Source organism: Enterobacter sp. RCC_40 (genome assembly GCF_041360735.1).
Taxonomy (GTDB): Bacteria; Pseudomonadota; Gammaproteobacteria; order Enterobacterales; family Enterobacteriaceae; genus Enterobacter; species Enterobacter ludwigii.
The window spans coordinates 1,367,264-1,424,009 of record NZ_JBFUPR010000001.1 but is presented as its reverse complement, the minus strand read 5'-3'; the positions used below and the strand labels follow the sequence as shown (position 1 = coordinate 1,424,009).

Genomic DNA, 56,746 nt, shown 5'->3' with positions numbered 1-56,746 from the left:
CAACACCTGTTGCTCGAACAGCGCATTTTCGCCCACGTACGACGCCACCACTTTTCGTACCTGGCGCGTCTCAAGGAGTATCCCGAGACCAAAACCATCGACGCCGCAGTTGTTTGAAACCACCGTCAGCCTCTGCACCTGACGGCGTCTGACTTCGGCAATCAGGTTCTCAGGAATGCCGCACAGGCCGAAGCCGCCTGCCAGCAATGTCATTCCGTCCGTCAGCCCGTCCAGCGCCTGCGCATAGCTGCTGACGCGCTTATCCAGTCCCGCCATAATCATCCCTCCCGTTATCCGTGCCGGTATCATTAGGGGCGGCGACTCATTTGTTAATTTTGAATTTGTGACCCACTCATTTGGTTTTTTTATTAATTTCCTGTTAACTAAATTTTTTCAATTAGTTAACAAGGTGAAAAATGAGAATGAGTGTCAAACAGTTACGCGCGTTTTTAGCGGTAGCTCACACTCTGAATTTCGCGCATGCCAGTGAACGGCTGAATCTTTCCCAGCCGGCGCTCAGCCTGACGATCAAGGGTCTGGAGGAGGCGCTGGGGGGACCGCTGTTGCAGCGCAGCACCCGCAAGGTGGCGCTGACGCAGGAGGGGGAGACCTTTTTACCGATGGCGCGGCAGCTGCTGGCGGACTGGGATAACGCTGAAGAGGCCATGCATCAGTGCTTTACGCTGCAGCGCGGCAAAATCTCAGTCGCGGCGATGCCGTCATTTGCGGCGAATGTCCTGCCGGAGGTGCTCAAGGCATTTCGCGATCGCCACGCCGGGATCAACGTCACCGTGCACGATGTTATCAACGAGCAGGTAATTGAAATGGTGCGGGAAGGGCGGGTAGAGATGGGGATCGCGTTTGAACCGGCGCCGACCCATAACCTGCTTTTTACGCCGCTGGGTCTCGATCGATTTGTCGCCATTGTGCCGAAATCATCCGCTCTGGCAGCCAAAAAACGCCTGTCATGGGAAGCGCTACTGACGCTGGATTTCATAACCCTGCAGCGCCCTTCGGCCGTTCGTCTGATGATGGAAGAGGAGCTGGCCCGCAGCGGTCGTAAACTGGATGTGGCGCTGGAGAGCCATCAGCTGGTGACGGTAGGCAGAATGGTCGCCAGCGGCCTGGGCGGCAGTGCGGTCCCGGCACTGTGTGAGGCGCAGATGACCTCGTTAGGCGCGGTCTGTATTCCACTCGATAACCCGCCGATTGAAAAATGCATCGGCGTGATCCACCCCGGGCACACGCAGCTTTCAAAAGCGGCGCATGCCCTGCTCGAGACGCTGAAAGATTTTTATCAGCCCGGTCAGGGCGCGAGAAACACCTGCGGTGAGGCGTGAACCGGATGTGGGCCAACGTATACCTGCGCGCCATACCACCGGGCCAGCGCGTCGGCCTGTAAAACCGTTTCCGGCGTGCCCTGAGAAACCAGCGTGCCGTTATGCAGCAGCAGGATCCGGTCCGCCCACAGCGCTGCCAGATTGAGGTCGTGCAGCACCACGCACACGTGAAAATCGCCCTGACGGGTCAGGGATTTCAACAACCGCAGCAGATGCTGCTGGTGGTAAAGATCCAGCGCGGAAGTGGGTTCATCGAGAAACAGCCAGCCGCGCGGCCCGCCGTCATGCCAGAGCTGCGCCAGGGCGCGGGCGAGCTGGATCCGTTGTTGCTCGCCACCGGAGAGGGCCGAAAAGTGTCGGTCTGCGAGGGGCAGGCAGCCCGTTATCGCCATTACGGCTTCGACAACCGGGGCTTCAGGGTAGCGCGTCCAGGGCGCGCGGCCCATACCCACCACCGCGTCGACCGGCCAGTCGAAACCGAGCTGCGTATTCTGGCGCATCACTGCCCGACGGCGTGAGAGCTTTTGCGGGTGCCACGCCTCAAGCGGCGTACCTGCCAGGCTGCATTGCCCGCCTGAAGGCGTGAGATAGCCTGTGAGCAGGCGCAGTAACGTCGATTTTCCGGCACCGTTAGGCCCAATCAACGCCACCATTTCCCCCGGAGATAATGCCAGCGACACGTCGTTGATAAGCGCCCGTTGCCCGACCTGATAAACAAGACGTTCCGCGTAGTAGCGTTCAGCCATGTGCGCCTCCACGACGAAAAATGAGCCACAGGAACCACGGCGCGCCGAAGAGACTGGTCAGTAAACCGACCGGCATTTCAGCCGGTGCGACCAGCGTGCGCGCCACCGTATCGGCAACCAGCAGCAGCGATGCCCCGGCCAGTACGGAGCCGGGGATCACGGCCCGGTGATCGGCGCCCAGCCACATCCGTATCAGGTGCGGCACCACCAGACCGACAAAACCAATCACCCCGCTGACGGCAACTGCGGCGGCAACCAGTAAGGCGCTGCACAGCAACAGGATCCGCTGTACCTTCACTACCGCCACGCCAAGGTAGTGCGCTTCTTCTTCACCCAGCTGCAGTAAATTGAGCGCGCAGGCAAGACGCCAGATAATCAGAACGCCTGGCACCATCAGCGAGGTGACGGCCAGCAGCGTAGACCACTGCGCCTGACCCAGGCTGCCCATGCCCCAGAGGGAGAGCTGGCGAAGCTGGGCATCATTGCTGAGCCATGACAGTACGCCGACTGCCGCACCGCACAGGGCATTGAGGGCAATGCCTACCAGTAACAGACGTGAAAGTGTGCTGTTACGCTGCTGGCTAAGGACAAAAATGACGAAGGTGGCCGCCAGCGCCCCCCCAAATGCCGCGATCATGGGAGCGTAAAGCATCATCAGCGCGGGGAGCGAGAGGGGAATAACCACCCACAATGCCACGGCCAGCGCCGCGCCGCTGCTGATCCCAAGCAGCCCCGGATCCGCCAGCGGATTACGAAAAAGCCCCTGCATTACGCAGCCTGCCAGCGCCAGCGAGCCGCCGGTGACCAGCGCCAGCAGAACCCGGGGGAGACGAATGGTCAGCCAGATCTGACGCAGGCTTTCATCACTGCCGCGCCACAGCAGACTGACCGGCAGATGCAGTGCGCCAGCCCCGGAGGCCGCCAGCGTCATGATCGTCAGGATGGCGGCCAGCATCCACAGCGACAACGCGATCCGTCGGGACATCAGGGCAGTTGCTCCGCCCGGATGCGCAATTGCTGTATGGCCTGCGGCGTGCGCACGCTAAAGCCCAGCAGAGCCATATCGTCGATGGTCAGCACCTGCCTGTTCCGTCCCGCCGGCGTTTGCGCCAGGCCGGGAAGTGTCCACACATTCGCTTCGCCACCCAATGCCTTTACGCCATCCTGCGAAATCACCACAAGGTCAGGCTGGCTGGCAATTACGCCTTCCTGGGACAGCGGCTGATAACGGGTAAAGCCCTGCATCGCGTTTTGCAAACCCGCTGCGCGAATGGCTGCATCCGCGGCGGTCTGTTGTCCGGCAGCCATCGCGGTCATCCCGCCGTGGTTGAGGATAAACAGCACCCGTTTGTCGAGTGGCGAGGTGGGCAGGGCTGCCAGCGCCTGGCGCAGCGTAGCGCGCAATGCGTCCCCCTGTGCTTCGCGATGCGTCGCTTCGGCAATGACTCGCACCTTTTCGTCAATCACGCTCAGGTCATGACTGCCGGGAACGGTGACGACACTGACGTGACTTTCCTCGACCTGTTTTAACGCCAGCGAGGGCTGCGCCTGAGCACTGGCCAGCACCAGCGTCGGGCGCATGGATAAGATCCCCTCCGCGTTAAGCTGGCGCAAATAGCCGACGTCGGGCAGGGCGTTCGCCGCCTGCGGCCACTGGCTGGTGCTGTCGCGGGCAACCAGTGACGATCCCGCGCCAAGGGCATAAACAATCTCAGTCACGTCACCCCCCAGGGCGACAATTTTCTGCGGTGTGGCCGCGAACGTCACCAGCGGCAGGGCGCAGAGCAGGGCGAGCCATTTTTTCATGCGGCCAGCCCTTTTCGGGTCAGGGCGTCAACCTGGCTGCGCCACTGACGCTGCTCTGGTTCACCTTCGCTGCGTTGACCGTACAGTTGAGCGATTTGCGTCCCGTCGGCGGCGAAGAGCTCCAGGCTGGTGACGTGCCCGTCAGCGGTGGGTTTACGCGTCACCCATGTTTCGGCGATGGACGTATCCCGCAGATGCAGGGTAAAGGTTGGGTTGAAGATGTTGAGCCAGCCTTTCATCGGGACGACGTTTTCCACCACGCCGGTAAAGATCTGCACGCAGCCGCGGTTGCCGACGAAGATCATCATCTCATTCCCCTCCAGGCGGACCGTTTCCAGCAGCTGTGCCAGAGCAGTGTTTTCTATCCTGCAGGCCAGATCGTCACCCACCAGACGAAACGCCTGCTGGCGGCTCAGATTGTGGCGCTTCAGCAGGCCGAAGAACTGATGCACGTCGGTCATGGCGCGCCACTCCTGATCAACGAGGGCGGCATCAGCCTTTTCGTTGTGGGCAGGGACATCGGCATGCTTCAGCGCCAGTGGGGGATTATCGGCAAAGATAAAGCGCGTAAGCAGGTCGCCCCAGGCAGAAATATCGGTGTTATCGGTCGTGTAAACTTTCAGCAGGGCATCGCCCTGAAGGTCGAAGAACTGAATGCTCTGACGCTCACCGCGGGCGGTGGTTTCACTGATGTGGAACGCGCTCGCCCACTGGTTGAGAAACAGGCGCAGATCCAGCGCCCGCGGATTCAGTACCAGCCCGGCGTGGCCGCTAAGGTGTTGATGCGTAAACGCGCCCACCTGCTCGTGAACTGCATAGTCGTTACGACAGATGCATTTGGTCTCGCCCACGGCTTCCAGCGCGCCGATGATTTCGCGGATGTCGCCGTGCAGGCGCCAGGCGTCGTGGCCCACGCGGGCGAAGGTCAGCTCTGCTTCGCTGATGTTCATTAAGCCTGCGATGTCACGTGCGTATTGACCCGGGTTTTCTTCTTTCAGCGCAAGCCAGCGTGTGTAGTGATTCATTGTCTCTTCCTTTCGAATAAGGGCCCCGGCAGGCCGGGGCGTGGGGATTACCACTGGTAACTCACAAAAATCTTACCGTTGCGTCCGTCCTGAGGAATGCCCTGAGGAGACCAGTACGCCTTGTCGAACGCGTTACCCAGCACCAGCGTCGTGGTTACCCCTTTGAGCTGCTCCTGGCCTTTATAGCTTACGTAGAAATCGTTAACCGCATAGCCCGGCTGTTCGCTGTAGCTACTGCTGATATGGGTTGAGCGATCGACGAAGGTGCCGATCCAGCCCACGGAGAAACCGCTTTGCGCCACCGGGATATCCAGCTTGCTGGTGACGGTATCCGGGTTGATGCTGGAGATATACTCGCCCGTATCGGTATCTTTTCCCCGGGTGCGGTTGTAGGCGACGTCGAGGTTGAACAGGTCGGCCGTGTATTTCGCCATCACGTCCCAGCCCCAGATTTTGGCGTGGGGAACGTTCATGGACATGGTGGTCGCAGCCGCAAAATCGACGCTGGTGGAGATGTAGTCTTTGGCTTTGGTGTCGAAGTAGCTGGCCTTGAATTCCAGCGCATCGTTAGCAAGCATGACGTCGTCAAAGCGCAGTCCGAAGCCAAACTCCTGCGTTTCATTGGTTTCCGGACGCAGGTTCGGGTTCGGCACCCAGTAGTTAGTGTAAAAGCGGCCGATGGAGAAGTGTTTGGCGTCGTTATACATTTCACCCATGGTCGGCGCACGGAAGGCCTGTGCGTAAGAGCCGAACAGCATCAGCCAGTCGGTCGGGCTGATGGTCAGTCCGGCACGGGAGGACCATCTGTCCGCGTTCACATCGTCGTATCCTTCGCTGCTCCCGCGGTAATTATCGTAACGGGTACCGCCGAGAAGCGTGACCGGCAGGTCGCGCAGGGTGATCTCGTCCTGCAGCCAGCCGGAGCTGAAATCGATTTTAGCCTCCGGGAAGCCGGTGGTGGTGCCCCCCGGATGTTGCTCCTGACGGTAGTATTCGCCGCCATAGGTCAGAAGATGTGAGGCAAACGTGTCGCTGAACAGACGGGTGCGGTTTTCCACTTTGCCACCTTTGGTGGTCTGCTTGCGAAACTCGCCGGTGCCGTCAATGTTCTGGGCGTTAATGCGCGCTTCAGACCAGTAGAGTTTCGCATCGGCATTCAGCCAGTCGTTGCCCTGGGGAGCCAGGTGATAGCCCAGCTGAGCGTCTCGCTGAATGGTGGAGCGATCGGTCATGGGATTGCTGCTGGCGTCTGCGGCGGGGGTTTGCGGGTTTTTTGGCTCCTGCGCCGCGTTATTGTAATAGCGCAGGGATCCGCTCAGGGTCTGGGCCGGGTCGATGGCCCAGCGGCCTTTTGCCAGCATGTTGTTGATGGATTCGTCATTCGGCGCTTTTTCACCGTCGCTCTGGCGCAGATCGCCGCGATCGCGGCTCGACCAGGCAACCAGTCCGTCCAGGGTTTCGGTACGCCCGTAAGCGCTGGCCCCCATGCCCAGACTGTGATCGCCCGTCGCGCCCGTACCAAACACGCGGTAGCCGCTGTTTTTGCCCGGTTCCAGCAGGTCATTTGCATCGGCGGTGTCATACGCGATCACGCCCCCCAGTGCGCCGCTGCCGTACAGTAAGGCTGACGGGCCGCGAACCACTTCGATACGTTTAATCAGAGCCGGGTCGAGGAACGTGCTGTTCAGGTGGCCAGTGTCGGTCCCCTGGCGCACGCCATCCACCAGCACCAGCACGCCGCGGCGGTCGTAACCGCGCAGGTTGACGTCCTGACCGTTGGTGCGCCCGGTGCCGTCAAGCATCAGGCCTGGGACGTAGCGCAGCAGGTCGGCGGCCGAGCTGGCGGTCTGGTTTTCCGGGGCCGCGGTGTCAATCACGCTGACCATCATCGGGGCTTCGAAGGCGCTGCGGGCGTTGCCGGTGGCGATAACGGTCATGTCATCTGTGGCCGCAAACGTGACGCCCGGCAGGGCGCTGACAACGGATAGCGCAAGGCAGGACGGGCGCAAAAATGAGGAATGCAGGTGTGGCATAGCAACTCTCCATAAAGAATCGAAAGCGCTGGCTGCCTGGGGATCACCTGGGTGGCTGGCGAAGGTATTGTGGTATTTATTTGGTGAGGATCAGCTTCCCGGCATGGGTCTGGCGCAACAGATAAAGCTGGCCGTCATGCTCGATGATCACGCGTCCCTCGTCCCCCAGCAGGCTTTTACTGTCGATCCGACGATCGGTGCGCGCTGGGGCAGGTGCTGTGTGTGTGTTTTCGGGCGTTGCCGCGTTGTTATCCGTACGTGACATAATGTTTATAAATAACAATCAATGTAACAATGATAATCATTATCAACAAAGTGAAAATTCACGGCAAGCGTTTTTGTGAAAAAACTGTGATGGGATCAAAACAGAAGAGGATGTGGCCTTGCGCGAACGTAGACCCTCTCCCGCAGGAGAGGGTAAGGCAAGGACTAAAAACGTGAATCGACCGCTGCCGCCAGTTTCTCCAGCAGCAGTTCGCTGTCTTCCCAGCTCAGGCACGGGTCGGTGATCGACTGGCCGTAAACCATTGGCTGTCCGGCTACGATTTTTTGCGTGCCTTCCCGGATAAAACTTTCGGCCATAATGCCCGCGATGGCGGTTGAACCGCTGACGATCTGCTGGCAGATCTCATCACACACGTCCAGCTGGCGGCGATGCTGTTTCTGGCAATTGCCGTGGCTGAAATCCACCACCAGGTGTTCCGGCAGGTCGAACTCGGCCAGCGTTTCACACGCCGCAGCAATATCTTGCGCGTGGTAATTAGGCTTTTTCCCGCCACGCATGATGATATGCCCGTATGGGTTGCCGCTGGTCTGATAAATGGTCATCTGACCGCGCTTATCCGGCGACAGGAACATATGGCTGGCACGCGATGCGCGGATCGCGTCAACGGCAATTCGCGTGTTGCCATCGGTACCGTTTTTAAAACCAACCGGGCAGGAGAGGGCAGAGGCCATCTCACGGTGGATCTGGCTTTCCGTGGTGCGCGCACCGATAGCGCCCCAGCTGATGAGATCGGCGATAAACTGTCCGGTCACCATATCGAGAAACTCGGTGGCCGTCGGTACGCCCAGCTCATTGACCTGCAAAAGCAGTTTACGCGCCAGCTCAATACCATAATTAACACGGTAACTGCCGTTCAGGTCCGGGTCGGAAATCAGCCCTTTCCAGCCCACGACGGTGCGCGGTTTTTCAAAGTAGGTGCGCATGACAATTTCAAGGCGATGCTGGTACTTGTCCCGCAGTCCCTGAAGCCGTTTTGCGTAATCCATTGCGGCATCCAGATCGTGGATGGAGCAAGGGCCAATCACCACCAGAAGACGTTTGTCTTCGCCATTAAGGATTTTTTCAATGCGACGGCGGGATGCCGTGACATGTTCCGCTACACCCGCGGAAACAGGATGCCGCTGTGCCAGTTCAGCCGGTGTGACCAGGCTGTCAATGCGCGCAGTGCGGAGTTCATCGGTTTTATTCATGAAATGTCTCAGAAAAATTTTTGCTTCATCGGCAGACTACCGGGAAGTGATGGGCATCACCTTAAACCAATCCCTGCTGAATTCAAGTTCGGCGCGCCTGCGCGCCGAGGATGTGGTGATGATACCCGATTCTGAGTTATTGTACTAGCATGTTAGTACATGCGTCGGTTGAGCCCCATGATATCGAGGATTTTGGTGGCGATCTCTTCTACCGAATAGTTAGTGCTGTTTAGCCACGGGATCTGGTTTTTGCGGTACAGCGCTTCCACCTCGGAAACCTCCATTCGACACTGGCGCATTGAGGCGTAGCGGCTGTTCTCACGGCGTTCTTCACGTATTGCCGCCAGCCGTTCCGGGTTGATGGTCAGGCCAAACAGCTTGTGCTGGAGCGGCTTAAGTGCGGCTGGCAGCACCAGATTGTCCATGTCGTCAGCAATAAAGGGATAGTTGGCGGCGCGGATACCGAACTGCATCGCCAGGTAAAGGCTGGTCGGGGTTTTCCCGCAACGCGAGACGCCAAGCAGTATCACCTGCGCCTGGTCGAGGTTACGCAGCGAAATACCGTCGTCGTGCGCCAGGGTGTAATCAATGGCGGCGATACGCGCATCGTATTTGGTCAGGTTGCCGGGGTTCAGCCCATGCGTTCGGTGAGCGATAGGCGTCGGATCGAGTTTCAGTTCGCTCTGCAGCGGGGCCACCAGCGCCTGGACGATATCCTGACAAAACCCTTCACTTTGCAAAATAATCGCGCGAATTTCAGGGATCACGATGGAGTAGAAGACCAGCGGGCGGACCCCCGTCTGCTGGAAGATGGCGTCAATCTGGTCCTTCACCGCCTTTGCACGGCTCTCATTTTCCACAAACGGCAGCGTGATGCTGTTAATCGAAACGGGGAACTGCGACATCACCGCATGTCCCAGCACTTCGGCGGTAATCGCCGTACCATCAGAAATATAAAAAACGTGGCGATCGACAGCATTATCCATTTTACCCACCCTGAATATCGTACGTAATTGTCTGAAAGCATAAATTAAAAAAGTAAATTACACAGCAAAGAACTTATCCTAATTATAAATGAAACGGTGTTTTTGATTTTCCTGAAAAGTGGATTTCATTTTTCAATTAGCGACTTTATTTTTAGGGTTTTTGGCTGAATATATAGGAATCATCGGGTTAGCGGATGGTGGGAAAGTATCCGAAAAGTTGAAAATTTAAATTGCTTACACGATTCACCGTTTTTTTAGCGGAAATAATTATGCCAGTATAAATACGTAGTCAGGTGTTTCTTACTCCGATCAAATATCACAAAAGGATTGTTTCGATGTCCAACAATGGCTCGTCACCGCTGGTGCTTTGGTATAACCAACTCGGCATGAATGATGTAGACAGAGTTGGGGGCAAAAATGCCTCCCTGGGTGAAATGATTACAAATCTGTCGGGTATGGGTGTCTCCGTACCGAACGGGTTTGCCACAACCGCCGATGCCTTTAACCTGTTTTTAGACCAGAGCGGTGTAAACCAGCGCATTTATGACCTGCTGGATAAAACGGATATTGATGATGTGACCGAGCTTGCGAAAGCCGGTGCCCAAATCCGCCAGTGGATTATCGACACACCTTTCCAGCCGGAACTGGAAAAAGCCATTCACGAAGCCTACAACCAGCTATCAGCGGATGATGCCCAGGCGTCGTTTGCCGTGCGTTCTTCTGCCACCGCGGAAGATATGCCCGATGCGTCATTCGCCGGACAGCAGGAAACCTTCCTTAACGTCCAGGGTTATGACGCCGTGCTGGTGGCGGTGAAGCACGTCTTCGCGTCCCTGTTCAATGACCGCGCCATCTCTTACCGCGTGCACCAGGGCTATGACCATCGCGGCGTGGCGCTTTCTGCTGGCGTACAGCGCATGGTGCGCTCCGACGTGGGCTCTTCCGGCGTGATGTTCTCCATCGACACCGAATCCGGCTTCGACCAGGTGGTGTTCATCACCTCGGCGTGGGGTCTGGGTGAGATGGTAGTACAGGGCGCGGTGAACCCTGACGAATTCTACGTTCATAAGCCGACACTGGCCGCAAACCGTCCGGCGGTCGTTCGCCGCACGATGGGCTCGAAAAAAATCCGCATGATCTATGCCCCGACGCAGGAGCATGGCAAGCAGGTTAAGATTGAAGACGTACCGCAGGAAATGCGTGACCGTTTCTCCCTGACCGATGCAGAAGTGCAGGAGCTGGCGAAACAGGCGGTACAGATCGAAAAACACTACGGCCGTCCGATGGATATCGAATGGGCCAAAGATGGCAACACCGGCAAGCTGTTTATCGTGCAGGCGCGTCCGGAAACTGTCCGCTCCCGCGGTCAGGTGATGGAGCGTTATACCCTGCACGCACAGGGCAAAATCGTGGCGGAAGGCCGCGCGATTGGTCATCGCATCGGTGCCGGTCCTGTCAAAGTGATCCATGACATCAGCGAGATGAACCGTATTCAGCCAGGCGATGTGCTGGTGACCGACATGACCGACCCGGACTGGGAACCGATCATGAAGAAAGCGGCGGCCATCGTCACCAACCGCGGTGGCCGTACCTGCCACGCGGCAATCATCGCCCGTGAGCTGGGGATCCCTGCCGTTGTCGGTTGCGGTGACGCGACCGAGCGCATGAAGGACGATCAGAAAGTGACCGTCTCCTGTGCGGAAGGTGATACCGGTTACGTGTATGCCGATATTCTCGACTTCAGCGTGAAGAGTTCAAGCGTCGATACCATGCCGGATCTGCCGCTGAAGATCATGATGAACGTTGGTAACCCGGATCGTGCGTTTGACTTTGCCTGCCTGCCGAACGAAGGCATTGGCCTGGCGCGTCTGGAATTTATCATCAACCGTATGATTGGCGTTCACCCGCGCGCGCTGCTGGAGTTTGACGACCAGGACGCGAAGCTGCAGAACGAAATCCGCGAGATGATGAAAGGTTACGACTCGCCAAAAGAGTTCTACGTCGGTCGTCTGACCGAGGGGATTGCCACGCTGGGCGCGGCGTTTTATCCGAAGCGCGTGATCGTGCGTCTGTCCGACTTTAAGTCAAACGAATACGCGAATCTGGTGGGGGGTGAGCGTTACGAGCCAGAAGAAGAGAACCCAATGCTCGGCTTCCGTGGCGCCGGACGTTATGTTTCTGACAGCTTCCGTGCCTGCTTCGCGCTGGAATGTGACGCCGTGAAGCGCGTGCGCAACGACATGGGACTGACCAACGTTGAGATCATGATCCCGTTCGTGCGTACCGTGGATCAGGCGAAAGCGGTGGTGGAGGAGCTGGCACGTCAGGGTCTGAAGCGCGGCGAAAACGGGCTGAAGATTATCATGATGTGTGAAATTCCGTCCAACGCCCTGCTGGCTGAGCAGTTCCTGGAGTACTTCGACGGCTTCTCTATCGGCTCGAACGACATGACGCAGCTGACGCTCGGTCTTGACCGTGACTCCGGCGTGGTCTCTGAACTGTTTGATGAACGTAACGAGGCGGTGAAAGCGCTGCTGTCGATGTCCATCCGTGCGGCGAAGAAACAGGGTAAATATGTCGGGATTTGCGGTCAGGGTCCGTCTGACCATGAAGACTTTGCCGCATGGCTGATGGAAGAGGGGATTGACAGCCTGTCCCTGAACCCGGACACCGTGGTGCAAACCTGGCTGAGCCTGGCCGAACTCAACAAGTAACGCCATCAGCACCAGAAAAAGGCGAGGATATATTCCTCGCCTTTTTTATTTCATGCCTTATTTGCTCCCCATCACAAATAAAGTAAAAAACCAAATATCATAATTTGTCTGTTAATTTAGACAATTGTTAGCGCGCAAAGCGTTGCTAATACTTGAGCCTTACCGCGCATTTCCCTCGCTGATGCGCAACTGGTTGAAATACGTTTTAACCTGATAAAAAGGCAAATAACAATGACAATCTCCTCTGTATTGCGTACCAAAGATAAAATAGGTTATGGCTTAGGTGATATGGCCAGTGCGCTGGTCTGGCAAACGGCAACCTTATTTCTCGCCTATTTTTATACGGATGTTTTCGGTTTGCCAGCGGCCATCATGGGAACCATGTTTTTAGTGGTGCGCGTGGTGGATGCTTTTGTCGACCCCTGCATTGGCGCGCTGGTCGACCGCACCCAGACGCGGCACGGTCGCTTTCGTCCCTGGCTGCTGTGGTTTGCCATCCCATTTGGCGTAAGCTGCCTTATCACCTTCTATGTACCGGACGTCGGGCCGACGGCGAAAATCGTCTATGCCTGCGTCACTTACGCCATCTTAAGCCTTATTTATTCCGCGATTAACGTCCCGTATTGCGCCATGCCCGGGGCGCTGACGCTGGATCCGCGTGAGCGTCACTCGCTGCAGTCCTGGCGCTTCGGCCTGTCGTTCATCGGCGGGTTGATTGTGACGGTGATCGCCTTACCGCTGGTCTCGCTGTTAGGCCAGGGCAACGTTCAGAAAGGCTATTTCTATGCCATGAGCATGATGGGCCTGCTGGGTATTATTCTCTTCTTCTGCTGTTTCCTGATGACCCGCGAGCGTTATTCCCCGCGCAATGACACCTCGGGTTCGATGATCGGCGATTTAAAACTGCTGGCCGGAAATAGCCAGTGGCGAATTGTTTTCCTGTTTAATATTTTGCTGTTAACCGCAGTGGTGACGCGTGGTTCTGCCACCATGTATTACGTGAAATATGTGCTTCTGCGCCCGGAGCTGGTATTTGCCTTTATTGTTTCCGGGATGGTGGCGTCCTTAACGGGGGCATTATTATCTGAACGTCTGTTGGGGAAATTTGACCGCGTCCGCGCCTATCAGTGGACCATTATTTCCTTCGTGATTTTTGGCGCGCTGATTTTCTTCCTGCCGCCTTCGCAGATCTGGCTGATTTTTGGCCTCAACATTATCTTTAGCTTTATTCAGAACCTGACCACGCCGCTGCAGTGGACCATGTTCTCTGATGTGGTCGATTATGAGGAGCATCGCAGCGGCCGTCGTCTGGATGGTCTGGTCTTTTCTACCGCGCTGTTTGCCATCAAATTTGGTCTGGCGCTGGGCGGGGCGGTGGTCGGTTGGGTTCTCGGGATGGTGGATTATGCGCCCGGTCAGGCAACCCAGGCACCGCACGTGCTCTCTACCATTAATGCGCTCTTCACCCTCATCCCCTGCGTGCTGTTCCTCTGTATGGTCGCGCTGCTGACCATTTACAAACTCAACAGCAAGCTCGTCAATTCCATCGCCCGCGAGCTGGCCAGCAAACGCGAGGTGCGAGACGAGACAGGACAACTCACCCCGGCCACCCATTCCGCAATACAGGAGTAACACATGACTGCGATTTATAAGGACGCGGGACGTCCCGTGCATGAACGCGTCGCCGACCTACTGGCACGCATGACCCCGGAAGAGAAGTTCGCCCAGATGCATGCCTACTGGTTGATCCTCGATGAAAACGGTAACCACCGCGAACGCAGCGATCTGAGCGATGAATTCGCGGGCGTGAGCGAACAGGCTGCGCTTAGCGAACGGCTGAAACTGGGGGTGGGACAGATCACGCGTCCACTGGGCACCCATATCGTTGATGCGAAAACAGGCGTGCGTGCCGCTAACCGCCTGCAGCGCATGATGATGGAAGAGACGCGCCTCGGTATTCCGGCGCTGTTCCATGAAGAGTGCCTGGTGGGGCTGTTGTGCAAAGATGCCACGCTGTTCCCGTCGTCGCTGAACTACGGTTCGACCTGGGATCCGCAGCTGGTGCAGCGTGCGGCAGAACAGATTGGCAAAGAAGCACGCTCTGTTGGCTGCCAGCAGGGGCTGGCCCCGGTGCTGGATGTCTCTCGCGACGTTCGCTGGGGACGCACCGAAGAGACCTTCGGAGAAGACCCGTGGCTGGTGGGGGTGATGGCCACGGCATACGTAAAGGGTTTGCAGGGCGATAAGCGCGATCTTCTGGCAACGCTCAAACATTATGTGGGCCACTCCTTCAGCGAAGGGGCACGCAACCACGCGCCGGTGCATCTGGGCTTTAGCGAACTGAACGACACCTTCCTGCTGCCGTTTGAGATGGCGGTGAAGCTGGCCAATGCCGGTTCGGTGATGCCCGCCTATCACGATATCGATAACCAGCCCGGACACAGCGACCACTTCCTGATGACAACCGTGCTGCGTGAACAGTGGGGGTTCGATGGGATCATCGTTGCGGACTACGGCGGCGTGAGCCTGCTGCACCAGCATCATGGCATCTCGCACGATGCCGCCGAATCTGCAGCGCTGGCCTTCAATGCCGGGCTGGATGTCGAACTACCAAAAGATGACTGCGCGCGTCATCTGGCACAAGCCGTTGAGCGCGGACTGATTATTTCCATGGCGAAAGTCGATGAAATAGTGGCACGCGTCCTGACCGAAAAATTCCGTCTTGGCTTGTTTGAAAAACCGTATGCCGATGAACAGGGCATCGATTTGCAAAATGAGGCAACGCGTCAGGTTGCAAGGGAAGTGGCGACCCGTTCGCTGACGCTGCTTGAGAATAACGGCATTTTGCCCCTCGGCGGCAACCCTCGCGTGGCGGTCGTCGGGCCAACGGCAGACGATCCGCTGGCGCTCCTCAGCGGTTACAGTTTTCCGGTGCACTTAATTATTAGCGACATGGTGGAAGAGACCTCGCAGGTCACGACACCGCGCGCGGCGCTCGAGCAGTATCTGGGGGCCTCGCGGGTACGTTATGCCAAAGGCTGTCACATTATCGAAAAACGGATGGCGGGTGCGCCGGTGTTTCCGGGTGACAGCGGCGGTAAACCCATGCAGCAATCTCCGGTCTCGCAGCGTACCGACCTGATCCCTGAAGCCGTGAAAGCCGCACAGGAGAGTGACGTGGTGGTGGCCTGCGTTGGCGATCTCGCCGGGCTGTTCCAGAGTGGAACCGTCGGGGAAGGCTCTGATACCGACTCTCTGGATCTGCCGGGCGTACAGCAACAATTGTTGGCTGCGCTGGTGGCCACCGGCAAGCCGGTTATCGTGGTCATGACCGGCGGGAGGCCTTACAACCTTCAGGGGCTGGAAGATAACGTCGCCGCACTGATGATGGCCTGGGCACCAGGGCAGGAGGGCGGCTGGGCGATTGCGGATGTATTAACGGGCCGCGCTGAACCGCAGGGACGTCTGGTGGTCAGCGTGCCGAAAAGCGCGGGAGCAATGCCCTATTACTACAACCACAAGCTCAAAAGTGGCGGCACACCGTTTGCTTTCCATTTTGGCTCCCGCTATCCCTTTGGCTTCGGTCTCGGCTGGACGCAGTTTAGCTGGGGAACGGCGCGCGTGGCTGAACCCCGCGTTCCGATCGACGGCGAGGTGGTCGTAAGCCTGGATATCACCAATACCGGTGAGCGCAGCGGCAGCGAGGTGGTACAGGTCTATGTCCGGGATAACGTCGCCACGCAGGTGCGGCCATTGCAGGAGTTGAAGGCGTTCCAGCGCGTCACGCTCTCACCGGGTGAAACCGCCACACTCACCTTTACGTTGCCCGTCGAGATGTTCAACTTTACCCGTCGTGACGGCAAACGGATCGTCGAGCCGGGTGAATTTGAGCTGCAGATTGGTGCATCGTCGGCGGATATTCGCGAGGTGGTGACGGTCAATGTGACCGGGGAAACCCGTGTATTGTCAACGGAATGGCGGATGCTCAGCACCTGTGGCGTCAGCCGCGCGTAATCAGGATAAAAAAAAGCCCATCGTGGGAGATGGGCAAAGACTACACACAGCAATTCGTTGTTTCACTCAGGGGATTTCCATGCTTATAAATCAAGGTGTTGATTTATAACCGTGTCCTAATAGTAGGCATGTCAGCTTTTAGCGTCGATCAGATTCGTCTCAATAGTTAAAGAGACGTAAAGATTTCTTGAGGTTAATAGGGGACTTAGAGCCGTAATAGCGGGTCTGACCAGTGCGCAACGAATAAATACTTTAGCAACGTTTAAGTATTAAGGGGGAATATGTAGGCCGGGTACGCGACTGCGTTACCCGGCCTGTCCATTACTGCTTGTTCTTATCTTCCAGCTCTTCCAGTTCGCTCAAAATCACGTCCGGGTCCGTTCCCGGAGGCGGGATTTCATGCACCCAGGCGGAGAACAGACGCCAGGTCACGGCCAGAAGCACCGGACCAATAAACAGACCAATCATCCCAAAGGCAATCAATCCACCAATTACGCCTGAGAGAATAAGGATCAGCGGCAGGTCTGCGCCCATGCGAATAAGGATGGGACGAATAACGTTATCCATGGTGCCAACCACGCAGCTCCAGACCAGCAGAACGGTGCCCCACGTGGTATCGCCGGTCCAGTACAGCCAGATAATGCTGGGTACCAGCACCAGCAACGGACCCAGTTGCGCAAGGCAGGTCATCAGCATGACCACGGTGAAGACGGTGGCGTACGGCACGCCAGAAATCGCAAGACCAATACCGCCCAGCACCGCCTGAACCAGCGCCGTTACCACGACGCCAAGCGCAACCGCGCGCACGGCCTGCGCCGCCAGCAGAACCGCGGCATCACCCCGTTTGCCCGCCAGGCGAGTGGCAAAATGACGAACGCCCAAAGCCACCTGCTCACCACGCCAGTACAGCAGGGCACTAAAGACCAGCATCAGCGTACAGTGCATCATAAAGCGGCCAATGTGCGCTGCCTGACCCACAAACCAGGTGGTGGTGGTGCCAATATACGGGCGCACTTTCGCCATCAGCGCGCTGCCACCCATCTCCAGCAGGCCATGCCAGCCGCTGTAAAGTTTTGCGCCAACAACCGGAATGCTGTTAAGCCAGGCGAGATCCGGCGGCGTCAGATCGCCACTGGTCACGGCGCGAATCACCGGGCCGCTGGAGTCGACAAGGCTGTTGACCAGCAGCGCAACGGGAATAATAAACAGCAGGAACAACAGCAACGTCATCACCAGGACCGCCAGCCCACGACGTCCGAAGAGCAGTTTCTGCAACCGTAACAGTAAAGGCCAGGTGGCAACCACAACGGTTGCAGCCCAGGCGAAGCCGAGAATGAAGGGTTGAACGATCCACAAACACGCAATAATCATGAGGGCCAGGAACAGCACCGACAGCAAAATTTGCGCAACATCCCTGGGCTGGCGAAGATTGACCATAAATGAAACTTTCCTTAATTGAACACCAGCGTGGCTGGCGGGAACGGAAAACCGCGATTCTCTAATCATTAATGATTTCAGCGATTTTTGACAGGCGAATTCTGCCTGTAATTCTGCAGAGCGTATAAGAAAAAAATGTGATAAAACTTTTACGATACACGCAAACGATTTCACACCTCTAATTAGGGTCGACAGTAATGATCCCACAGATTTCTCAGGCACCTGGCGTCGTTCAGCTGGTGCTTAATTTTTTGCAGGCACTGGAGCAACAGGGTTTTACAGGGGATACCGCCACACATTATGCCGACAGGCTGACAATGGCGACCGACAACAGTATCTACCAGCTTCTTCCCGATGCAGTCGTGTTTCCCCGTTCAACGGCCGATGTGGCGCTTATTGCGCGACTGGCAATGCAGGAGCGATTTACCTCGCTGGTGTTCACGCCACGCGGCGGCGGCACCGGCACCAATGGTCAGGCGCTGAACCAGGGCATCATCATTGATATGTCGCGCTATATGAACCGCATCATTGAGATCAATCCCGAAGAAGGATGGGTGCGTGTCGAAGCGGGCGTCATCAAAGATCAGCTTAACCAGTACCTCAAGCCTTATGGTTACTTCTTTGCCCCCGAGCTCTCAACCAGCAACCGTGCGACAATCGGTGGGATGATTAACACCGATGCCTCCGGGCAGGGGTCGCTGGTCTACGGTAAAACCTCCGATCACGTTCTTGGCGTGCGTGCGGTGCTGCTGGGCGGCGATATCCTGGATACCCAGCCGATGCCGGTCGAACTGGCGGAAACGCTGGGTAAAGACAACACGGCCAACGGGCGGATTTACCGCACCGTGCTTGAGCGCTGTCGCGATAACCGCCAGCTGATCCTCGACAAATTCCCTAAACTGAACCGCTTCTTAACCGGCTACGATCTGCGTCATGTCTTTAACGATGACCTGACGCAGTTTGATTTAACCCGCGTGCTGACTGGCTCCGAAGGGACGCTGGCATTTATTACCGAGGCGCGGCTGGACATTACGCCGCTGCCGAAAGTGCGTCGGCTGGTGAACGTCAAATACAACTCCTTCGATTCTGCCCTGCGAAATGCGCCCTTTATGGTTGACGCGCGGGCGCTGTCGGTGGAAACCGTCGACTCTAAAGTGCTTAATCTGGCTCGGGAAGACATCGTCTGGCACTCGGTGAGTGAGCTTATCACCGATGTACCTGATAAAGAGCTGTTGGGTCTCAACATCGTTGAATTTGCCGGTGATGACGAAGCGCTGATTGAAAGCCAGGTCACCACGCTCTGTCAGCGGCTGGACGAACTGATTGCAGCAGGCGAAGGTGGGGTGATTGGCTGGCAGCTTTGCAGCGAACTCTCCGGCATTGAGCGTATTTACGCGATGCGTAAAAAAGCGGTGGGGCTGCTGGGCAACGCGAAGGGGGCTGCCAAACCGATTCCCTTTGCTGAAGACACCTGCGTCCCGCCTGAGCATCTGGCGGATTACATCGTTGAGTTCCGCGCCCTGCTGGACAGCCACGGTCTGAGCTATGGCATGTTCGGCCACGTGGATGCCGGGGTGCTGCACGTGCGTCCGGCGCTGGACATGTGCGATCCGCAGCAGGAGATCCTGATGAAACAGATCTCCGACGATGTGGTGGCGTTGACCGCGAAATATGGCGGCCTGCTCTGGGGAGAACACGGGAAAGGGTTCCGCGCGGAGTACAGCCCGGCGTTCTTCGGTGAAGCGCTCTACGCTGAGCTGCGTAAGGTCAAAGCGGCATTCGATCCGGATAACCGTCTCAACCCGGGTAAAATTTGCCCGCCAGAGGGCGTCGATGCCCCAATGCTGCAGGTGGACGCCGTCAAGCGCGGCACCTATGACAGACAAATCCCGATTGCGGTGCGCGCCTCCTGGCGCGGTGCAATGGAGTGTAACGGTAACGGTCTGTGTTTCAACTTCGACGTGAAAAGCCCAATGTGCCCGTCGATGAAAATTACCAGTAACCGCATCCACTCGCCCAAAGGCCGCGCAACGCTGGTCCGCGAATGGCTGCGTCTGCTGGCCGACCGCGGGATTGATCCGCTGAAGCTGGAACAGGAATTACCGGAAAAACGCGCCAGTCTGCGCTCGCTGATTGAACGTACCCGCAACAGCTGGCATGCGAACAAAGGCGAGTATGATTTCTCCCACGAGGTGAAGGAGGCCATGTCCGGCTGCCTGGCCTGTAAAGCCTGCTCAACCCAGTGTCCGATCAAGATTGATGTGCCGGAGTTTCGCTCACGCTTCCTGCAGCTTTACCATACCCGCTATCTGCGTCCAATGCGTGACCATCTGGTGGCGACGGTGGAGAGCTATGCCCCGCTGATGGCGCGTGCGCCGAAGACCTTTAACTTCTTCATCAATCAGCCGCTGGTGCGAAAGCTTTCCGAAAAACATATCGGGATGGTGGACCTGCCGCTGCTGTCAGTCCCTTCGCTACAGCGTCAGCTCGTGGGGCACCGTTCGGCGAATATGACGCTGGAGCAGCTTGAGGCGCTGACCCCTGAGCAGAAAGCCAATGTGGTGCTGGTGGTGCAGGATCCGTTTACCAGTTACTACGATGCCCAGGTGGTAGCCGATTTTATCCGTCTGGTAGAAAAACTGGGCTATCAGCCGGTGGTACTGCCGTTCTCACCAAACGGCAAAGCGCAGCACATTAAAGGTTTCCTTACCCGTTTTGCGAAAACGGCGCGGAAAACCGCTGACTTCCTCAACCGGGTGGCGCAGCTAGGGATGCCGATGGTCGGTGTCGATCCGGCGCTGGTGCTCTGCTACCGCGATGAGTATAAGCAGACGCTGGGGGAGCAACGCGGTGATTTCCACGTCATGCTGGTGCACGAGTGGCTGCCGGCGGCGCTGCAACAGGCGACCGTGAAGGATGTGAGCGGTGAATCGTGGTATCTGTTCGGCCACTGCACGGAAGTGACGGCACTGCCGGGCGCCCCGGCGCAGTGGGCGTCTATCTTTGCCCGCTTCGGGGCGAAGCTTGAGAGCGTCAACGTGGGCTGCTGCGGCATGGCAGGTACCTACGGGCACGAAGTGAAAAACCACGAGAACTCGCTCGGTATCTATGAGTTGTCGTGGCATCAGGCGATGCAGCGTTTGCCGAGGAACCGCTGTCTGGCTACGGGCTACTCCTGCCGAAGCCAGGTGAAACGGGTTGAAGGGAACGGGGTGCGTCACCCATTACAGGCCTTACTGGAGATAATTGGATGATCTGGAAACGAGCCGTGACGCTGCAGGCGCTGAATGCCATGGGCGAGGGGAATATGGTAGGGCTGCTGGACATTCAGTTCACGCGTATTGGCGAGGATGAACTGGAGGCCACGATGCCTGTCGATCATCGCACGCATCAGCCGTTTGGTTTATTGCACGGCGGCGCATCCGTCGTGCTGGCCGAAACCCTGGGGTCCGTGGCGGGTTATCTTTGCACCGAAGGGGAGCAAAAGGTCGTCGGGCTGGAGGTGAACGCGAACCATATTCGCTCGGTGCGAAGTGGACGGGTGCGCGGCGTTTGTCGCGCGCTACACGCCGGTAGCCGCCATCAGGTGTGGCAGATTGACATTCTTGACGAGCAGGATCGGCTCTGCTGTTCGTCGAGACTGACGACGGCGGTCGTGTAAAGTTTTCAGATGTTTTGCCTTTGGTCAAAAGCTAGCCAGCCTCTTGTGATATACTGGTCAGGTTTTGTACATAAGCGAGGACATCATGGATACTGAAATAACCCCAACACAGCTGGCAATTGAATATTTACGTCGTGATAAAAGCAACCTGTCTCCGGCGCAGTACCTGAAAAAGCTGAAACAGCTTGAACTGGAGTTCACAGATTTGCTGGCGCTCTCTTCAAATGAGCTTAAAGAAGAGATCTACTTTGCCTGGCGGTTGGGCGTTCACGTCCATTGATCATTGATCGTGACAGTAAAAAAAGGCCGCGTCAGCGGTCTTTTTTGTATCTGACATTCAGTACCGGGCAGGCAGTTTATTGATTTTAACGAGCCTGCCATCTTCTATCTCAATGAACCCGCCTGTTTTTAAATCCGCCAGAATACGCATCACCCCGCTGCGCGACAGCTGGGTTTTTTCGCGAATATACCGCTCTGCGGTGATGGCGTTGCGATAACTCTCATCTTCATCCATCAGCTTTATCAATTGCTGGCGAATCATCTCATAGGCCGTGGGCGCGCCCTGAGGCATCACATTATTGTATAGCCGGTTATAAACAAACATCAGGTGCTTAGACAACAACCCCCATAACCCATTCTCTTTGATAACGGCTTCCACCTGAGCGGTGGTAAGCATACCCGTCAGGCAGGGGGTCACGGTTTTAAGATAATCATTGAAGTAGATGTCTGTCAGATTGGCGAGGCCAAAAAGCGCCGGGCTACGTGCGGTGGTGAGCATCATGTTGTCGCTTCTGCGGTAGATAGCAACGGTGCCTTCGAGGATCAAATAGCACACGCTCTGGCCATTCACCTGGAGATCCAGCTGTTCGCCGGGAGCAACATTGCGCGTGGTACAGTAGGGTTGCAGGAATGAAATCAGTTCTCGCGCGTAAGGAGAACCACGATGCGTTTTTTCAGTAGAGGACATAACCTATAACCCGTAGCGATAACCCCCCTGATTATAGCGTTACTCCTTATCGTAAACACGAGGCTAATCAGTATTTACGTGGTAAATGACGGATTTCCAGCAGCACGCCACGCTCCATCGTGATGTACTTTCCGGTACGCAGTTCCGCGAGAATACGCATAATCCCACTGCGTGAAAGGTAGGTTCGACTCTTGATATACGCTGCCGCCGTGATGTTTTTCCGTACGGCATCTGGCTCCTGCATCAGTTCGACCAGCTGGAACCGGATAATGTCATAGGCTGACATCTGCGATATTTGCGCGCAGTGCTCGTATACCCGGGAGGCGGTATAGATGAGTAGCTTTGAAAAATGTTCCCATAAGTTTTTTTCCGCCACGATCTTATTAAAATTATCCAGAGAGACATGTGCTATTTCGGAGGTTTCAAGCGCTCTGACGTACAGATGTTCAGAGGAGAACTGGCTGCTGACACCCAGAATAAAAGGTGAGGATTCTGAGTTTAAAACAATACCATCGCCACGACGATGCAGCGCAACGCTGCCGTGTAACAGCAAAAAACAGAGGCGAACATCATTATTGTGATACTGGATAATTTCGCCTTTCGCGAGAATATGCCTTTCCGTAAAAGGCAGCACAGTACTGATTAACTTATCAATATGGGCATACGGCTTTAAATCCAGTACGGTAGATTTTACATCGGTGAGGACCGCTGTCATTCGCGTGTTCATAAGGTGCTCCACTGCTTTCATTGCGATCATGGTTGACCGGCGTAGAGAATTATCTTAAAAAACAGCGACTACGGGAATATGCAGCACAGGTCTAAAAGTAGACTTTCAATATTATCCTGACTAACATTTTGAATTTAATGATCTTAACACTCCGGTCTATTAATAGACTGCCTGTTATATGCATAAGGTATTCCTTATTTACAATGTTTTATTTTTGTTAATTACGGGTCTACGGAAAGACTCCAAAAATGATTGTCGACGTCAACGGGGTTGTATAAATTTTATTTCATCGACAGCAAGTCATATGCGTCTTCAGACGTTTAATGAAATAAAGTTATTTCATTTTTTTCGCTGCTGTCTGTAAAAGGCAAAACATTAAGCGGGTGAAAAAACCGACGCGTCTTTTTGTCTGAATGTTAATAATAAATAAAGTAATACAGGATATAGCATGATGAAAAAAACACTTCTTCTGGCAACGATCGCAGCAGGTTCCGTACTGACAATGGCCAATGCGTTTGCCGCTGCAGGTACCGTTAATTTTAACGGAAATATTCTGGATTCTGCCTGTGACGTTGATGTGGCATCTCAGAACCAGGTGGTTGTACTTGGGGATTATTATAAAACAGAGTTTACCGCGACGGGGGCGAGAACTGCGGCAACGAAATTCGATATTATTTTGAAAAATTGCCCGGTCTCGGTCACGAACGCCAAAGTGCGCTTTGACGGTACTCCGGATGCGTCTAATAGTAATCTTCTGGCGATTGACACCTCCGTGGCGGGTGCCGCAACGGGCGTGGCGATCAACCTGATGACCGCGGATAAAGCCGACCTGCCTCTGCATGGCAGCAATGGTTACACCTACATGCTCAGCAGCTCTGCAGACAACACGCTCAATTTCTATGCCCAGTATATTTCGACCACGGCCAGCGTCACGGCAGGCCCGGCGAATTCTGTCGCCAACTTCTCGGTGGTTTATAACTAGCTCTTTTGCCTGAACGTCGGGGCCGCCCCGGCCCCCAATTTTATGAGGAACAGAATGTATTTTTTCAGAACCCCTTTACTGGCAACAGCGTTGTTATCTCTGATGCTGTCAACGGCTCATGCCGGCGTCATTATTGGTGGTACGCGCATTATTTTTGATGGCGCTAAAAAGGAAACGTCACTCAGTGTGAATAACCCTGATGGTACGCCGTATTTAATTCAGTCATGGATCGACGTGCAGGAAGGGGCGTCAGGCAAGGTGCCTTTTATTATTACGCCGCCTTTGTATCGTCTGGATGGCGGGCAAAAAAACGTTGAGCGCATCGTGATGACGGGGGCACTGCCTCAGGATCGGGAAAGTTTATTTTGGCTGAATATTAAAGCGATTCCGTCTGCCTCAACGCAGATGAACGCATTACAAATTGCGGTTAAAACGCGCATCAAACTGATTTATCGGCCCGCTGAGCTGCACGCGTCCACGCCTGACGAACAGGCCAGTCAATTACGCTGGCGCAGAACCGGGAATGAACTTCAGGTTAATAACCCGACCGCGTATGTCATCAATTTTAATGAAATCACCCTTGGGGGTAAAAAAATCGATGACGTGTCGTATGTCTTACCCGGTGGCTCAGTCCGTTTCACGTTACCGCAGGGGGCCAGCGGCAGTGTACTGACGTTTAAAGTGATTAATGACTTCGGCAGCCCTGGGGGCCCGCATCAGGCAACCTTATAACCGGTGAAACGCGGGCATTGCCTGTCATAAATGAGTTAAAAGCGATGGCAATACACTATTTTCGGGCTCGACCTGCACCCCTGGCGACAGTGATCGGATTAATACTTGCAGGTTCATCGCAGGCGCTTTTTGCCGGTGAGACATTTAATGCCGAACTGGTTGAACTTGATAATCCAGGAAGAGGGAGAACGGATTTATCGGCATTTGAATCCGGATCGCAGGCACCCGGCACCTATCACGTCGATATTGTTCTTGATGACCAGCTAATGGCGACCCGCGATATCACCTTTACTGCAGTAAAAGACGAAAAGGGCAATGACGTCCTCCGGCCGTGCCTGAGTCTTGACCAGTTAAAACAGTGGGGCGTAAGAACCACGCTTTTCCCGCAGCTGGCGGCGAACAACGGTGAATGCGCAAACCTTCAGGCGATCCCGCAGGCCAGTAGCGATTTTCAGTTTGGCGCACAGCGGCTGGTGATCAGCATTCCTCAGGCCGCCATCGACCTGCCAGCCAGGGACGCGGTTCCGCCAGAGATGTGGGATGAGGGGATTAATGCCGCCATGCTTAATTACAGTCTGAGCGGCGCAAACGCGTGGGCGAAGAACACTCGCGGCAGCCAGAATGATAGCCAGTACGCCAACCTGCGCCCCGGGGTCAATATCGGGCCGTGGCGCTTACGTAATTACACCACCTGGTCACGGGATTCCACCGGTGAGGATCGGTGGGACAACGTGTATACCTATGCGCAGCGCGCCGTTATTCCGCTGAAAGCACAGCTGATTATCGGGGACAGTACCGCACCGGCGGATGTTTTCGACAGTATGCCATTTCGCGGCGGTCAACTGGCCTCGGATGATGACATGCTGCCGGACTCTCTTAAAGGCTATGCGCCCGTGGTCCGCGGCATCGCGCGAACCAATGCGCAGGTGGTGGTCCGCCAGAATGGTTATCAAATTTATCAGAGCTACGTGGCGCCAGGCGCGTTTGAAATCTCGGACATGTATCCCACCGGCGGCGCAGGCGATCTGGATGTGACCATTAAAGAGGCTGACGGGAGTGAGCAGCATTTCACGCTGCCTTATGCCTCGCTGCCGGTCCTGCAGCGGGAAGGACGACTGAAGTATGCGGTGACGGCCGGGCAGTATCGCGCCTACAACAGTCGCGTGGAGAAAACGTCCTTTGGTCAAATCACCGGTATTTATGGGATTCAGCACGGCATCACCCTTTACGGTGGGATGCAGGGGTCTGATAAATACCGTTCAGTGGCGTTTGGCATCGGTAAAAACATGGGGGATATCGGCGCGATCTCTGCCGACGTAACCCAGGCCTGGTCAACGCCGAATAACACCGACAAAACATCCGGTCAGTCCTTGCGCGCGCGTTACAGCAAAAATATGGCGAAGACCGGGACAAACTTTTCAATTGCGGGATACCGATATTCAACCCGTGGCTATTACGGGATGCAGGACGTGCTGGATTCCTACGGCGACAGCAGTGCCCTGCAGGACCGGCGGCGTAACCGTGCTGAACTGACCATGAGCCAGGCGCTGGGCGGCGCGCTGGGTTCACTGACGCTCAGCGCCGCACGCGAGGATTACTGGAATTCTGGTCAGGCGATGGCCTCCTGGAGCGTGGGCTACAACAATGACTGGAACAACGTCAGTTACGGTTTGACCTGGACCTACAGCAAGAATGGACGCGGGAGCGCGCAAAACGCGGACCACGATCGGTTGCTGGCCTTTAACGTCAGCGTACCGTTGGACAAATTCTTGCCGCGTACCTGGGCTAACTATGGCATGAACGCCAGTAAGCACAACGGCACGACGCACGTGGTCGGGCTGAACGGCGTGTCTCTGGAAAACAGCGCCCTGAACTGGAACGTGCAGCAAGGTTATGGCACACAGGGCACGGGAAATACCGGCAACCTGAACGGCGACTATAAAGGCACCTATGGCGAAATTGTCGCGGGCTACAGCTACGACAAACACAACGAGCGCCTGAATTACGGGTTGCAGGGGGGCGTCATTGCTCACCGTGACGGCATCACGCTTTCGCAGCCGCTCGGTGAAACCAATATCCTGGTGAAAGCGCCGGGTGCACACGGTGTCGATATTCGCAATCAACCCGGGGTTCGTACGGATTTCCGCGGGTATACAGTGGTTAACAATCTGTCGGTATACCGAAAAAACGACATCACTCTTGAGCCGGAAACTATGCCGGATGACGTGGGACTTGAGATTAATACGCGCACCGTAACACCGACCCGCGGGGCGATAGTGGAAGCCGATTATAAGTCTAAAATCGGGCGCCGGGTGCTAATGACCCTGTCCGATGGGCAATATGCCGTTCCGTTTGGTGCGGTCGTCACGCTCAAAGGCGACAGCAACAGCAGCTTTATTGTGGGCGACCGTGGTCAGGTCTATTTAACGGGACTGCCCGGACAGGGAGAGATCGTGGCAACCTGGGGAAATCAACCCGGTCAGCAGTGCCGCGCGCAGTTTAGCCTGCCTGCACAACCCACCTACGGCGGAATAACCGACGTTAACGCGCTTTGCCGCCAGGAAGGTTAAAAATGAAATTTGCTTTATCTCTGATCCTGCTCTGTTTACTGAGCGGGTGGAATAGCGCCCGTGCCGGCACCTGTACAACCATCACGCCGCAAATATCGACGATATCTGTGGGCACGATTAACGTGCAGCGTGATGCCCCCGTGGGCACCATTATTTTTTCTCGCGCCGCCTCATCAACGGGAACCTATTTAACGGGATGTTCTAACCCGCTGATGCTGGGATTCAGTATGCGATATAACAATGGGAACCTGAGCAGCTACGGTAACCATGTTTATGCCACCAATGTCAGCGGTATTGGTATTCGCTTTTCCTCGGGGAATTATTTTGAAAACCCGGCTTACACGTTTTCGTATAACGCGGTGACGTCGTATGTGGATTGGTTTGGTGGAAAAGTTGAGCTGGTGGTGACCGGCCCGGTAACGTCGGGCGCTTTAACGCCGGGCGTTATCGGAACCGTGGCGCTTCAGGGAAGTGACGGTGTTTATCGTGACGGTCTGACGGTCCAGTTAACTGACGGCACAATTAATGCGCTGGCATGCACGATAACGACGGCGCAGTTGACGTTCCCGATAGGCGATATTCCGGCCTCATCGTTTGGCTCCGTTATTGGAACCACGCCATCCGGCGCCCAAAATACGCAAAATCTGGGGTTAACCTGCAGTGCCGGCACCAATATCAGTGTGTCACTCAGCGGTATGCAAAATCCGGACAGCGCCAATACCAGCGTCATGGCATTAACCGGTCAGGGGAATGCCGGTACGGCAAAAGGGGTAGGGGTTCAGCTACTTTATAACGGTTCTCCTTTGGTAATGAACGGTCGCCTGTTATTAAAACAGTCTGCGGGAGGACAGGAGACGCTCCCGTTAACAGCGCGCTATTACCAGACGTTAACCACCGCGGAATCAGGCTCGGCAAATGCATCAGCCACGCTTACGATAACCTATCAATAACCGGTGAGATGATGAAAATAATTCCCACGGCGTTGCTTGTGTCGGGTTTACTGTGCGGCAAAGCGCTATGTGCAGACAGCGTAAATATCGGGGTCACCGGAAATATCGTGGCCTCACCCTGCCTGTTTAATAACGGCAATACGAATCTCGATATTAATCTGGGCAATATCCAGGCGAGTAATATGGTGACGCCAGGATCATTCTCTGACCCAGTTACGTTTGATCTGTTATTTACCCAATGTCCGGTGGGGACGCGTAGCGTCACCGCTACCTTTACGGGTACACCCGACCCTGTTGCCGGCGCCGACTATTACATTAACCGCGGTACGGCCACCCACGTGGCGATAGCAATGCGCGAGGCCGGAAGTGGCATACTGAAAGGGAACGGCTCCAGCATGACGGATTATGTCGCCTCAGACCGGACGGCGAAGATGGCCATGCAGGCTGCGGTTATATCCACCGGAGGCAGGGCGACGCCCGGCACCCTCAGCGCAGTGGTGGTCATTACGCTGCAATACAATTAAGTCGCGCGGGATTTCACGCGCATTTTTGCTTCCCGTCGGTGTGGTCTATGTTGAATATTTTAATTAGCGAGACGGATTCGTTATTTCAGTCTGGTCTGCAGTATTTTTTTATGGATTTCTTTTGGCGTAATTTTAATGACTGTATTCATTTTGATTATGAAATGACGCCGCATAACGTCAGCACGGCGGATATTATTGTCCTCTCTTTATGCCAGGGAGAAACCCTGACCTGTTTTCCGGAATTACAGTCACGGCAAAAAGGCATTGTGATCGGCTGGGTTGATGATGAGCAACGGTCTACGGCGTCGCAATCCTGTTATCAGGATATTATTTTCATCTCCCGCAGGGCCTCTCTTGACATGATTGGCGAGACGGTAGGGTGCGCGTGGCGTAAAACGCAGTTGAAGGGGCATGTGCTGCAGAAAACGTCCTGTTTCGATTGCGAGCATAAGATATTATCACCGCAGCAAATACGCATCGTCATGAACCTGTATAAAGGCTTATCCGTTATGCAGACGGCAGACGCGTTACAGATCGGCTATAAGACCGTTTTTGCGCACAAATACATGATCATGCAAAAATTTAACCTGCGAAGTGATTATGAGCTTATCGCGCTGCTCAACAGGATGGTGAAGAAAAACGGCACCCCCAATATTTTTCGTGATTCTGTGAGACAGGGTTTCCAGGACCGCCCCTGTCTGGAGGCGTAAAGGCACTTTTATTGATGACAGGAATAACGGAAACAAGTGTTCGGTTATGAAACTTTAGAGTTGCATCTGCAGCATGTTATTTTTACGTTTTATATAACGATTAATTAGCGATGCAAATTCATAAAACCCTGAAACCGATTTTTGTGACCAGGTTCAAGTGTGTGGGGCCGGAATGTTTAATTTCCTGCTGCCGCGGCTGGACAATTTCCATTGATAAAAAAACACATCAAAAATATCTTTCATCAACGCATCCCGGTATCGCTGCAATAGCCAAAGACAATCTGATTCTGCAGCGTAAAGGCAAAGTAAACTATTCCCGTATTAAACTGGATGAAAATGGGGAGTGTCCGTTTATCGATGAAAATAAGCTCTGTATGGTACACCGTGATTTAGGTGAAAGTGCCTTATCGCACACCTGCAGTACTTATCCCCGAAGCTCCACCCGCTATCTGGATGAAACTCGCCACAGCATGACCCTTTCATGTCCGGAAGTGGTCAGGCGGGTTCTCTTCGACCCCGATGCGATGTTATTGCAGGAGCAGGATGAACTGCTGGCCGTTTATAAAACCAATCTGATTGGTCAGCGCCAGTCTATGCCTCAAAGCAGCCAGGTCATTCATCTCCTTGCGTGGAAAATAATCCAGTCGCCAGCGAGGAATGTTGAAGAAAATTTGATGGCGCTGGCTCAGTTGATCCTGACCTTACAGCATGTGAACTTCGATTTGCACAATCAGTATGAGCAGGTTGAACGCTTTTACGAAGCCTTGCTGGAAGCGTTGCAGAGCGGTAAATCGCTGCTCTCTGAAAGCAATGTCGGGCGATCAAATGCGATGAAATATCTGGCGTTGTCGATCCTCGGCACGAACGTGGCGCGAGATTCTGCACGGGATGGGTATATCAACGAAGGGCATCGGCAAATTGCTGACTTTTTGAATTTCAGCCATGACAGCGATCCCGCCAGGCTGGCGCAGAAATTCGACGCGATTAACCAGCAGTGGGGGAAACTTTGCCAGGAATCCTGTCTGTCAGAGCCGTACGTATTACGCAACTATCTGTTGTACAAACTCTACAGCGGCTATTTCCCGGGTAAGAATACTGCCACCATTATGCGTCAGTTTTATCGCATCGTTCTGGACTTTTTCTACCTGAAAGTTTTCCTGAGCGTCAAATCAATGGATGAACAACTGGACCAGCAGATGGTCATGAAAACCATCGCCAGCTTCTCAGAAAAGACCCTGCACAATCAGACCATTGATGCCCGTATGGATTTTGCTATCGATAAGATTAACGGTGGGGACGACCTCTCGTGCCTGCTGCTCATTGGCTAACGTATAACGAGGCTCGCCGTGGCGAGCCTCTTTTTCCTCAGACGTTCACCGCCGTGATTAACCGCGTCTTCATGGTCTGATAAGACGACGCTGCAAAGTCTTCCGCCCAGCGTTGGTCTTCAATCGCCTCAAGCTTAACCGCACAATACTTGGTTTCTGGGGTTTTGGAGACCGGGTCAAGATTATCCTGCGTCAGTTCGTTACAGGCGCCAATCCACCACTGGTAGGTCATATAAACCGCACCGGCGTTGATGCGCTCGCTGATGCTGGCACGGGTAATGACTTTGCCCCGACGGGAATGCACCCATACCAGCTGCCCGTCTTTAATGCCCAGGCTGTCCGCATCGAGGGGATTCATTTGTACACGGCCTGGTTCGTCGGCAAGGCTTTGCAGCGCGGCGCAATTGCCGGTCATTGACCGGCAGGAGTAGTGGCCGACCTCACGCACGGTGCAGAGCACCAGCGGATACGTTTCGTCCGGGATCTCGGCTGGCGCGCGCCAGGCTGCCGCAAAAAGCTGGCCTTTGCCGCTCGGCGTATCGAACTGGTTATCTTTATAGAGATACGGCGTCCCCGGGTGATCGAGCGTTGGACACGGCCATTGCACATGGCCCATTTCACCCATTTTTTCGTATGTCACGCCATAGAACAGCGGACAGAGCTCGCGCATCTCGTCCCAGATCTGCTGGTTGGATGCGTAATGCATCGGGTAGCCCATTTCGGTAGCAAGCAGGCTGATGATCTCCCAGTCCCGTTTCACGTTGCCGCTGGCCTCAATGGCTTTACCGAAACGCTGGAAACCGCGGTCGGCACAGGTAAAGACGCCACCGTGTTCTCCCCACGATGTGGCAGGTAACAGAACATCCGCCACTTCCGCCGTTTTCGTCATAAAGATGTCCTGAACCACCACAAAATCGAGTGCTTCAAAACCGCGGCGCACCAGCCCCAGATCGGCTTCAGTCTGCAGCGGATCCTCGCCCATGATGTAATAGGCTTTTACCTTACCTTCCAGCGCAAGGTGAGGGACTTCGGTGATACGCGTTCCAACCTCTTTGTCCATAATCCCGACATCGATTCCCCAGGCAGTGGCGAATTTCTGCCGGACCGCCGGGTCCGTAACGTCCTGATACCCCGGGAACATATTGGGCAGAACGCCCATATCACATGCGCCCTGAACGTTGTTTTGACCACGTACTGGCCCAACGCCGACGGCAGGTCGACCAAGATTTCCGGTCAGCAGCGCCAGGCTGGAGAGACCTTTGACCACGTCTACAGCCTGACCAAATTGCGTTACGCCCATGCCCCACATGACGGTGGCGGAAGGCGCAGCCGCGAACGTCCGCATCGCCTGACGCACATCCCGGGCTGGAATGCCGGTGAGATGTTCGACGTTTTCGGGCGCGTAGTCTTTAACCGTTTCCCGATAAGCGTCAAGCCCTTCGGTGAAGCGCGCGACGTAGTTTTTGTCGTACAGCTCCTCTTCCAGAAGGACATAGCCAAACGCATTGACCAGTGCCATGTTGCTGCCGTTTTTCAGCTGCAGGTGCTGGTCGGCGATGCGTGCGGTTTCAATGCGACGGGGATCGCAGACGATGATTTTCGCGCCATTTTCGCGGGCTTTTAAGACCCGACGGGCGACGATGGGGTGCGAATCGGCGCAGTTATAGCCAAACACCAGCAGGCATTTTGAGTTTTCAATATCGTTAATGGAATTGCTCATTGCACCGTTGCCGAGGGTTTCCTGTAACCCGGCAACAGAAGGGCCGTGACAGACGCGCGCGCAGCAGTCCACGTTGTTGGTATTCAGCACTGCACGGGCAAATTTTTGCATCACATAGTTCGTTTCATTCCCTGTTCCCCGGGAGGAACCGGTGGTCATGATGGACCGTGGGCCATACTGCTCTTTTATGCTCCTGAGTTTATGGGCGGTATAGCGGATAGCCTCTTCCCAGGTGACGGGGGTAAAAGCCTCTCCCTTGTGGTAGCGGATCATGGGCTGAGTCAGACGGGGGGTAAGCAGACGCGTATCGTTCAGGAAGTCCCAGCCATAAAAGCCTTTCAGGCACAGGGTGCCCTGGTTTGTTACGCCTTCGGCCGCTTCGGCACGGAGGATACGGTTATTTTCGACGACAAGGTTTAATTTGCAGCCTGCACCACAGTAGGGGCAGACGCTGGCGATTTTTTTCATCAATAACAGACCTGTTAAGAAATGAAGCAAAGTTGACTGGGTAGCCCAGTCCCGTAAACGGGAGTAAGCAGGAACCATGCCACATTTACTTTGTATGTTTTACAGGGTGTTATACGAGGAGGGAACGTGTCATCGTCAGCCCGATCGTCAGTTTTGACGATGACACGTTAGCCTTCACAGAGGGGAGGGTTTTTAGAGATCGTCCATGGTGTGACCCACAACGATTTCCAGGGTCTTACGAATGACATCTGCCTGCACAACGTCGTTTGTGGATTCCAGCGTCTGGATCAGCCACAAAATGATCGCTTTGTTGGACAGGTGTCCTTCAGAAGCCAGAACACAGCGTACTGCAGTAGAAAAAACAGCGGACTCTTCAGCAAAACGATCGCCTGCGTGACGGAAATATTCCGACAGCGCGCTTTCTAAAAAAGCGGAATGGTATTCGGGTTGAAGCTGAATATTTTGTCTCATTTGTTCTCACCGTAGCTGTAAAATTGCAGTCAATGTATTTTTCTGGGATCGGACGGTTTTCCATTTCCAAATAACGGCACTACATTGTCTCTTTTAACGTTGAGAGATCCCTCTCTATCCGTTCGTCCTTGCGCGGTTCTGCGACGTTTCAGGGCGATGTTGTTTGAACCGATATCGGCAATCACCATCGCAAGTGTCTCCCGCCGCTGGGGATCCTTTTCATGCGCTTTCATATCCCGCAGACGCTGAACCAGAGCTTCGGTTGTGACGGGGCCTCGCTCTTTCAAAAGAGAAAGAACGGCTTCACCGATAAGCTGGTCAATCAGTCGGTCTGCATCACTGCTGTTCATAACATTACCGTTCGAAAAGCAGACCAAGCAGCATGTGGTAATGCTGTTCCTCTTCAGGCCCATCGGCCTTTTCGAGGCGGCTTAAGAGTTTGGTACAGAGCGATTTGCGATTCAGATTTCGCCCGTCGCTAAGAATCTCAACCACGACCTGACCGAGCGCCTCCTGTTGGGTAGGAAGCGCGGCCTTCTCGAAGTAGTGCGCGATCGCTGCTGCTGAATCTGCGACATAATCCTTCTGCTGCATGTTTCGCTCCTGTAAAAAAATGTAATCACTAACGTTACATTTAAGGTATACACAATTTCCAAATCTGTACATAGAAAATGTACAATTTTTTAAAATAATTGTGATATATTTTATAAATTCTATGTTTATCAGGTGGTTGGGTCATGAAAATGAAGCATTTCCGTTACAGAATATATTGTACAATACGCACGGTGATGGATAAGTTGTACAACGCAGGAAACGGATGCGTTAGGTGCCGTAAATGGTTGAGATGTAAATTATTTGTCACGTAATTAATATGCTATAACAGATGTTTACCGACGTGTTTTTGTGGCCAACCCCTAACCCCCTTCAGGATAAGCATGCTTACAACCATCATATACCGCAGTCATATCTGCGAGGACGTTCCAGTGAAAGCGCTGGAAAACATGGTAGCTGCTGCAAATAGTAAAAACCGGCAATCCAATGTCACGGGGATCTTGCTGTTTAACGGCACGCATTTTTTTCAGTTGCTCGAAGGCCCAGCGGAAAACGTTTCATCCATTTACGAGCAGATTTGCCAGGACACGCGCCACCATAACGTGGTGGAGCTGATGCGCGATCACGGCCCCTCCCGACGCTTCGGCAAGGTTGGCATGGAGCTTTTTGACTTGCGTCAGTTCGACAGGGAAGAGGTGCTTCAGCAGGTTCTTGACAAAGGCACCAGCAGGTATCAACTGACATATAGCGATCGCGCCCTGCAGTTTTTCCGCACCTTCGTGGAGGCCACGGAGAAAGCCAACTATTTTGAACTGCCCCCTGCAGATGCCTGGGATTTTATCCCGGAAGAGACGCCTTTATCGGCGCAACCGGAGGTGGTGGCTAAAGGCGCGGATTGCAGCTTTGCGTTCCAGCCTATCGTGGATCCGTTTATGCAGCAGGTCGTCTCCTGGGAGGCCTTGATCCGCACGCCCACCGGTGAATCGCCCGGAACCTATTTTGCCCAAATTCCTCGTGAAGAGGTGTACGCCTCTGATTTGAAAAGCAAGCAGGTTGCGCTCTCCATGGCGAGCGCTCTGGGATTACAGGATCAGACATTATCCATTAACCTGCTGCCCATGACGCTGGTCAACGTGCCTGGCGCCGTGGATTTCCTGCTGACGGCCATTGACGCAAATGGCTTTGTGCCGGAGCAGATTGTGGTGGAATTCACCGAGAGCGAAGCGATTTCCCGTTTTGAAGAGTTTACCCATTCGGTCAGGCAGTTAAAAAGTGCCGGTATCAGCGTAACCATCGATCACTTTGGTGCCAGTTTTGCCGGTCTACAGTTACTGGCGCAATTCCAGCCTGACAGAATTAAGATTAACCGCGATCTGGTCGCGAATGTGCACAAAAGCGGCCCGCGGCAGGCCATCATTCAGGCGATTATCACCTGCTGTTCCTCGCTGGAGATCCAGTTCTGTGCCGTCGGCGTTGAGAAGCCTGAAGAGTGGATGTGGCTGGAGTCTGCAGGCATTTCCCAGTTCCAGGGGCACCTGTTTGCCAGCCCGCGTCACGGGGGAATTCCGGCGATCGCGTGGCCAGAGAAGAAGTTTGAATTTTGAGAAAGCTGTACATAAACCTGCAAGCTTGACTGTACGCGCGGCAAAATTTGTACAACAATACATTAACGGGTGAAGGAACTTGTATACCCTTCACCCGCTCAAAAAGAGGCCTTAGTTATACAAATGGTTTGTACAATCTGATAAGGTTGGTCTGGTTGGGTATGGAAGTTCTAAGCGTGAGGGAGTTAATGGCCTATTACAGTATCGGCGAAGTGGCCGAACGATGCGGTATCAACCCCGTTACGCTGCGTGCCTGGCAGCGCCGTTATGGATTGTTGAAGCCGCAGCGAAGCGAAGGGGGCCATCGTCAGTTTGACGATGAAGATATCCTGCGTATTGAAGAGATCAAACGCCTGATGAAAAGCGGCGTTTCGGTCGGCAAAGTCAAAGGCTTGCTGGAAAACAAAGAAGTGATGACTCAGGGTAACTGGGCATCAATCCAGGAAGAGATGATGACGGTTTTGCGTTATGCCAGCCCGGCAAAGCTGCGCGCCAAAATAGGCGAGTTCCGCCGCGATCACGCGATGGATGCGCTTATCGATAATATTATTTCTCCCGTTCGTCAGCGAATGAATCAGGATCAAAATACGGTGCGTCATATGGCGAGCCTGCTTGACGGTGTGCTGATAGAGTTTGCTGTCGCAAGCCTGGCGGAGTCACGTAAGAAAGCCGGTAAAGATGCTCTGCTTATTGGCTGGGAGTGCGATGACCGGACACACCTGTGGCTTGAGGCTGCGCGTCTGGCACAGAAGGGATGGCATATTGACGTGCTGGCCGACCCGATTGATTCCCCTCGTCCGGAGCTTTTTCCTGGGCAAAGAATTTTCGTCTGGACCGGTAAAGCGCCGACGCCGCGTCAGCAGGAACTGCTTGACCACTGGCGTGAACAGGGTTTTGTTGTCTCCTTTCATCATTAATTTCCGCAGGCCTTGAAGGCCTTTTTTTTTTGCCCGTCGTTTCTCTGGATAAAATCTATCTTAAAAATAGGCATTTCCGATGCATATTTTACTTTTCCCCTTTACTCCGCTTTTCTGATTCGATAACCCATTATTTTTCAAAGTAATGAACAATTAAATCCATCCCGCCCGCATCCGCTGACAGGGTCTATGCTTAATAAAAGTATGCAAAAAGGGCGATTTAGCCCAATGCCCCTGCTGACAGAGGGTTGAAGTGATAATCGTTATCACTAACATGGTGTTATGCCCTGGGGCTTATTAGATGAGGTGGACCTATGGAACTGCATTCAGAAACCTTCAATCCTGCCGACTTTGCCTGGCGTGGCTTAACGCTCACGCCAGCGGCGGCGGCACATATTCACGAACTGGTGGCGAAAAAGCCAGAGATCCTCGGCGTGCGCCTGGGGGTGAAACAGACCGGCTGCGCAGGATTCGGTTACGTGCTCGATACCGTCACAGAACCCGAGAAGGATGATCTGGTATTCGAAACTGACGGCGCAAAATTGTATGTCGCCCTGCAGGCCATGCCGTTTATTGACGGCACGGAAGTGGACTACGTACGTGAAGGTTTAAACCAGTTATTCAAATTTCATAACCCGAAAGCCCAGAACGAATGTGGGTGCGGCGAAAGCTTTGGGGTATAGGCGGTACTATGTCTCGTAATACTGAAGCAACGAGTGATGTTAACACCTGGAGTGGCGGCCACCTCAATTATAAAGAGGGGTTCTTTACCCAGCTGCAGACCGATGAACTGGCGAAAGGCATCAATGAAGATGTCGTCCGGGCGATCTCGGCCAAACGCAATGAACCTGAGTGGATGCTGGAGTTTCGTCTGAGCGCCTTCCGGGCCTGGCTGGAAATGGAAGAACCTCACTGGCTGAAAGCGCATTATGACAAGCTGAACTATCAGGATTACAGCTACTACTCTGCGCCATCCTGCGGGAGTTGCGACGACACCTGCGCCTCACAGCCTGGCGCGGTGCAGCAAACCGGTGCGGACAACAGCTTCCTGAGCAAAGAAGTGGAAGAGGCATTTAACCAGCTGGGTGTGCCCGTTCGCGAAGGGAAAGAGGTGGCGGTGGACGCCATTTTTGACTCCGTCTCAGTGGCGACAACCTACCGTGAAAAACTGGCAGAGCAGGGGATTATTTTCTGCTCCTTCGGCGAAGCGATTCACGAGCACCCTGAGCTGGTGAAAAAGTACATCGGCACTGTGGTGCCAAGTAACGATAACTTTTTTGCCGCGCTTAATGCGGCGGTAGCGTCTGATGGCACCTTTATCTACGTGCCAAAAGGCGTTCGCTGCCCGATGGAGTTGTCGACGTATTTCCGCATCAACGCGGAAAAAACCGGTCAGTTCGAACGCACCATTCTGGTGGCCGATGAAGGCAGCTACGTCAGTTACATTGAAGGCTGCTCCGCACCGGTCCGTGACAGCTACCAGCTTCACGCCGCGGTGGTTGAAGTCATCATCCATAAAGATGCCGAGGTAAAATACTCCACGGTGCAGAACTGGTTCCCGGGCGATGGCAACACCGGCGGTATTCTGAACTTCGTGACCAAGCGTGCGCTGTGCGAAGGCGAAAACAGCAAAATGTCCTGGACCCAGTCGGAAACCGGCTCTGCGATCACCTGGAAATACCCGAGCTGTATTCTGCGTGGGGATAACTCGATCGGTGAGTTCTACTCCGTGGCGCTGACCAGCGGCCATCAGCAGGCAGATACGGGTACCAAGATGATCCACATCGGTAAAAACACCCGGTCGACCATTATTTCCAAAGGCATCTCCGCCGGGCACAGTCAGAACAGCTATCGTGGGCTGGTCAAAATCATGCCGACGGCCACCAATGCCCGAAACTTTACCCAGTGTGACTCAATGTTAATTGGCGCAGACTGCGGGGCACACACCTTCCCGTACGTTGAATGCCGTAACAATACCGCCCAGCTTGAGCACGAGGCGACGACGTCACGTATTGGGGAAGATCAGCTCTTCTACTGCCTGCAGCGCGGGATCAGTGAGGAAGATGCCATCTCAATGATTGTGAACGGCTTCTGTAAGGATGTGTTCTCTGAACTGCCGCTGGAATTTGCCGTTGAAGCCCAGAAACTCCTCGCCATTAGTCTTGAACACAGCGTCGGTTAAGGAAAGCACATGTTAAGTATTAAAGATTTACAGGTTAGCGTGGAAGACAAAGAGATCCTGCGTGGTCTCAATTTTGACGTCAAACCGGGTGAAGTCCACGCCATTATGGGGCCCAATGGCTCCGGGAAAAGTACGCTCTCCGCGACGCTGGCAGGGCGCGAAGATTACGAAGTGACCCACGGGTCGGTCGAGTTTAACGGCAAAGATTTGCTGGAGATGTCGGTGGAAGAGCGGGCCGGTGAAGGTATCTTTATGGCCTTTCAGTATCCGGTGGAGATCCCGGGGGTGAGTAACCAGTTCTTTCTGCAAACGGCGCTGAACGCGGTACGTAAATATCGCGGACTGGAAGCGCTGGACCGCTTTGATTTCCAGGACCTGATGGAAGAGAAGATTAAGTTGCTGAAAATGCCGGAAGACCTGCTGACCCGCTCGGTCAACGTCGGTTTCTCAGGCGGTGAGAAAAAGCGTAACGACATTCTGCAGATGGCGGTCCTTGAGCCTGAACTGTGTATTCTGGATGAGACCGACTCCGGTCTGGATATCGATGCCCTGAAGATTGTCGCCGACGGGGTGAACTCCCTGCGCGACGGCAAACGCGCGTTCATCATCGTCACTCACTACCAGCGTATTCTGGATTACATCAAGCCGGATTACGTCCATGTGCTTTACCAGGGGCGTATTGTGAAATCCGGTGATTTCACGCTGGTTAAACAACTGGAGGAGCAGGGTTATGGCTGGCTTACCGAACAGCAGTAATGCGCTCCAGCAGTGGCACCGTCTGTTTGAAGCGCAGGGCAATACGCGCTCGGAACAGGCGCAACAGCACCTGCAGCAGATGCTGCGTCTCGGTTTGCCGTCACGCAAGCAGGAGAACTGGAAGTACACGCCGCTTGATGGCCTGCTGAACGGCGAGTTTGTCACCCGCCTGGCAGACATCAGCCCGGCGCAGCGCGATGCCCTGGCATTGACCGTGGATGCCGTGCGTCTGGTCTTCGTCGATGGTCAGTTCCGCCCTGAGCTGAGTGACAGCACCCAGGACTGTGGGTTTGAGATTGCCATTAACGATGACCGTCAGAACCTGAGCGCCCCGGTACAGCCTGAGGTCTTCCTGCATCTCACCGAGAGCCTGGCGCGGAGCGTGACGCATATTCGCGTTAAGCGTAACCAGCGTCCGGTAAAACCACTGCTGCTGATGCACATCACTCAGGGAGCAGACGGCGACGAGATCAACACTGCTCACTACCGCCACCATCTTGAGCTGGCGGAAGGGGCGGAGGCCACGGTGATTGAGCATTACGTCAGCCTCAACGAGGCCCGGCACTTTACCGGGGCGCGTTTGACAATGCATGTTGCCGCCAATGCCCAGCTTCACCATATCAAACTGGCGTTTGAAAACCCGCAGAGCCACCACTTTGCGCATAACGACATGCTGCTTGGACAAGATGCCGCGGCATACAGCCACAGCTTTTTGCTGGGCGGCGCGGTACTGCGCCATAACACCAGCACGCAGCTTAACGGCGAGAATACAACGCTTCGCATCAACAGCCTGGCGATGCCGGTTAAAACGCAAGTGTGCGATACACGCACCTGGCTTGAGCACAACAAAGGCTACTGTAACAGTCGCCAGCTGCACAAAACCATTGTCAGCGACAAAGGGCGGGCGGTGTTTAACGGCCTGATTAACGTGGCGCAGCACGCGATTAAAACCGACGGGCAGATGACCAACAACAACCTGCTGTTAGGACGCCTGGCGGAAGTGGACACCAAACCACAGCTTGAAATCTATGCTGATGACGTGAAGTGCAGCCATGGCGCGACGGTCGGGCGAATTGATGACGAACAGATGTTCTATTTACGCTCCCGTGGTATCGACCAGCAGGCGGCGCAGCAAATGATTATCTATGCGTTTGCCGCTGAACTGACGGAAGCGCTGCACGATGGCCTGTTAAAACAGCAGGTGTTGGCCCGTATCGGGCAGCGTCTGCCTGGAGGCGAAGCATGAGTTTTCCCGTAGAGAAAGTACGGGCAGATTTTCCGGTTCTGACCCGTGAAGTGAACGGTCTGCCCCTGGCGTATCTGGACAGTGCGGCCAGCGCGCAGAAACCGAATCAGGTGATCGAAGCGGAAGCGGAATTCTACCGCCACGGTTATGCTGCCGTGCACCGGGGGATCCACACCCTGAGTGCGGAGGCGACCCAGCGTATGGAAAATGTGCGTACCCAAATCGCCGCTTTCCTCAATGCACGCTCGCCAGAGGAACTGGTGTTTGTGCGCGGTACCACCGAGGGGATCAACCTCGTCGCCAACAGCTGGGGCAACGCGCAGGTCCACGCGGGGGATAACATCATCATCACCCAGATGGAGCACCATGCCAATATCGTGCCGTGGCAGATGCTCTGTGAGCGTGTCGGTGCGCAACTGAGGGTGATCCCATTGAATGTTGATGGCACCCTGCAGCTTGAGCAACTCGACGCGTTGCTGGATGCGCGTACGCGGCTGGTGGCCGTGACCCAGGTTTCTAACGTGCTGGGAACCGAGAACCCGGTGGCAGCGATTATTGAGAAAGCCCACCAGGCCGGCGCGAAGGTGCTGATTGATGGTGCGCAGGCGGTCATGCACCACGCGGTCGACGTCCAGGCGCTGGACTGCGATTTCTACGTCTTCTCCGGGCACAAGCTCTATGGGCCGACCGGGATTGGCGTGCTGTACGTGAAAGAAGATATTCTGCAGGCGATGCCACCGTGGGAAGGGGGCGGCTCGATGATCGCGACCGTCAGTCTGTCGGAAGGGACCATCTATGCACGCGCGCCGTGGCGCTTTGAAGCTGGCACGCCGAATACCGGCGGGATTATCGGGCTGGGGGCGGCCATCGCCTATGTCACGTCTGTTGGCCTTGACGCGATTCAGGAGTACGAACAACTGCTGATGCACTACGCGCTGCAGGAGCTTGCCAGCGTACCGGCGCTGACCCTGTACGGCCCGGCGGACCGCCAGGGGGTAATTGCGTTCAATCTCGGTAAACACCATGCATACGATGTGGGCAGTTTCCTCGATAATTACGGCGTGGCCGTGCGTACCGGACACCACTGTGCTATGCCGTTGATGGCGTTTTACCAGGTGCCGGCGATGTGCCGCGCATCGCTGGTGATGTACAACACAACGGAAGAGGTCGACAGGCTGGTGGCGGGGCTTAAACGCATTCACCAGTTGCTGGGCTAACGGAGAGGCGAAAGATGGCAGATTTGCCGGATAAAGAAAAATTACTGCGTAACTTCGGGCGTTGCGCAAACTGGGAAGAGAAGTACCTCTATATCATTGAACTGGGCCAGCGTTTACCGCCGCTCAGCGAAGAGGCACACAACCCGGAAAATATTATACAGGGCTGTCAGAGCCAGGTCTGGATTGTGATGGAGCAGACGCGCGACGGCGTGATCGAATTACAGGGCGACAGTGATGCCGCTATTGTGAAAGGGCTTATTGCGTTGGTATTTATTCTCTATCACCAGATGTCAGCGCAGGATATTGTCGCTTTTGATGTCCGCCCGTGGTTTGAAAAAATGGCCCTGACCCAACACCTCACTCCGTCCCGTTCCCAGGGGCTGGAAGCGATGATTCGCGCCATCCGCGCCAAAGCTGCAATCCTTAGCTAGACTTACAGAACAGCATTCATTCTGTTTCGCGAGGTGGTTCCCGCCTCGCTGGTTTTTCAGCTTTCTGGCATCCGGCCAGTGAATAAGGAATCTCAGCATGAAGCGCGCGTCTCTAATAACTCTATTACTCCTGGGTTCGCTCGGTGCTCTTAATTCGGCCCGCGCGATGGATTACCCGTTGCCGCCCGCAGGCAGCCGTCTGATTGGGCAAAATCAAACCTACACGATACAGGAAGGGGATAATAAACTTCAGACCATCGCTCGCCGGTTTAATACTGCAGCGCAGCTTATCCTTGAAGCCAATAATACTATTGCGCCGGTAAACCCTGCGCCGGGGACGGTGATCACGATCCCTTCGCAGATGCTGTTGCCCGACACGCCCCGTGAGGGGATTGTCGTGAACCTGGCGGAGCTGCGGCTTTACTACTTCCCGCCGGGCGAAAACATCGTTCAGGTTTTCCCGCTCGGCATTGGGCAACTGGGACTTGAAACGCCGGTCACCACCACCCGGGTCAGCCAGAAGATCCCTAATCCTACCTGGACCCCAACACCGGGCATCAGAGCGCGCTCTCTGGAGCAGGGTATTAAATTACCGCCCGTGGTCCCGGCCGGGCCAAATAACCCGCTAGGACGCTTTGCATTGCGTTTAGGCGTGGGGCACGGGGAATACCTGATACACGGCACCAGTGCGCCGGACAGCGTCGGCCTGCGGGTCAGCTCCGGCTGTATGCGCATGAACGCGCCAGATATCAAAGCGCTGTTTGAGCAGGTGCGGGTCGGCACGCGGGTGCAAATCATTAATGAGCCGGTGAAGTTCTCCGTTGAGCCTGACGGTAAACGCTATATTGAAGTGCATCGTCCGCTGGCGCAGGTTGAGGGTGAAAACCCCCAGATGACACCCATTTCGCATTCCGCAGACTTTGCGACGTTTGTCTCGCAGTCAGGAAGTGATAAAGCGCTTATCGATAAAGCCTTGTCACGCCGCGCGGGGATCCCGGTAGCCGTGTCGGCCGATAACGGCGCGTCAGCGCGTCAGAACGTGTTGTCAGTACAGAACAGTCGGACATCCGCTGTGGTCGCGGAAAATGACGGTGAGAAGGTGACGCAGTAGGGGTTTGACGCAGACAAAAAAAATGGCGCACAATGTGCGCCATTTTATTAACAGGTACTATTACTTACGGTATTTAGTAGCCTGGTTGTCCAGACGCTGGTTAGCGCGAGCTGCGTCGTCTTTAGCAGCCTGAACGTCGGAACGCATTGCGTTCACGTCGTTGCTCAGCTGGTCAACTTTAGCGTTCAGAGTCTGAACGTCAGAAGACAGCTGATCGATTTTAGCGTTGCTGGAGCAACCAGCCAGCAGAGTAGAACCCAGGATTACCGCGCCCAGTACCAGTTTAGTACGATTCATTATTAATACCCTCTAGATTGAGTTAATCTCCATGTAGCGTTACAAGTATTACACAAAGTTTTTTAGGTTGAGAATATTTTTTTGATGGGAATACGCCTATTTTTGATCGTTCGCTCAAAGAAGCATCGAATCGGCCCTTTTTTGGCAAAAAGCTCTGTAAAAAAAGGCATTTTTCATCGGATTCATCTTAGATAATTCGCAATTAAATAGAGAAACCCGATTTGCTTTTTGAATGACTTTGGCTAATGCATGAAATAAAAAAAGCGTCCCGGAGGACGCTTTTTATGAAAATTAATTCGTTCGGGAATTATTACAGCACGTGAACAGATGCTGTGTTGGTGGTTCCGCTTGGTACCAGCGCACCAGAAACCATGACCACAACGTCGCCTTTCTGTGCCAGGCCGCTTTCCAGCGCCAGCGCTTTACCCTGAATGTAGAAATCGTCAGTAGACGCGATTTCTTTCACCAGATGCGCAACCACGCCTTTGCTCAGCACCAGCTGACGGGCAGTGGTTTCGTTAGTGGTCAGCGCCAGGATCGTCGCGTCCGGGAAGTATTTACGGACTGCGCGAGCAGATTTACCGCCCTGGGTGGCAACCACAATCAGAGGCGCTTCCAGTTTCTCAGCGGTTTCTACCGCACCGCGGCAGACTGCTTCGGTAATACGCAGTTTGCGGCTGTCGTTGTTGAAGTCCAGACGGCTGGTCATCACGCGGTCAGTACGTTCGCAAATGGTCGCCATAATGCCAACGGCTTCCAGCGGGTATTTACCTTTCGCGGATTCGCCGGACAGCATTACTGCATCGGTACCGTCAAGGATGGCGTTAGCCACGTCGCCAGCTTCTGCGCGGGTTGGGCGTGGGTTTTTGATCATGGAATCCAGCATCTGCGTTGCGGTGATAACCACTTTACGCGCGCGAACACACTTCTCGATCATCATCTTCTGCGCGAAGATAACTTCTTCAACCGGGATTTCAACACCCAGGTCACCACGTGCAACCATGATGCCGTCTGATGCTTCGAGGATTTCGTCGAAGTTGTTCAGGCCTTCCTGGTTTTCGATTTTGGAGATGATCTGGATCTTCTCGCCGCCGTGCGCTTTCAGGTGCTCACGGATTTCAACCACGTCGGAACGTTTACGGATGAAGGATGCCGCAACGAAGTCGACGCCTTGCTCGCAACCGAAGATCAGGTCTTGTTTGTCTTTTTCAGCCAGGGCTGGCAGCGCGATGGAAACGCCTGGCAGGTTAACGCCTTTGTTTTCACCCAGGTCGCCGTTGTTCAGCACTTTACAGATAACCTTGTTACCTTCGATGGCGGTCACTTCCATGCCGATCAGGCCATCGTCTACCAGCACGGTGTTGCCAACGGACAGGTCGCTGGTGAAACCTTCATAGGTGACCGCAACGATTTCGTTGTTACCGACAACAGTCTTGTCAGTGGTGAAGGTGAAGGTCTGGCCGGCTTTCAGAGAGACGTCGTTACCGCCTTCCAGTTTGATGGTGCGGATTTCTGGACCTTTGGTATCCAGCAGGATGGCTGCTTTTTTACCGGTCTTGCTCATCACGTTGCGCAAGTTCTGGATACGCTGACCGTGTTCAGCATAGTCACCGTGGGAGAAGTTCAGACGCATAACGTTCATGCCGGCGTCCAGCATTTTGCTCAGCATCTCTTCAGATTCGGTTTTCGGGCCGATAGTACAAACAATTTTCGTCTTTTTCATGACAGTCTTAGTCTTTAAGTTGGGAAGGATATGGAAATCTCGCTCCGGGGGCGCACCGCCGCGGAGTCAAACCTGTGTTGCAAAAGAGTATATGACACGCACTAAGGATAGGAGACATCAAATGAGCGTGCAGAAGAAAGTGTGCCTGAGTGACAGCCCAACGAAGGAGAGGAGTAGTTGTACGTTGTTTTTTGTATTCCAAGCGCTGAAACCATTCACCAGGGATTAGGCGCGCATTATACGCTGATTTTAAGATAAAAGGAAAATGAAAACAGCGTTTCAAAAATAATCTGTGCAGATCCACATGAGATTGTTATCAAGGCGTTAAGGTTAGATGACATCTTATCGCGGCAGGTGCGTGACCTGCCGCGTTTTGCTTAGTTTTTCAGCGCCTGGCTGAGGTCGGCAATCAGGTCTTTGGCATCTTCAATGCCCACGGACAGGCGAATCAGCTGCGGTACGATGCCGTTGGCCAGCCGCTGCTCAAGCGGAATCGAAGCGTGAGTCATGCTGTAAGGCTGGCTGACCAGACTTTCCACGCCACCCAGGCTTTCGGCAAGGGTGAATAATTTCAGTGCGCGGATCACCTCTGTGGCCCGTTGCGCATCGCCTTTCACCACCAGAGAAATCATGCCGCCCGGCAGCGCCATCTGCGTGCGGGCAAGCGAATATTGCGGGTGTGATTCCAGCCCCGGATAAAATACCTTTTCGACCTGCGGCTGTTGCTCCAGCCATTGCGCAATGGCCAGCGCGTTGGTGCTGTGCTTTTCTACCCGCAGCGACAGCGTACGAATACCACGCAGCGTCAGGAAGCTGCTAAACGGATCCAGTACACCGCCGACCGCGTTCTGCAGGTAGGCAAGCTTGTCCGCCAGCGCGGCGTTATTTCCCACAACCGCCAGTCCGGCGACCACGTCCGAGTGACCATTCAGGTATTTGGTGGCAGAGTGCACGACGATGTCGAAACCCGTTTCCAGCGGGCGATGGATGATGGGCGACGCGAAGGTATTATCGGCCACGCTGATGACGTGATGACGACGGGCGATGTCGGCGATAGCCGCCAGATCCGCCAGTTTAAGCAACGGATTGGTTGGCGTTTCAACCCATACCATCCGCGTATCCGGCCGAATGGCGGCTTCAAGACCGGCCAAATCGTCCGGCTTGACCCAGCTCACCTGCAGGCCGGTGCTACGTTTGCGCACGTTTTCAATCAGGCGCCAGGTCCCGCCGTAGACATCGTCAATGGCGACGATATGGCTGTCTTTATCCAGCAGTTCAAGCACGGTAGAGATGGCGGCGAGGCCGGAAGCGAAGGCATAGCCGCGGGTCCCGCCTTCCAGTTCGGCGATGGCGGTTTCCAGCGCATGGCGGGTCGGGTTGCCGCTGCGCGAATATTCATAGCCGGTGTGCTCGCCGGGTGACGGTTGCGCAAACGTGGAGGTGGCGTAAATCGGGGGCATGACCGCGCCATGCCGATCGTTAAACTCACCGCTGTGTACGCTCAGGGTTGCCAGATTTTTCATCATGTATTCCTTTATTGCTGAAGACGGTTGCGCCAGGCGGTAAGAACATCGCTGCGCGTAATCAGGCCCAGGAAGCGGTCATTGTCATTAATGACCGCCACCAGACCGCGATCGAAAATGGCGTTCAGGGCGCTTTCCGGGGCGTTTTTATCGAGGAACTCCACCTGACGGGTCATTGCCGCGGTCACGGGAAGCGAGAAGCGGTCGCCATCGCCACCGATATGGCGCAGAAGATCCCACTCGTCGATGATGCCCACGACCTGACCGTTCTCCAGGACCGGCAGCTGGGAGATGTCATACAAACGCATCCGCGCCAGTACGGTGGAGAGGGTGTCATCCGGCGCGGCGGTGACGGTTGCGCCTTCATCGTGGCGCAGGGCAATATAGTCGGAGAGATCTCCAGCCTGCGGCCGGGAGATCAAACCCTGCTGGCGCATCCAGTCATCGTTGAACATCTTTGAGAGATATTTGTTGCCACTGTCGCAGGCGAAGGTCACAACCCGTTTCGGGGTGGTCTGGGCCTGGCAATATTTCAGCGCAGCCGCCAGCAGGGTGCCGCTGGAGGAGCCTGCCAGGATGCCTTCCGTTTTCAGCAGCTCGCGGGCGGTGGTGAAAGCTTCGCGATCGGTGATGCGCCAGGCACGATTCACCCCTTCGATGTGTGCCAGCGGAGGAATAAAGTCTTCACCAATCCCCTCAACCAGCCACGAACCCGCATCCTGATAGCGTCCCGTTTCTACCTGATCGGCCAGGACCGAACCGGCCGGGTCGGCCAGTACAAATTCAGTCTGCGGTGAGTGCTCAGCGAACCACGCCTGTAGCCCACCCAGCGTCCCGCCAGACCCCACGCCGACGACGATGGCGTCAATCTTACCGTCAAGCTGTTCATACAATTCAGGCGCGGTGGTGGTGCGGTGCGCCAGCGGGTTGGCTTCGTTATTAAACTGATCGATGTAATACGCCCCCGGCAGTTCATTCGCCAGACGTTGCGCGTAATCCTGATAGTAGGCAGGGTGGCCCTTATTGACATCGGAGCGGGTCAGTACCACCTGAGCCCCCAGTGCCCGCAGGTGGAAAATCTTCTCGCGGCTCATTTTGTCTGGCACCACCAGGATCAGCGAATAGCCTTTCTGCGCGGCGATCAAGGCCAGGCCAAGACCGGTATTTCCCGCCGTCGCCTCAATGATGGTACCGCCTGGCTGCAGCTGACCGTTGCGCTCCGCTTCGTTAATCATCGACAGTGCAACGCGGTCTTTAATCGAACCGCCCGGGTTCTGGTTTTCCAGCTTCAGAAACAACGAGCAGAGAGCGGTATCAAGCTTATGCAGCTGGATAAGCGGGGTGTGGCCAATCAGTTCGGTGACGGAGTGGTAAATCGTCATGGTGTTTTCCTTTCAGGAGGTCATGACAGGATGATAGGGCGGGGAAATTAACCCCTTAAAGAATCCTTCACTCCGTTTTAGAACAGAAAAGAATATAAATGCCGTTTTTGGATGGAGGGATAGCAAGACGTAAAGTGCTCTGGATGTGAGGATGGCTATATCAGTCAAAAATGCTGAAAAATTAACCGTTTTCATCAGGTGATGAACCACTGATATGCACATGCCAGATAATCATTTCTGAAATTGGTCTAAATGCCTGCCGGTACGAAAATCGCTATTTATTCCTGCAAGTTATAACAAATTCCTTTTTGTTCATTTAAAAGGTGATAACGCCTGTTTACTATCATTTGGACATCCATACTGCTAAACCGCCATGCGCGGGACGGATTACACATAAGAATGATTGTACTCAGCAATATTTCGAAGGTTTTTGACAACGGGAAGGTTGCACTCACTGCCGTTGATAACGTCAATTTGACGATAGAGCAGGGGCAGATATACGGCATTATCGGTTACAGCGGCGCGGGTAAAAGTACTCTTATTCGTTTGCTGAATGGACTGGAAAAACCCACTCGCGGCAGTGTGACCATCAACGGACAGGACATTTCTGCCGCAAAGGGCGAAGCACTGCGCCAGGCGCGTCTGAAGATCAGCATGGTCTTCCAGCACTTCAATCTGCTTTGGTCGCGCACGGTGAGTGAGAATATCGCGTTCTCAATGCAAATCGCCGGTGTGCCAAAAGCCAACATTAAGGCCCGCGTGGCCGAACTGGTCGATCTCGTTGGGCTGAAGGGACGCGAGAACGCCTATCCCTCGCAGCTGAGTGGCGGGCAAAAACAGCGTGTGGGGATTGCACGTGCATTGGCCAATAACCCCGACGTATTGCTTTGCGATGAAGCCACGTCAGCCCTCGATCCGCAGACCACCGATCAAATCCTCGATCTGCTGCTGGACATTAACCGCCGCTTCAGGCTGACCATTGTGCTGATCACGCACGAGATGCACGTGGTGCGCAAAATTTGCGACCGCGTGGCGGTGATGGAGAACGGCAAAGTGGTGGAGGAGGGGGAGGTGCTGAGCGTCTTTACCCGTCCGCAGCAGCCTATCACTCAGCAGTTTGTCCGCCAGGTGAGCCAGTATGCCGAGGAAGAGACGTTTAATACGGAGCTGGCAGCGGACCTTGAAGGTAGCGTCATCAGGTTGACCTTTACGGGCCACAGCACCCATAAGCCGATCGTGGGCGAGCTGACTCTGCGCTACGGCCTGCCGTTTAACATTCTGCACGGAAAAATGACCCAAACGGCCCACGGCGTATTTGGGCAACTCTGGGTACACGTCGTGGCATCGGATGAACAACTGAGCAATATCCTCGCCGACCTGAAGCACAGCGATATTGAAGGCGAGGTAATTAAACATGGCTGAGACGCTTTTTCCTCATCTGAAGTGGGAGCAACTCTGGGCGGCGACGCTGGAAACGCTGTACATGACTGCGCTTTCCGGCGTGGCAACCTTTGTTCTTGGGATCGTCCTTGGCCTGGCGCTGTTTTTAACCGCGCGCGGCGGGTTGTTCCACAACCGCGCGGTCTACAGCGTGATTTCAATTGTGGTGAACGTGTTTCGTTCTATCCCGTTCATCATTCTGATTGTGCTGTTGATCCCGTTCACGAAAACCCTTGTCGGCACCATTCTTGGCGCAAACGCGGCGCTGCCGGCTCTGATTGTCGGTGCGGCACCGTTCTACGCACGCCTGGTCGAAATTGCCCTGCGTGAAGTGGACAAGGGGGTTATTGAGGCCACGCGCTCAATGGGCGCACGACTGAGCACCCTGGTGTTTCGGGTTTTACTGCCGGAGTCATCCCCTGCACTGGTATCAGGTATTACGGTAACGCTGATTGCGCTGGTGAGTTACAGCGCCATGGCGGGGGTGATTGGCGCAGGCGGTTTGGGAAATCTGGCTTATCTGGAAGGATTCCAGCGCAACCATGGCGACGTCACGCTGGTGGCGACGGTGACCATTCTGATCATCGTTTTCATTATCCAGTTCTGCGGCGACGTCCTGACCTCACTGTTAGATAAACGATAATCTCTAATAACACACAGGAACCATCATCATGAAAAAAACACTGACACTGATCGCCGCAGCAACCCTGAGCGCCCTGAGCTTTGCCACCTGGGCTGATACCCTGACCGTGGGGGCATCCAACACGCCGCACGCCGAAATTCTGGAGCAGGCGAAGCCTATCCTGGCGAAGCAGGGTATCGATCTGGAGATCAAACCTTTCCAGGACTACATTCTGCCCAACACCGCGCTGGCGGGTCATGATATTGACGCTAACTATTTCCAGCATATTCCTTACCTGAACAGCGTGCTGAAAGATCACGCCGGTGATAAGGATTATGATTTTGTCAGCGCGGGCGCGATCCACATCGAGCCAATCGGGATCTACTCCAAAAAATACAAATCCCTGAAAGATCTGCCGCAGGGCGGCAAAATCATCATGCGTGATGCTGTATCTGAAGAGGGCCGTATTCTCTCTATCTTCGAAAAAGAGGGGGTGATCAAACTGAAGCCGGGCATCGACAAAGTGACCGCGCGTATCAGCGATATCGTGGAAAACCCGAAAAAACTGCAGTTCACGCCTAACGTGGAAGCCTCTCTGCTGCCACAGATGTACAACAACGACGAAGGTGACGCGGTCGTGATTAACGCCAACTACGCGATTGATGCGGGCCTTGATCCTGTACATGACCCGATTGCGGTAGAGAGTGGTGAAAATAACCCGTATGCCAACATCATTACCGTGCATCGTGGTGACGAGAAGAAGAAAGATATCGTCGCGCTGGTGAACGTTCTGCACTCCAAAGCGATTCAGGACTGGATCCGCACCAAATACAAAGGCGCAGTGATCCCGGTAAACAACTAATTTATTGATTTTACGAATGAAGCCCGGCGGGACTCTCGCCGGGCTTCTTTTTTGTATCCGGGCGATGAATCATTTAAGCTGAGAGTTTAGGGCAATGGAGTGATGACGATGGGTAATGTGACCAAAGACGAAGCGCTGTATCAGGAGATGTGTCGGGTGGTCGGGAAGGTCGTTCTGGAGATGCGTGATTTGGGGCAGGAGCCGAAGCATATTGTCATTGCGGGGGTGCTGCGTACGGCGCTGGCGAACCAGCGCGTAAAACGTAGCGAGTTAACCACCCAGGCGATGGAAACCGTGGTCAAAGCGCTGGCCGGTTGAAGCGCCAGCGTTTCGCAAGCTGCTCAAGGGAGCAGCAGAGCAGGTAATAGACCACACCCGTAAAGATAAAAATGGCCGCCGGGTAAATTTGCACCCGGTTGTTCACCTGGCCGGCCACCGTGGTGAGCTCAGGGACATTCACAATAAACGCCAGCGACGTATCCTTCAGCAGGCTGATAAAAATCCCCACCAGTGACGGCAGAATATTGCGCAGCGCCTGCGGCAGCAGCACGCGCGACAGCGTTTGCCGGGTACTGAAACCCTGAGACAGGGCGGCCTCGTACTGCCCTGACGGTAAGGCGCTGAGTCCGGCCAGTACTGAATGCATAACCGAAGCCGTGGTAAACCAGGCCAGGGCCAGCGTGACGGTGAGCGCCCCCGGGAGATCGCCGCCGGTGATGAGCGGCAGCAGATACCACATCCAGAAAATCACAAAGATTAACGGGATCCCGCGAATTAACTCCGCCCATACAAAGAGCGCCTTGCGCACAAGCCCCGTAAAACGCCAGGCCAGGCACGCGAGAGCAATTCCACCGGGCAGGGCGAGAGCCGCCGCGCCCAGCGCCATCAGCAACGAGAGCAAGACCCCGCCAGGCTCACCGACTGCTGCACGTCCCCAGAGCAGGTAATCCAGGTTATCGGTAATGACATTAAGTCCGGCAAGCATGGTTTCCCCTCCCTGAGATTGGGCCGAGGCGCACCAGCACCGCCCCCATCAGCATACCGGTAAGCAGGTACAGGACGGTGCCGACGGTAAACGCCTCCAGCGCATGGGCGTTGTAGCTTTCAATCTGTCTCACCTGATAGGTCAGTTCGGCAAAGCCAATGCCGCTGGCGAGCGATGAGAGTTTCATCAGATTGAGATACTGCCCGACAACGGGTTGCCAGGCGTTGGCCAGCCCTTGCGGCAGAAGGATGTAACGAAACAAGCGCCACGCGGAAAATCCCTGTGCGAGCGCCGCTTCCCGTTGCCCGGCAGGGACTGAACGTAGTCCCGATGCCACTTCCTCAATCAAGAAAGCCGAGGTGAATACGCCTAACCCCCATGCAGAGCATAAAAACTCAGGGGTAAACCACCAGACGTCACCGGGTAAAACGGACCAGCGGTGATCCGCATTCACGGCATCCCGGAACGCCTGCGGTAACCCGTTCCAGGCGGCGAAATACCAGAACAGCAGTTGCACCAGCAGCGGCGTATTGCGAAACAGCGACACCCAGCTACTGACGACCGCGTTCCCGACACGTCCACCCGTCAGGCGCAGAAGCAGAAAAAGCAGCGTGAGCAGGGTTGCCAGCAGCATCCCCGCGAGCGTCACCCACAAGGTGGTGAGAAATCCGGATACGATCCACTGCAGGGGCTGTCCGGTCAGCACGCCCTGCCAGTCAAGTGCGGGCATTAGAGATGCTCCTGATGCAGCGGGTTCAGGACTTTTTGCAGGAATCGCTGAGCGCGTGGGTGCGACGGTTGCCTGAAAAATTGCTCCGGTGGCGCGGTTTCAAGAACGTGCCCGGCGTCGATAAACACAATCCGGTCGGCAATTTCCCGGGCAAATTGCATCTCATGCGTCACCACAATCATGGTGATCCCGCTGTGCGCAAGCGCCTTCATCACGAACAGCACTTCGCCAATCATCTCCGGGTCAAGCGCGGAGGTCGGCTCATCGAACAAAATGATTTGCGGTGAAGAGGCCAGCGCGCGGGCAATCGCCACGCGCTGTTGCTGACCGCCGGAAAGTTCGGCAGGAAAATGGTGTGCTTTTTCCAGCATCCCCACTTTTTCCAGCAGTGCCAGCGCCCGCGCCTGAGCTGGCTGGGCCTTCCAGCCGTGAACATGCTCCAGCGCCAGAGTGATGTTTTGACTGGCGGTGAGGTGGGCGTAAAGATTGAACTGCTGAAACACAAACCCGACGCGGCTGCGCAACTGACGCAGCGCGGTACCGGAGAGCCGTCCGGTGGGTTTGTTATCGATCAGGATCTCGCCACCGCTCAGGGTTTCAAGCTGATTGATAAGCCGGATCAGGGTAGATTTACCGGAACCCGAAGGCCCGAGAATGGCCACCACTTCACCTGGCGTGATGGTGAGGTTAATGCCCTTTAAGACCTGATGGTTACCGTAATGTTTCTGCACATCGCGAAACTCGACGCTGGCGTGTTCCAGATGTGAAAAATCCGCGGCACCGGCCGCGGAGTGTGAAAAAAGCGCTGAGAGCATATTACTGAGCTTCTATTTTAAAGGCACGAGGCTGTGGGGAGGGGGTATCCGGACCGAACCAGACGTCATAGATTTTTGCCGCCTGACCGTTCTTCTCAAGGTTAACAAGCTCGTCGTTGACGGCTTTCAGCAGTGCGGTTTCGCCTTTTTTTACCCCCACGCCAATCTCTTCTTTGCTGAGCAGATCGGGCAGGATTTTGAAGTTCGCCTTGTCCGCCGCCTGCGCCAGCAGACCGGCCAGAATCGTACTGTCCTGAGTGATAGCCTGCACGTTACCGTTGCGCAGGGCCGTCAGCGCCAGCGGAATATCGTCATAAGAGAGCACGCGGGCGTGCGGGAAACGCTGGTGCAGCGCCTGCTCACCCGTTGTGCCTTTTACCGCGCCAATGCGCGCCCGGCTATAGGCCTCAAGCGTATCGGCAGCTTTTACCGGTACCAGGAACTGCTGGCCGGTCACGAAATAGGGAAGGGAGAAATCAACTACCTGCGCCCGTTCCGGGGTAATGGTGATATCTGCCACAATCAAATCCGCCTTACCGGACTGCAGGAGGGGAATGCGGTTAGCCGGGTTGGTGGCGACCAGTTCAAGCTTCACGCCAAGTGCACTGGCAAGCGCTCTGGCGAAATCGACGTCGTAGCCGACAATCTCATGGGTCTTTGCATCGATGGAGCCAAACGGTGGATTGGCATCAAAGGTGGCAACTTTGACCACGCCTGCGGCTTTAATATCCGCCAGTTTATCGGCCTGCACCTGCATCGAGAACAGACCGCCTGCCGCCAGTAAGCCCAGCACCAGTGTCCTTTTTTTAAACCCTTTCGTGTTTGCTGCCATAGTGATTGTTCATCCCGTTGTTTTTGTTTTACCCCGTTACGCTCCCATAAGCGAAAGCTCTCGCCAAATAAGAAATCGTTCTTTGCTATTAGCAAAAAAGCATTAGTGAACAAGGTGTTAATGGTGAGTAAAAGAATGGAAGGCTATTTGCAAATCCTGCACATCGACAGTGGATTTTGGTATTTCCCCTGCGCGGGTGTTGGGTGTTTAACTTAGGGCAAGTGAAGCGAAAGGGGGAAAGACGATGAAAAAGTGGATAAACACGTTACGGCGGTTTTTTGCGACCCGACCAGCGAATGCGGAGAACAGCGCGCAACGTGTTCTTGAGTCCGTACTGCCTGTCGCCAGCCTGTATGGCGTAGACGTTGCCAACATTGATCCGGAGTGGTTCCATGATAAAACGTCACGCTGAACTGCGCCGCACGCGCGAAATGTACTGGAATGAGCTGTGCGAAATTTTGTTCTGACAACGGTTAACTGCTAATGTCGGCAGGATGAATCTCCTGACCCGTTAACGGAATGAATAACACTCTTTTCAGGCGCACGGTTATTGTCTGGCTGCTGGCGTGCCTCATCAGCGGCGTTTTGCTTTATGCCGAACAGATCCGCCGCCAGTTCTGGGAACGCGATCGTGAGTTTTCGACACGCTATTCCACCCTTAGCGCCGTACTGACGCAAAATGAATCTGTTTTGCCGTTACTCAACGGTGAGGAAGACCTCGCGGCCCTGCGCAAAAAATTCCCGCACATCCTCGCCCTTGAGAAAACTTCAGGCCGTGCGCTGAACGCTGCCCGTGTGGAATCGACCCGCGATTGTCAGTACTGGCTGTATAATCCCTGGCGTCAGATCCGCGTACTTATCGATCTTGCGCCGCTGCTCAGCACCCAACATACCTTTGATGCACTTGCCATTCGCTTCAATGACGCAGATAACGCGCCCCCTGCCGGGGCTTTCTGGCACTGGCAGCGGACCTTCACGCAACCCACACAACCTTTTACCCTTATGGCCACGGCAAAGCCGCACTGGCTGGCCGTCTCCTGGTGGGTATATCCGTTCCTGTTCTTCGGCTGGGCGGTGCTTATCGCCGCGGCCAGCCTGCTGCTCTGGCAACGGCGGCAGCGCCAGCACGCCGAACAGCGCGCACACTATTACCAGCATGCAAGGCTCAACACCCTGGGAGAGATCACCGCTGGGATCGTGCATGAGATAAACCAGCCGCTGACTGCCGTTCAGACCTGGATCCAGGGTGCTCAGCGCCAGCAACAGCAGGCGAATCCGCAGGCCGTATCGCAGGCGCTGGCTGCCGCGCTGGTACAAACCCAGCGTATCAGCGCGCTCTTAACCCGCTTTCGCGAACATGTGGTTCAGGAAAAAGTCACCTTGCGCGATATCGACCTGAAACCGTGCTGGCAGCAGGTGGTCGATCTCCTGGAACATGAACGCCGCTCTGAGCATATCGCGGTGAGCCATGCGTTCGCGGCAGGTGCCACGCGGGTTCTGGCAGACCGACTCTGGCTTGAACAGGTGCTGCATAATCTGCTCAGTAATGCCATTCAGGCCCAGCAAGAGTGCGCGCAAGGGTGGGTGAAAATAACCAGCGAGAAACGGGAAAACTGGATTTATATCACCCTCACCGATGGCGGACCTGGCTTTAGCCCGGAGGCCTTGCAGAACGCCTTTATGCCGTTTTACAGCGGGCGGACGGAGGGAATAGGGCTGGGAATGACGTTAACGGAGTCGTTGATGACGCGCATGAATGGATCAATTACGCTGGGCAATGCGCCCCAGGGCGGGGCGCAGGTCCGGTTACAACTGGCGAGTGGAGAGGTAAATACACGTGGATAACACAGTCTGGCTGATTGATGACGATGAATCCATCCGTGAGTCGCTGGCCTTCTTACTCTCGGGAATGGGCTGGCAGGTCAATGGGTTTGAAAGCGTGGACGCGTTTACGTCAGCGCACGGTGGGCGCGCGGCGCTCGTCGGCTGTCTGCTGCTGGATATGCGCATGCCGGGAAAAGGCGGGCTGACCTGGCTGGAGGAGGGCAAATGGCCCTGGCCGCTGCTGCCGGTTATCGTCATGACCGGACACGGCACCGTTGATGCCTGCCGCCGCGCCTTTCGCAATGGCG

General features: G+C 55.0%; 54 protein-coding genes and 1 other RNA gene (2 of these 55 cut by a window edge). 30 read left to right on the top strand and 25 right to left on the bottom strand.

Going from position 1 to position 56,746, the window contains the following annotated elements; all coding sequences use genetic code 11:
* Positions 1–276: the 5' end (the start) of a CoA transferase subunit A gene (locus AB6731_RS06670; RefSeq protein WP_068794528.1), read on the bottom strand. The gene continues 432 nt to the left of window position 1, outside the view; 276 of the gene's 708 nt are visible here — the first part of the coding sequence; the start codon lies at positions 274–276; the stop codon falls past the left edge of the window.
* A 140-nt stretch (positions 277–416) separates the two neighbouring features.
* On the opposite strand from AB6731_RS06670, the gene AB6731_RS06665 reads away from it, so the two are divergent.
* Complete coding sequence (locus AB6731_RS06665; protein WP_020884395.1) at positions 417–1,340, top strand: LysR family transcriptional regulator; 924 nt, start codon at positions 417–419, stop codon at positions 1,338–1,340.
* On the opposite strand, the gene AB6731_RS06660 is transcribed toward AB6731_RS06665, so the two are convergent.
* From AB6731_RS06660 to ppsR, 8 genes are all read right to left on the bottom strand, one after another.
* Entirely contained in the window at positions 1,307–2,086 is a 780-nt protein-coding gene (locus AB6731_RS06660; RefSeq protein WP_252068150.1) for a heme ABC transporter ATP-binding protein, read from the bottom strand. The genes AB6731_RS06665 and AB6731_RS06660 overlap by 34 nt on opposite strands.
* Entirely contained in the window at positions 2,079–3,071 is a 993-nt protein-coding gene (locus AB6731_RS06655) for an iron ABC transporter permease (RefSeq protein ID WP_257806270.1), read from the bottom strand. The genes AB6731_RS06660 and AB6731_RS06655 overlap by 8 nt, the downstream gene beginning before the upstream one ends.
* Complete coding sequence (locus AB6731_RS06650; protein ID WP_342863582.1) at positions 3,071–3,892, bottom strand: hemin ABC transporter substrate-binding protein; 822 nt, start codon at positions 3,890–3,892, stop codon at positions 3,071–3,073. The genes AB6731_RS06655 and AB6731_RS06650 overlap by 1 nt, the downstream gene beginning before the upstream one ends.
* Entirely contained in the window at positions 3,889–4,917 is a 1,029-nt protein-coding gene (locus AB6731_RS06645) for a hemin-degrading factor (protein WP_371006070.1), read from the bottom strand. The genes AB6731_RS06650 and AB6731_RS06645 overlap by 4 nt, the downstream gene beginning before the upstream one ends.
* A gap of 47 nt (positions 4,918–4,964) precedes the next feature.
* Positions 4,965–6,950, bottom strand: coding sequence for a TonB-dependent hemoglobin/transferrin/lactoferrin family receptor (locus AB6731_RS06640; protein WP_257806276.1), 1,986 nt, complete (start codon positions 6,948–6,950; stop codon positions 4,965–4,967).
* Between the two features lie 76 nt (positions 6,951–7,026).
* Positions 7,027–7,215, bottom strand: coding sequence for a hemin uptake protein HemP (hemP, locus tag AB6731_RS06635; protein WP_020884389.1), 189 nt, complete (start codon positions 7,213–7,215; stop codon positions 7,027–7,029).
* Positions 7,216–7,379: 164 nt separating this feature from the next.
* A complete protein-coding gene (gene aroH, locus AB6731_RS06630) occupies positions 7,380–8,426 on the bottom strand; it encodes a 3-deoxy-7-phosphoheptulonate synthase AroH (protein WP_025204385.1) in 1,047 nt (348 codons plus the stop codon).
* Between the two features lie 152 nt (positions 8,427–8,578).
* A complete protein-coding gene (ppsR, locus tag AB6731_RS06625; RefSeq protein ID WP_020884387.1) occupies positions 8,579–9,412 on the bottom strand; it encodes a posphoenolpyruvate synthetase regulatory kinase/phosphorylase PpsR in 834 nt (277 codons plus the stop codon).
* A 335-nt stretch (positions 9,413–9,747) separates the two neighbouring features.
* Here ppsR and ppsA point away from each other — a divergent pair, with 335 nt between their 5' ends.
* The 3 genes from ppsA to AB6731_RS06610 all read left to right on the top strand — a co-directional run bounded on the left by ppsA (position 9,748) and on the right by AB6731_RS06610 (position 16,140).
* Entirely contained in the window at positions 9,748–12,126 is a 2,379-nt protein-coding gene (ppsA, locus tag AB6731_RS06620) for a phosphoenolpyruvate synthase (RefSeq protein WP_371006069.1), read from the top strand.
* Positions 12,127–12,357: 231 nt separating this feature from the next.
* Positions 12,358–13,758: an MFS transporter gene (locus AB6731_RS06615; protein ID WP_020884385.1), complete on the top strand. Its 1,401-nt coding sequence runs from the start codon at positions 12,358–12,360 to the stop codon at positions 13,756–13,758.
* A gap of 3 nt (positions 13,759–13,761) precedes the next feature.
* A complete protein-coding gene (locus AB6731_RS06610; protein ID WP_371006068.1) occupies positions 13,762–16,140 on the top strand; it encodes a glycoside hydrolase family 3 N-terminal domain-containing protein in 2,379 nt (792 codons plus the stop codon).
* Positions 16,141–16,145: 5 nt separating this feature from the next.
* On the opposite strand, the gene rprA is transcribed toward AB6731_RS06610, so the two are convergent.
* Positions 16,146–16,253, bottom strand: an RNA gene (gene rprA / locus AB6731_RS06605) — antisense sRNA RprA.
* Between the two features lie 208 nt (positions 16,254–16,461).
* Positions 16,462–17,577, bottom strand: coding sequence for an AI-2E family transporter YdiK (ydiK, locus tag AB6731_RS06600; RefSeq protein WP_020884383.1), 1,116 nt, complete (start codon positions 17,575–17,577; stop codon positions 16,462–16,464).
* 197 nt (positions 17,578–17,774) lie between these two features.
* On the opposite strand from ydiK, the gene AB6731_RS06595 reads away from it, so the two are divergent.
* The 3 genes from AB6731_RS06595 (at position 17,775) to AB6731_RS06585 (ending at position 21,518) form a co-directional block, all read left to right on the top strand.
* A complete protein-coding gene (locus AB6731_RS06595) occupies positions 17,775–20,831 on the top strand; it encodes an FAD-binding and (Fe-S)-binding domain-containing protein (RefSeq protein ID WP_371006067.1) in 3,057 nt (1,018 codons plus the stop codon).
* Positions 20,828–21,238 carry a 1,4-dihydroxy-2-naphthoyl-CoA hydrolase gene (gene menI, locus AB6731_RS06590; protein WP_020884381.1) on the top strand — a complete coding sequence of 137 codons (411 nt, stop codon included), beginning with the start codon at positions 20,828–20,830 and terminating at the stop codon, positions 21,236–21,238. Before AB6731_RS06595 ends, menI begins: the two co-directional genes overlap by 4 nt.
* 85 nt (positions 21,239–21,323) lie before the next feature.
* On the top strand, positions 21,324–21,518 hold the full coding sequence (locus AB6731_RS06585) for a YdiH family protein (protein ID WP_003857766.1): 195 nt from the start codon (positions 21,324–21,326) through the stop codon (positions 21,516–21,518).
* A gap of 57 nt (positions 21,519–21,575) precedes the next feature.
* On the opposite strand, the gene AB6731_RS06580 is transcribed toward AB6731_RS06585, so the two are convergent.
* Together AB6731_RS06580 and AB6731_RS06575 are read right to left on the bottom strand one after the other, a co-directional pair.
* Positions 21,576–22,205 (bottom strand): winged helix-turn-helix transcriptional regulator, encoded by a 630-nt coding sequence (locus AB6731_RS06580; protein ID WP_014169722.1) that lies wholly within the window; start codon positions 22,203–22,205, stop codon positions 21,576–21,578.
* A gap of 67 nt (positions 22,206–22,272) precedes the next feature.
* Positions 22,273–22,932 (bottom strand): winged helix-turn-helix transcriptional regulator, encoded by a 660-nt coding sequence (locus AB6731_RS06575; RefSeq protein WP_025204381.1) that lies wholly within the window; start codon positions 22,930–22,932, stop codon positions 22,273–22,275.
* 451 nt (positions 22,933–23,383) lie between these two features.
* Here AB6731_RS06575 and AB6731_RS06570 point away from each other — a divergent pair, with 451 nt between their 5' ends.
* The 7 genes from AB6731_RS06570 (at position 23,384) to fliB (ending at position 30,728) form a co-directional block, all read left to right on the top strand.
* Positions 23,384–23,914 (top strand): fimbrial protein, encoded by a 531-nt coding sequence (locus AB6731_RS06570; protein ID WP_020884377.1) that lies wholly within the window; start codon positions 23,384–23,386, stop codon positions 23,912–23,914.
* Positions 23,915–23,968: 54 nt separating this feature from the next.
* On the top strand, positions 23,969–24,646 hold the full coding sequence (locus tag AB6731_RS06565; protein ID WP_149376634.1) for a molecular chaperone: 678 nt from the start codon (positions 23,969–23,971) through the stop codon (positions 24,644–24,646).
* Between the two features lie 44 nt (positions 24,647–24,690).
* Positions 24,691–27,216, top strand: coding sequence for a fimbria/pilus outer membrane usher protein (locus AB6731_RS06560; RefSeq protein WP_371006066.1), 2,526 nt, complete (start codon positions 24,691–24,693; stop codon positions 27,214–27,216).
* A 2-nt stretch (positions 27,217–27,218) separates the two neighbouring features.
* On the top strand, positions 27,219–28,166 hold the full coding sequence (locus AB6731_RS06555; RefSeq protein ID WP_371006065.1) for a fimbrial protein: 948 nt from the start codon (positions 27,219–27,221) through the stop codon (positions 28,164–28,166).
* 8 nt (positions 28,167–28,174) lie between these two features.
* A complete protein-coding gene (locus tag AB6731_RS06550) occupies positions 28,175–28,690 on the top strand; it encodes a fimbrial protein (protein WP_371006064.1) in 516 nt (171 codons plus the stop codon).
* A gap of 47 nt (positions 28,691–28,737) precedes the next feature.
* Positions 28,738–29,400 carry a LuxR C-terminal-related transcriptional regulator gene (locus tag AB6731_RS06545; RefSeq protein ID WP_014169729.1) on the top strand — a complete coding sequence of 221 codons (663 nt, stop codon included), beginning with the start codon at positions 28,738–28,740 and terminating at the stop codon, positions 29,398–29,400.
* Positions 29,401–29,510: 110 nt separating this feature from the next.
* Positions 29,511–30,728: a flagellin lysine-N-methylase gene (gene fliB, locus AB6731_RS06540; RefSeq protein ID WP_044859405.1), complete on the top strand. Its 1,218-nt coding sequence runs from the start codon at positions 29,511–29,513 to the stop codon at positions 30,726–30,728.
* Positions 30,729–30,765: 37 nt separating this feature from the next.
* Here fliB and fdhF read toward each other — a convergent pair whose 3' ends face one another.
* The 4 genes from fdhF to ycgZ form a co-directional block, all read right to left on the bottom strand.
* Positions 30,766–32,916 carry a formate dehydrogenase subunit alpha gene (gene fdhF, locus AB6731_RS06535; protein ID WP_047744527.1) on the bottom strand — a complete coding sequence of 717 codons (2,151 nt, stop codon included), beginning with the start codon at positions 32,914–32,916 and terminating at the stop codon, positions 30,766–30,768.
* Between the two features lie 192 nt (positions 32,917–33,108).
* Positions 33,109–33,387 (bottom strand): biofilm development regulator YmgB/AriR family protein, encoded by a 279-nt coding sequence (locus AB6731_RS06530; RefSeq protein ID WP_014169732.1) that lies wholly within the window; start codon positions 33,385–33,387, stop codon positions 33,109–33,111.
* A gap of 29 nt (positions 33,388–33,416) precedes the next feature.
* Positions 33,417–33,737: a hypothetical protein gene (locus AB6731_RS06525; protein ID WP_020884369.1), complete on the bottom strand. Its 321-nt coding sequence runs from the start codon at positions 33,735–33,737 to the stop codon at positions 33,417–33,419.
* 4 nt (positions 33,738–33,741) lie between these two features.
* Complete coding sequence (ycgZ, locus tag AB6731_RS06520) at positions 33,742–33,981, bottom strand: regulatory protein YcgZ (protein ID WP_371006063.1); 240 nt, start codon at positions 33,979–33,981, stop codon at positions 33,742–33,744.
* Positions 33,982–34,322: 341 nt separating this feature from the next.
* Here ycgZ and AB6731_RS06515 point away from each other — a divergent pair, with 341 nt between their 5' ends.
* The 9 genes from AB6731_RS06515 to AB6731_RS06475 all read left to right on the top strand — a co-directional run bounded on the left by AB6731_RS06515 (position 34,323) and on the right by AB6731_RS06475 (position 43,403).
* Positions 34,323–35,543: a diguanylate phosphodiesterase gene (locus AB6731_RS06515; protein WP_371006062.1), complete on the top strand. Its 1,221-nt coding sequence runs from the start codon at positions 34,323–34,325 to the stop codon at positions 35,541–35,543.
* Positions 35,544–35,731: 188 nt separating this feature from the next.
* A complete protein-coding gene (locus AB6731_RS06510) occupies positions 35,732–36,460 on the top strand; it encodes a MerR family transcriptional regulator (RefSeq protein WP_020884367.1) in 729 nt (242 codons plus the stop codon).
* Between the two features lie 314 nt (positions 36,461–36,774).
* Positions 36,775–37,143 (top strand): Fe-S cluster assembly scaffold SufA, encoded by a 369-nt coding sequence (sufA, locus tag AB6731_RS06505; RefSeq protein ID WP_008500631.1) that lies wholly within the window; start codon positions 36,775–36,777, stop codon positions 37,141–37,143.
* Between the two features lie 8 nt (positions 37,144–37,151).
* Positions 37,152–38,642, top strand: a complete 1,491-nt coding sequence (gene sufB / locus AB6731_RS06500) for a Fe-S cluster assembly protein SufB (RefSeq protein ID WP_020884366.1) — start codon at positions 37,152–37,154, stop codon at positions 38,640–38,642.
* A 9-nt stretch (positions 38,643–38,651) separates the two neighbouring features.
* Positions 38,652–39,398, top strand: coding sequence for a Fe-S cluster assembly ATPase SufC (gene sufC, locus AB6731_RS06495; protein WP_020884365.1), 747 nt, complete (start codon positions 38,652–38,654; stop codon positions 39,396–39,398).
* Complete coding sequence (gene sufD / locus AB6731_RS06490) at positions 39,373–40,644, top strand: Fe-S cluster assembly protein SufD (protein ID WP_049022366.1); 1,272 nt, start codon at positions 39,373–39,375, stop codon at positions 40,642–40,644. The genes sufC and sufD overlap by 26 nt, the downstream gene beginning before the upstream one ends.
* On the top strand, positions 40,641–41,861 hold the full coding sequence (sufS, locus tag AB6731_RS06485) for a cysteine desulfurase SufS (protein ID WP_371006060.1): 1,221 nt from the start codon (positions 40,641–40,643) through the stop codon (positions 41,859–41,861). The genes sufD and sufS overlap by 4 nt, the downstream gene beginning before the upstream one ends.
* Before the next feature lie 14 nt (positions 41,862–41,875).
* Positions 41,876–42,292 carry a cysteine desulfuration protein SufE gene (gene sufE / locus AB6731_RS06480; protein ID WP_047744533.1) on the top strand — a complete coding sequence of 139 codons (417 nt, stop codon included), beginning with the start codon at positions 41,876–41,878 and terminating at the stop codon, positions 42,290–42,292.
* A gap of 97 nt (positions 42,293–42,389) precedes the next feature.
* Positions 42,390–43,403: a L,D-transpeptidase family protein gene (locus tag AB6731_RS06475; protein ID WP_014169743.1), complete on the top strand. Its 1,014-nt coding sequence runs from the start codon at positions 42,390–42,392 to the stop codon at positions 43,401–43,403.
* A gap of 60 nt (positions 43,404–43,463) precedes the next feature.
* On the opposite strand, the gene lpp is transcribed toward AB6731_RS06475, so the two are convergent.
* From lpp to AB6731_RS06455, 4 genes are all read right to left on the bottom strand, one after another.
* The gene (gene lpp / locus AB6731_RS06470) at positions 43,464–43,700 is read right to left on the bottom strand and encodes a murein lipoprotein Lpp (protein WP_001082307.1); all 237 of its coding nucleotides are present in this window, start codon (positions 43,698–43,700) and stop codon (positions 43,464–43,466) included.
* A 310-nt stretch (positions 43,701–44,010) separates the two neighbouring features.
* Positions 44,011–45,423, bottom strand: a complete 1,413-nt coding sequence (pykF, locus tag AB6731_RS06465) for a pyruvate kinase PykF (RefSeq protein ID WP_014169744.1) — start codon at positions 45,421–45,423, stop codon at positions 44,011–44,013.
* Between the two features lie 377 nt (positions 45,424–45,800).
* Positions 45,801–46,946 (bottom strand): PLP-dependent aspartate aminotransferase family protein, encoded by a 1,146-nt coding sequence (locus AB6731_RS06460; RefSeq protein ID WP_049022368.1) that lies wholly within the window; start codon positions 46,944–46,946, stop codon positions 45,801–45,803.
* Positions 46,947–46,957: 11 nt separating this feature from the next.
* Positions 46,958–48,328, bottom strand: a complete 1,371-nt coding sequence (locus AB6731_RS06455) for a pyridoxal-phosphate dependent enzyme (RefSeq protein WP_063435084.1) — start codon at positions 48,326–48,328, stop codon at positions 46,958–46,960.
* A gap of 399 nt (positions 48,329–48,727) precedes the next feature.
* On the opposite strand from AB6731_RS06455, the gene AB6731_RS06450 reads away from it, so the two are divergent.
* From AB6731_RS06450 to fumD, 4 genes are all read left to right on the top strand, one after another.
* Complete coding sequence (locus AB6731_RS06450) at positions 48,728–49,750, top strand: methionine ABC transporter ATP-binding protein (RefSeq protein WP_020884357.1); 1,023 nt, start codon at positions 48,728–48,730, stop codon at positions 49,748–49,750.
* Positions 49,743–50,411, top strand: a complete 669-nt coding sequence (locus tag AB6731_RS06445; RefSeq protein WP_025204366.1) for a methionine ABC transporter permease — start codon at positions 49,743–49,745, stop codon at positions 50,409–50,411. The genes AB6731_RS06450 and AB6731_RS06445 overlap by 8 nt, the downstream gene beginning before the upstream one ends.
* Before the next feature lie 28 nt (positions 50,412–50,439).
* Positions 50,440–51,252, top strand: coding sequence for a MetQ/NlpA family ABC transporter substrate-binding protein (locus AB6731_RS06440; RefSeq protein WP_014169750.1), 813 nt, complete (start codon positions 50,440–50,442; stop codon positions 51,250–51,252).
* 108 nt (positions 51,253–51,360) lie between these two features.
* Positions 51,361–51,570, top strand: coding sequence for a fumarate hydratase FumD (fumD, locus tag AB6731_RS06435; protein WP_014831602.1), 210 nt, complete (start codon positions 51,361–51,363; stop codon positions 51,568–51,570).
* Here fumD and AB6731_RS06430 read toward each other — a convergent pair.
* Genes AB6731_RS06430 through AB6731_RS06415 form a run of 4 tightly spaced genes read right to left on the bottom strand, consistent with a single transcriptional unit; the run spans position 51,551 to position 54,614 of the window.
* Positions 51,551–52,237 (bottom strand): amino acid ABC transporter permease, encoded by a 687-nt coding sequence (locus AB6731_RS06430; RefSeq protein ID WP_040017293.1) that lies wholly within the window; start codon positions 52,235–52,237, stop codon positions 51,551–51,553. The two genes, fumD and AB6731_RS06430, sit on opposite strands and share 20 nt — an antisense overlap.
* Positions 52,221–52,967, bottom strand: a complete 747-nt coding sequence (locus AB6731_RS06425; protein WP_108648409.1) for an amino acid ABC transporter permease — start codon at positions 52,965–52,967, stop codon at positions 52,221–52,223. Before AB6731_RS06425 ends, AB6731_RS06430 begins: the two co-directional genes overlap by 17 nt.
* Positions 52,967–53,782, bottom strand: coding sequence for an amino acid ABC transporter ATP-binding protein (locus AB6731_RS06420; protein ID WP_014169754.1), 816 nt, complete (start codon positions 53,780–53,782; stop codon positions 52,967–52,969). The genes AB6731_RS06425 and AB6731_RS06420 overlap by 1 nt, the downstream gene beginning before the upstream one ends.
* A 1-nt stretch (position 53,783) precedes the next feature.
* Positions 53,784–54,614, bottom strand: coding sequence for an ABC transporter substrate-binding protein (locus tag AB6731_RS06415; protein WP_371006059.1), 831 nt, complete (start codon positions 54,612–54,614; stop codon positions 53,784–53,786).
* A 244-nt stretch (positions 54,615–54,858) separates the two neighbouring features.
* Here AB6731_RS06415 and AB6731_RS06410 point away from each other — a divergent pair, with 244 nt between their 5' ends.
* The 3 genes from AB6731_RS06410 to AB6731_RS06400 form a co-directional block, all read left to right on the top strand.
* Positions 54,859–55,026 (top strand): hypothetical protein, encoded by a 168-nt coding sequence (locus tag AB6731_RS06410; protein WP_014169756.1) that lies wholly within the window; start codon positions 54,859–54,861, stop codon positions 55,024–55,026.
* Between the two features lie 107 nt (positions 55,027–55,133).
* Positions 55,134–56,459, top strand: a complete 1,326-nt coding sequence (locus tag AB6731_RS06405; RefSeq protein WP_163304236.1) for a sensor histidine kinase — start codon at positions 55,134–55,136, stop codon at positions 56,457–56,459.
* Positions 56,452–56,746, top strand: the 5' portion of a protein-coding gene (locus AB6731_RS06400; protein ID WP_014169758.1) for a response regulator transcription factor. Its footprint extends 317 nt past the window's final position; the window shows 295 of its 612 coding nt (coding positions 1–295); its start codon is at positions 56,452–56,454; the stop codon falls past the right edge of the window. The genes AB6731_RS06405 and AB6731_RS06400 overlap by 8 nt, the downstream gene beginning before the upstream one ends.

Bases quoted from the DNA above. Each gene is read 5' to 3' on its own strand.
- AB6731_RS06665 (WP_020884395.1), top strand. From the start codon at position 417: ATGAGAATGAGTGTCAAACAGTTACGCGCGTTTTTAGCGGTAGCTCAC.
- AB6731_RS06660 (WP_252068150.1), bottom strand. From the start codon at position 2,086: ATGGCTGAACGCTACTACGCGGAACGTCTTGTTTATCAGGTCGGGCAA.
- AB6731_RS06655 (WP_257806270.1), bottom strand. From the start codon at position 3,071: ATGTCCCGACGGATCGCGTTGTCGCTGTGGATGCTGGCCGCCATCCTG.
- AB6731_RS06650 (WP_342863582.1), bottom strand. From the start codon at position 3,892: ATGAAAAAATGGCTCGCCCTGCTCTGCGCCCTGCCGCTGGTGACGTTC.
- AB6731_RS06645 (WP_371006070.1), bottom strand. From the start codon at position 4,917: ATGAATCACTACACACGCTGGCTTGCGCTGAAAGAAGAAAACCCGGGT.
- AB6731_RS06640 (WP_257806276.1), bottom strand. From the start codon at position 6,950: ATGCCACACCTGCATTCCTCATTTTTGCGCCCGTCCTGCCTTGCGCTA.
- hemP (WP_020884389.1), bottom strand. From the start codon at position 7,215: ATGTCACGTACGGATAACAACGCGGCAACGCCCGAAAACACACACACA.
- aroH (WP_025204385.1), bottom strand. From the start codon at position 8,426: ATGAATAAAACCGATGAACTCCGCACTGCGCGCATTGACAGCCTGGTC.
- ppsR (WP_020884387.1), bottom strand. From the start codon at position 9,412: ATGGATAATGCTGTCGATCGCCACGTTTTTTATATTTCTGATGGTACG.
- ppsA (WP_371006069.1), top strand. From the start codon at position 9,748: ATGTCCAACAATGGCTCGTCACCGCTGGTGCTTTGGTATAACCAACTC.
- AB6731_RS06615 (WP_020884385.1), top strand. From the start codon at position 12,358: ATGACAATCTCCTCTGTATTGCGTACCAAAGATAAAATAGGTTATGGC.
- AB6731_RS06610 (WP_371006068.1), top strand. From the start codon at position 13,762: ATGACTGCGATTTATAAGGACGCGGGACGTCCCGTGCATGAACGCGTC.
- ydiK (WP_020884383.1), bottom strand. From the start codon at position 17,577: ATGGTCAATCTTCGCCAGCCCAGGGATGTTGCGCAAATTTTGCTGTCG.
- AB6731_RS06595 (WP_371006067.1), top strand. From the start codon at position 17,775: ATGATCCCACAGATTTCTCAGGCACCTGGCGTCGTTCAGCTGGTGCTT.
- menI (WP_020884381.1), top strand. From the start codon at position 20,828: ATGATCTGGAAACGAGCCGTGACGCTGCAGGCGCTGAATGCCATGGGC.
- AB6731_RS06585 (WP_003857766.1), top strand. From the start codon at position 21,324: ATGGATACTGAAATAACCCCAACACAGCTGGCAATTGAATATTTACGT.
- AB6731_RS06580 (WP_014169722.1), bottom strand. From the start codon at position 22,205: ATGTCCTCTACTGAAAAAACGCATCGTGGTTCTCCTTACGCGCGAGAA.
- AB6731_RS06575 (WP_025204381.1), bottom strand. From the start codon at position 22,932: ATGAACACGCGAATGACAGCGGTCCTCACCGATGTAAAATCTACCGTA.
- AB6731_RS06570 (WP_020884377.1), top strand. From the start codon at position 23,384: ATGAAAAAAACACTTCTTCTGGCAACGATCGCAGCAGGTTCCGTACTG.
- AB6731_RS06565 (WP_149376634.1), top strand. From the start codon at position 23,969: ATGTATTTTTTCAGAACCCCTTTACTGGCAACAGCGTTGTTATCTCTG.
- AB6731_RS06560 (WP_371006066.1), top strand. From the start codon at position 24,691: ATGGCAATACACTATTTTCGGGCTCGACCTGCACCCCTGGCGACAGTG.
- AB6731_RS06555 (WP_371006065.1), top strand. From the start codon at position 27,219: ATGAAATTTGCTTTATCTCTGATCCTGCTCTGTTTACTGAGCGGGTGG.
- AB6731_RS06550 (WP_371006064.1), top strand. From the start codon at position 28,175: ATGATGAAAATAATTCCCACGGCGTTGCTTGTGTCGGGTTTACTGTGC.
- AB6731_RS06545 (WP_014169729.1), top strand. From the start codon at position 28,738: ATGTTGAATATTTTAATTAGCGAGACGGATTCGTTATTTCAGTCTGGT.
- fliB (WP_044859405.1), top strand. From the start codon at position 29,511: ATGCAAATTCATAAAACCCTGAAACCGATTTTTGTGACCAGGTTCAAG.
- fdhF (WP_047744527.1), bottom strand. From the start codon at position 32,916: ATGAAAAAAATCGCCAGCGTCTGCCCCTACTGTGGTGCAGGCTGCAAA.
- AB6731_RS06530 (WP_014169732.1), bottom strand. From the start codon at position 33,387: ATGAGACAAAATATTCAGCTTCAACCCGAATACCATTCCGCTTTTTTA.
- AB6731_RS06525 (WP_020884369.1), bottom strand. From the start codon at position 33,737: ATGAACAGCAGTGATGCAGACCGACTGATTGACCAGCTTATCGGTGAA.
- ycgZ (WP_371006063.1), bottom strand. From the start codon at position 33,981: ATGCAGCAGAAGGATTATGTCGCAGATTCAGCAGCAGCGATCGCGCAC.
- AB6731_RS06515 (WP_371006062.1), top strand. From the start codon at position 34,323: ATGCTTACAACCATCATATACCGCAGTCATATCTGCGAGGACGTTCCA.
- AB6731_RS06510 (WP_020884367.1), top strand. From the start codon at position 35,732: ATGGCCTATTACAGTATCGGCGAAGTGGCCGAACGATGCGGTATCAAC.
- sufA (WP_008500631.1), top strand. From the start codon at position 36,775: ATGGAACTGCATTCAGAAACCTTCAATCCTGCCGACTTTGCCTGGCGT.
- sufB (WP_020884366.1), top strand. From the start codon at position 37,152: ATGTCTCGTAATACTGAAGCAACGAGTGATGTTAACACCTGGAGTGGC.
- sufC (WP_020884365.1), top strand. From the start codon at position 38,652: ATGTTAAGTATTAAAGATTTACAGGTTAGCGTGGAAGACAAAGAGATC.
- sufD (WP_049022366.1), top strand. From the start codon at position 39,373: ATGGCTGGCTTACCGAACAGCAGTAATGCGCTCCAGCAGTGGCACCGT.
- sufS (WP_371006060.1), top strand. From the start codon at position 40,641: ATGAGTTTTCCCGTAGAGAAAGTACGGGCAGATTTTCCGGTTCTGACC.
- sufE (WP_047744533.1), top strand. From the start codon at position 41,876: ATGGCAGATTTGCCGGATAAAGAAAAATTACTGCGTAACTTCGGGCGT.
- AB6731_RS06475 (WP_014169743.1), top strand. From the start codon at position 42,390: ATGAAGCGCGCGTCTCTAATAACTCTATTACTCCTGGGTTCGCTCGGT.
- lpp (WP_001082307.1), bottom strand. From the start codon at position 43,700: ATGAATCGTACTAAACTGGTACTGGGCGCGGTAATCCTGGGTTCTACT.
- pykF (WP_014169744.1), bottom strand. From the start codon at position 45,423: ATGAAAAAGACGAAAATTGTTTGTACTATCGGCCCGAAAACCGAATCT.
- AB6731_RS06460 (WP_049022368.1), bottom strand. From the start codon at position 46,946: ATGAAAAATCTGGCAACCCTGAGCGTACACAGCGGTGAGTTTAACGAT.
- AB6731_RS06455 (WP_063435084.1), bottom strand. From the start codon at position 48,328: ATGACGATTTACCACTCCGTCACCGAACTGATTGGCCACACCCCGCTT.
- AB6731_RS06450 (WP_020884357.1), top strand. From the start codon at position 48,728: ATGATTGTACTCAGCAATATTTCGAAGGTTTTTGACAACGGGAAGGTT.
- AB6731_RS06445 (WP_025204366.1), top strand. From the start codon at position 49,743: ATGGCTGAGACGCTTTTTCCTCATCTGAAGTGGGAGCAACTCTGGGCG.
- AB6731_RS06440 (WP_014169750.1), top strand. From the start codon at position 50,440: ATGAAAAAAACACTGACACTGATCGCCGCAGCAACCCTGAGCGCCCTG.
- fumD (WP_014831602.1), top strand. From the start codon at position 51,361: ATGGGTAATGTGACCAAAGACGAAGCGCTGTATCAGGAGATGTGTCGG.
- AB6731_RS06430 (WP_040017293.1), bottom strand. From the start codon at position 52,237: ATGCTTGCCGGACTTAATGTCATTACCGATAACCTGGATTACCTGCTC.
- AB6731_RS06425 (WP_108648409.1), bottom strand. From the start codon at position 52,967: ATGCCCGCACTTGACTGGCAGGGCGTGCTGACCGGACAGCCCCTGCAG.
- AB6731_RS06420 (WP_014169754.1), bottom strand. From the start codon at position 53,782: ATGCTCTCAGCGCTTTTTTCACACTCCGCGGCCGGTGCCGCGGATTTT.
- AB6731_RS06415 (WP_371006059.1), bottom strand. From the start codon at position 54,614: ATGGCAGCAAACACGAAAGGGTTTAAAAAAAGGACACTGGTGCTGGGC.
- AB6731_RS06410 (WP_014169756.1), top strand. From the start codon at position 54,859: ATGAAAAAGTGGATAAACACGTTACGGCGGTTTTTTGCGACCCGACCA.
- AB6731_RS06405 (WP_163304236.1), top strand. From the start codon at position 55,134: ATGAATAACACTCTTTTCAGGCGCACGGTTATTGTCTGGCTGCTGGCG.